At 68.0% G+C, this 56246-nt stretch carries 54 protein-coding genes and 1 tRNA gene; 37 read left to right on the forward strand and 18 right to left on the reverse strand.

What is annotated here, in order from left to right; all coding sequences use genetic code 11:
• Positions 1-133: 133 nt before the first annotated feature.
• Complete coding sequence (gene recO / locus ACFV2O_RS18520) at positions 134-907, forward strand: DNA repair protein RecO (protein WP_379252860.1); 774 nt, start codon at positions 134-136, stop codon at positions 905-907.
• A 286-nt stretch (positions 908-1193) separates the two neighbouring features.
• Here the strand turns inward: recO and ACFV2O_RS18525 are convergent, their stop codons facing one another.
• Positions 1194-1574 carry a DUF1870 family protein gene (locus ACFV2O_RS18525; RefSeq protein WP_355072476.1) on the reverse strand — a complete coding sequence of 127 codons (381 nt, stop codon included), beginning with the start codon at positions 1572-1574 and terminating at the stop codon, positions 1194-1196.
• A gap of 121 nt (positions 1575-1695) precedes the next feature.
• Between ACFV2O_RS18525 and ACFV2O_RS18530 the strand changes: the two genes are divergently transcribed.
• The 6 genes from ACFV2O_RS18530 to ACFV2O_RS18555 all read left to right on the forward strand — a co-directional run bounded on the left by ACFV2O_RS18530 (position 1696) and on the right by ACFV2O_RS18555 (position 6775).
• Positions 1696-2514, forward strand: a complete 819-nt coding sequence (locus tag ACFV2O_RS18530) for an isoprenyl transferase (RefSeq protein ID WP_379253110.1) — start codon at positions 1696-1698, stop codon at positions 2512-2514.
• A gap of 14 nt (positions 2515-2528) precedes the next feature.
• The gene (locus ACFV2O_RS18535; protein ID WP_355072967.1) at positions 2529-2939 is read left to right on the forward strand and encodes a YbjN domain-containing protein; all 411 of its coding nucleotides are present in this window, start codon (positions 2529-2531) and stop codon (positions 2937-2939) included.
• Between the two features lie 76 nt (positions 2940-3015).
• Entirely contained in the window at positions 3016-3957 is a 942-nt protein-coding gene (locus ACFV2O_RS18540) for an ABC transporter ATP-binding protein (RefSeq protein ID WP_379252861.1), read from the forward strand.
• Position 3958: 1 nt separating this feature from the next.
• Complete coding sequence (locus ACFV2O_RS18545) at positions 3959-4732, forward strand: ABC transporter permease (protein WP_379252862.1); 774 nt, start codon at positions 3959-3961, stop codon at positions 4730-4732.
• 240 nt (positions 4733-4972) lie between these two features.
• A complete protein-coding gene (locus tag ACFV2O_RS18550) occupies positions 4973-6157 on the forward strand; it encodes a sensor histidine kinase (RefSeq protein ID WP_379252863.1) in 1185 nt (394 codons plus the stop codon).
• A 12-nt stretch (positions 6158-6169) separates the two neighbouring features.
• Positions 6170-6775: a response regulator gene (locus tag ACFV2O_RS18555; protein WP_379252864.1), complete on the forward strand. Its 606-nt coding sequence runs from the start codon at positions 6170-6172 to the stop codon at positions 6773-6775.
• Between the two features lie 7 nt (positions 6776-6782).
• Here the strand turns inward: ACFV2O_RS18555 and ACFV2O_RS18560 are convergent, their stop codons facing one another.
• Positions 6783-7400, reverse strand: a complete 618-nt coding sequence (locus ACFV2O_RS18560) for a TetR/AcrR family transcriptional regulator (protein ID WP_379252865.1) — start codon at positions 7398-7400, stop codon at positions 6783-6785.
• 103 nt (positions 7401-7503) lie between these two features.
• Between ACFV2O_RS18560 and ACFV2O_RS18565 the strand changes: the two genes are divergently transcribed.
• A complete protein-coding gene (locus ACFV2O_RS18565) occupies positions 7504-8475 on the forward strand; it encodes a hypothetical protein (RefSeq protein WP_379252866.1) in 972 nt (323 codons plus the stop codon).
• A 112-nt stretch (positions 8476-8587) separates the two neighbouring features.
• On the opposite strand, the gene ACFV2O_RS18570 is transcribed toward ACFV2O_RS18565, so the two are convergent.
• The 3 genes from ACFV2O_RS18570 to ACFV2O_RS18580 all read right to left on the reverse strand — a co-directional run bounded on the left by ACFV2O_RS18570 (position 8588) and on the right by ACFV2O_RS18580 (position 10469).
• Positions 8588-9553: a hypothetical protein gene (locus ACFV2O_RS18570; protein WP_379252867.1), complete on the reverse strand. Its 966-nt coding sequence runs from the start codon at positions 9551-9553 to the stop codon at positions 8588-8590.
• 127 nt (positions 9554-9680) lie between these two features.
• Positions 9681-10115, reverse strand: a complete 435-nt coding sequence (locus ACFV2O_RS18575) for a Fur family transcriptional regulator (protein WP_355072492.1) — start codon at positions 10113-10115, stop codon at positions 9681-9683.
• Between the two features lie 3 nt (positions 10116-10118).
• Positions 10119-10469, reverse strand: coding sequence for a helix-turn-helix transcriptional regulator (locus tag ACFV2O_RS18580; RefSeq protein WP_039796803.1), 351 nt, complete (start codon positions 10467-10469; stop codon positions 10119-10121).
• Positions 10470-10663: 194 nt separating this feature from the next.
• Between ACFV2O_RS18580 and ACFV2O_RS18585 the strand changes: the two genes are divergently transcribed.
• Complete coding sequence (locus tag ACFV2O_RS18585) at positions 10664-12055, forward strand: glycine--tRNA ligase (protein ID WP_355072494.1); 1392 nt, start codon at positions 10664-10666, stop codon at positions 12053-12055.
• 48 nt (positions 12056-12103) lie between these two features.
• On the opposite strand, the gene ACFV2O_RS18590 is transcribed toward ACFV2O_RS18585, so the two are convergent.
• The 3 genes from ACFV2O_RS18590 to ACFV2O_RS18600 all read right to left on the reverse strand — a co-directional run bounded on the left by ACFV2O_RS18590 (position 12104) and on the right by ACFV2O_RS18600 (position 13966).
• The gene (locus ACFV2O_RS18590) at positions 12104-12490 is read right to left on the reverse strand and encodes a DUF1707 domain-containing protein (RefSeq protein ID WP_355072496.1); all 387 of its coding nucleotides are present in this window, start codon (positions 12488-12490) and stop codon (positions 12104-12106) included.
• Between the two features lie 43 nt (positions 12491-12533).
• Complete coding sequence (locus tag ACFV2O_RS18595; RefSeq protein WP_379252869.1) at positions 12534-13259, reverse strand: DUF899 domain-containing protein; 726 nt, start codon at positions 13257-13259, stop codon at positions 12534-12536.
• A gap of 92 nt (positions 13260-13351) precedes the next feature.
• Positions 13352-13966, reverse strand: coding sequence for a TenA family protein (locus tag ACFV2O_RS18600; protein WP_379252870.1), 615 nt, complete (start codon positions 13964-13966; stop codon positions 13352-13354).
• A gap of 66 nt (positions 13967-14032) precedes the next feature.
• On the opposite strand from ACFV2O_RS18600, the gene ACFV2O_RS18605 reads away from it, so the two are divergent.
• Complete coding sequence (locus ACFV2O_RS18605) at positions 14033-15295, forward strand: acyltransferase (RefSeq protein WP_379252871.1); 1263 nt, start codon at positions 14033-14035, stop codon at positions 15293-15295.
• Positions 15296-15321: 26 nt separating this feature from the next.
• Here the strand turns inward: ACFV2O_RS18605 and ACFV2O_RS18610 are convergent, their stop codons facing one another.
• Entirely contained in the window at positions 15322-17295 is a 1974-nt protein-coding gene (locus ACFV2O_RS18610; protein WP_379252872.1) for a TPM domain-containing protein, read from the reverse strand.
• Between the two features lie 30 nt (positions 17296-17325).
• On the opposite strand from ACFV2O_RS18610, the gene ACFV2O_RS18615 reads away from it, so the two are divergent.
• The 3 genes from ACFV2O_RS18615 (at position 17326) to ACFV2O_RS18625 (ending at position 20020) form a co-directional block, all read left to right on the forward strand.
• Positions 17326-18003, forward strand: a complete 678-nt coding sequence (locus tag ACFV2O_RS18615) for an MBL fold metallo-hydrolase (protein WP_364427421.1) — start codon at positions 17326-17328, stop codon at positions 18001-18003.
• 70 nt (positions 18004-18073) lie between these two features.
• On the forward strand, positions 18074-18754 hold the full coding sequence (locus tag ACFV2O_RS18620) for a YdcF family protein (protein ID WP_355072969.1): 681 nt from the start codon (positions 18074-18076) through the stop codon (positions 18752-18754).
• A gap of 6 nt (positions 18755-18760) precedes the next feature.
• Positions 18761-20020, forward strand: a complete 1260-nt coding sequence (locus ACFV2O_RS18625; protein WP_379252873.1) for a deoxyguanosinetriphosphate triphosphohydrolase — start codon at positions 18761-18763, stop codon at positions 20018-20020.
• Positions 20021-20309: 289 nt separating this feature from the next.
• On the opposite strand, the gene ACFV2O_RS18630 is transcribed toward ACFV2O_RS18625, so the two are convergent.
• Entirely contained in the window at positions 20310-23681 is a 3372-nt protein-coding gene (locus ACFV2O_RS18630) for a hypothetical protein (protein ID WP_379252874.1), read from the reverse strand.
• Between the two features lie 339 nt (positions 23682-24020).
• Here ACFV2O_RS18630 and ACFV2O_RS18635 point away from each other — a divergent pair, with 339 nt between their 5' ends.
• The 3 genes from ACFV2O_RS18635 (at position 24021) to dnaG (ending at position 27928) form a co-directional block, all read left to right on the forward strand.
• Positions 24021-25175: an FIST N-terminal domain-containing protein gene (locus tag ACFV2O_RS18635; protein ID WP_379252875.1), complete on the forward strand. Its 1155-nt coding sequence runs from the start codon at positions 24021-24023 to the stop codon at positions 25173-25175.
• Positions 25172-25921: a Mut7-C RNAse domain-containing protein gene (locus ACFV2O_RS18640; protein WP_356964917.1), complete on the forward strand. Its 750-nt coding sequence runs from the start codon at positions 25172-25174 to the stop codon at positions 25919-25921. Before ACFV2O_RS18635 ends, ACFV2O_RS18640 begins: the two co-directional genes overlap by 4 nt.
• Positions 25922-26008: 87 nt before the next feature.
• Positions 26009-27928: a DNA primase gene (gene dnaG, locus ACFV2O_RS18645; protein ID WP_379252876.1), complete on the forward strand. Its 1920-nt coding sequence runs from the start codon at positions 26009-26011 to the stop codon at positions 27926-27928.
• 69 nt (positions 27929-27997) lie between these two features.
• On the opposite strand, the gene ACFV2O_RS18650 is transcribed toward dnaG, so the two are convergent.
• Positions 27998-28243: a hypothetical protein gene (locus tag ACFV2O_RS18650; protein ID WP_039796811.1), complete on the reverse strand. Its 246-nt coding sequence runs from the start codon at positions 28241-28243 to the stop codon at positions 27998-28000.
• Between the two features lie 203 nt (positions 28244-28446).
• Here ACFV2O_RS18650 and ACFV2O_RS18655 point away from each other — a divergent pair.
• Positions 28447-28519: transfer RNA gene (locus ACFV2O_RS18655), tRNA-Asn, on the forward strand.
• A 527-nt stretch (positions 28520-29046) separates the two neighbouring features.
• Complete coding sequence (locus ACFV2O_RS18660; protein WP_379252877.1) at positions 29047-29238, forward strand: hypothetical protein; 192 nt, start codon at positions 29047-29049, stop codon at positions 29236-29238.
• A 469-nt stretch (positions 29239-29707) separates the two neighbouring features.
• Here the strand turns inward: ACFV2O_RS18660 and ACFV2O_RS18665 are convergent, their stop codons facing one another.
• Positions 29708-29860, reverse strand: coding sequence for a hypothetical protein (locus ACFV2O_RS18665; RefSeq protein ID WP_379252878.1), 153 nt, complete (start codon positions 29858-29860; stop codon positions 29708-29710).
• A gap of 13 nt (positions 29861-29873) precedes the next feature.
• Here ACFV2O_RS18665 and ACFV2O_RS18670 point away from each other — a divergent pair, with 13 nt between their 5' ends.
• Positions 29874-30116: a hypothetical protein gene (locus tag ACFV2O_RS18670; protein WP_379252879.1), complete on the forward strand. Its 243-nt coding sequence runs from the start codon at positions 29874-29876 to the stop codon at positions 30114-30116.
• 245 nt (positions 30117-30361) lie between these two features.
• Here ACFV2O_RS18670 and sigJ read toward each other — a convergent pair whose 3' ends face one another.
• Positions 30362-31252 (reverse strand): RNA polymerase sigma factor SigJ, encoded by an 891-nt coding sequence (gene sigJ, locus ACFV2O_RS18675; protein WP_379252880.1) that lies wholly within the window; start codon positions 31250-31252, stop codon positions 30362-30364.
• Positions 31253-31389: 137 nt separating this feature from the next.
• Here sigJ and ACFV2O_RS18680 point away from each other — a divergent pair, with 137 nt between their 5' ends.
• The 3 genes from ACFV2O_RS18680 to ACFV2O_RS18690 all read left to right on the forward strand — a co-directional run bounded on the left by ACFV2O_RS18680 (position 31390) and on the right by ACFV2O_RS18690 (position 34370).
• The gene (locus tag ACFV2O_RS18680; RefSeq protein WP_379252882.1) at positions 31390-31968 is read left to right on the forward strand and encodes an NADPH-dependent FMN reductase; all 579 of its coding nucleotides are present in this window, start codon (positions 31390-31392) and stop codon (positions 31966-31968) included.
• A gap of 40 nt (positions 31969-32008) precedes the next feature.
• A complete protein-coding gene (locus ACFV2O_RS18685) occupies positions 32009-32500 on the forward strand; it encodes a YybH family protein (RefSeq protein WP_379252883.1) in 492 nt (163 codons plus the stop codon).
• Between the two features lie 388 nt (positions 32501-32888).
• Positions 32889-34370 (forward strand): MDR family MFS transporter, encoded by a 1482-nt coding sequence (locus ACFV2O_RS18690; protein ID WP_379252884.1) that lies wholly within the window; start codon positions 32889-32891, stop codon positions 34368-34370.
• Between the two features lie 100 nt (positions 34371-34470).
• Here the strand turns inward: ACFV2O_RS18690 and ACFV2O_RS18695 are convergent, their stop codons facing one another.
• A complete protein-coding gene (locus tag ACFV2O_RS18695) occupies positions 34471-34902 on the reverse strand; it encodes a hypothetical protein (protein ID WP_379252885.1) in 432 nt (143 codons plus the stop codon).
• 256 nt (positions 34903-35158) lie between these two features.
• Here ACFV2O_RS18695 and ACFV2O_RS18700 point away from each other — a divergent pair, with 256 nt between their 5' ends.
• The 8 genes from ACFV2O_RS18700 (at position 35159) to ACFV2O_RS18735 (ending at position 43400) form a co-directional block, all read left to right on the forward strand.
• Complete coding sequence (locus ACFV2O_RS18700; protein WP_379252886.1) at positions 35159-36406, forward strand: helix-turn-helix domain-containing protein; 1248 nt, start codon at positions 35159-35161, stop codon at positions 36404-36406.
• A gap of 571 nt (positions 36407-36977) precedes the next feature.
• A complete protein-coding gene (locus ACFV2O_RS18705; protein ID WP_379252887.1) occupies positions 36978-37574 on the forward strand; it encodes a TIR domain-containing protein in 597 nt (198 codons plus the stop codon).
• A 2-nt stretch (positions 37575-37576) separates the two neighbouring features.
• On the forward strand, positions 37577-37903 hold the full coding sequence (locus tag ACFV2O_RS18710) for a hypothetical protein (protein ID WP_355072537.1): 327 nt from the start codon (positions 37577-37579) through the stop codon (positions 37901-37903).
• A gap of 35 nt (positions 37904-37938) precedes the next feature.
• Positions 37939-38223, forward strand: a complete 285-nt coding sequence (locus tag ACFV2O_RS18715; RefSeq protein ID WP_355072539.1) for a helix-turn-helix transcriptional regulator — start codon at positions 37939-37941, stop codon at positions 38221-38223.
• Positions 38224-38432: 209 nt separating this feature from the next.
• Positions 38433-39104 carry a VWA domain-containing protein gene (locus ACFV2O_RS18720; protein ID WP_379252888.1) on the forward strand — a complete coding sequence of 224 codons (672 nt, stop codon included), beginning with the start codon at positions 38433-38435 and terminating at the stop codon, positions 39102-39104.
• Complete coding sequence (locus ACFV2O_RS18725) at positions 39104-40102, forward strand: protein phosphatase 2C domain-containing protein (protein WP_379253111.1); 999 nt, start codon at positions 39104-39106, stop codon at positions 40100-40102. Before ACFV2O_RS18720 ends, ACFV2O_RS18725 begins: the two co-directional genes overlap by 1 nt.
• 11 nt (positions 40103-40113) lie before the next feature.
• Positions 40114-42159, forward strand: coding sequence for a hypothetical protein (locus ACFV2O_RS18730; protein WP_379252889.1), 2046 nt, complete (start codon positions 40114-40116; stop codon positions 42157-42159).
• A 50-nt stretch (positions 42160-42209) separates the two neighbouring features.
• The gene (locus ACFV2O_RS18735; protein WP_379252890.1) at positions 42210-43400 is read left to right on the forward strand and encodes a serine hydrolase domain-containing protein; all 1191 of its coding nucleotides are present in this window, start codon (positions 42210-42212) and stop codon (positions 43398-43400) included.
• Here the strand turns inward: ACFV2O_RS18735 and ACFV2O_RS18740 are convergent.
• Both ACFV2O_RS18740 and ACFV2O_RS18745 read right to left on the reverse strand, forming a co-directional pair.
• Positions 43367-44620 carry an acyltransferase family protein gene (locus tag ACFV2O_RS18740; protein WP_379252891.1) on the reverse strand — a complete coding sequence of 418 codons (1254 nt, stop codon included), beginning with the start codon at positions 44618-44620 and terminating at the stop codon, positions 43367-43369. The genes ACFV2O_RS18735 and ACFV2O_RS18740 overlap by 34 nt on opposite strands.
• Positions 44621-44640: 20 nt before the next feature.
• Positions 44641-45525: an SGNH/GDSL hydrolase family protein gene (locus tag ACFV2O_RS18745; protein ID WP_379252892.1), complete on the reverse strand. Its 885-nt coding sequence runs from the start codon at positions 45523-45525 to the stop codon at positions 44641-44643.
• A 141-nt stretch (positions 45526-45666) separates the two neighbouring features.
• Here ACFV2O_RS18745 and ACFV2O_RS18750 point away from each other — a divergent pair, with 141 nt between their 5' ends.
• From ACFV2O_RS18750 to ACFV2O_RS18775, 6 genes are all read left to right on the forward strand, one after another.
• Positions 45667-46053, forward strand: coding sequence for a hypothetical protein (locus tag ACFV2O_RS18750; protein WP_379252893.1), 387 nt, complete (start codon positions 45667-45669; stop codon positions 46051-46053).
• Positions 46054-46222: 169 nt separating this feature from the next.
• Positions 46223-48028 carry a hypothetical protein gene (locus ACFV2O_RS18755; RefSeq protein WP_379252894.1) on the forward strand — a complete coding sequence of 602 codons (1806 nt, stop codon included), beginning with the start codon at positions 46223-46225 and terminating at the stop codon, positions 48026-48028.
• Positions 48025-49278 carry a KH domain-containing protein gene (locus tag ACFV2O_RS18760; RefSeq protein WP_379252895.1) on the forward strand — a complete coding sequence of 418 codons (1254 nt, stop codon included), beginning with the start codon at positions 48025-48027 and terminating at the stop codon, positions 49276-49278. The genes ACFV2O_RS18755 and ACFV2O_RS18760 overlap by 4 nt, the downstream gene beginning before the upstream one ends.
• Positions 49275-51224 carry a vWA domain-containing protein gene (locus tag ACFV2O_RS18765; protein WP_379252896.1) on the forward strand — a complete coding sequence of 650 codons (1950 nt, stop codon included), beginning with the start codon at positions 49275-49277 and terminating at the stop codon, positions 51222-51224. The genes ACFV2O_RS18760 and ACFV2O_RS18765 overlap by 4 nt, the downstream gene beginning before the upstream one ends.
• Before the next feature lie 29 nt (positions 51225-51253).
• Complete coding sequence (locus ACFV2O_RS18770; protein ID WP_379252897.1) at positions 51254-52555, forward strand: hypothetical protein; 1302 nt, start codon at positions 51254-51256, stop codon at positions 52553-52555.
• Positions 52556-52736: 181 nt separating this feature from the next.
• On the forward strand, positions 52737-52988 hold the full coding sequence (locus ACFV2O_RS18775; RefSeq protein WP_039804891.1) for a CsbD family protein: 252 nt from the start codon (positions 52737-52739) through the stop codon (positions 52986-52988).
• Positions 52989-53065: 77 nt separating this feature from the next.
• Here ACFV2O_RS18775 and ACFV2O_RS18780 read toward each other — a convergent pair whose 3' ends face one another.
• Positions 53066-54256, reverse strand: coding sequence for a lipase family protein (locus ACFV2O_RS18780; protein WP_379252898.1), 1191 nt, complete (start codon positions 54254-54256; stop codon positions 53066-53068).
• A 199-nt stretch (positions 54257-54455) separates the two neighbouring features.
• On the opposite strand from ACFV2O_RS18780, the gene ACFV2O_RS18785 reads away from it, so the two are divergent.
• Complete coding sequence (locus ACFV2O_RS18785; protein ID WP_379252899.1) at positions 54456-55457, forward strand: YdcF family protein; 1002 nt, start codon at positions 54456-54458, stop codon at positions 55455-55457.
• Position 55458: 1 nt separating this feature from the next.
• Here the strand turns inward: ACFV2O_RS18785 and ACFV2O_RS18790 are convergent, their stop codons facing one another.
• The gene (locus tag ACFV2O_RS18790) at positions 55459-56199 is read right to left on the reverse strand and encodes a glucose 1-dehydrogenase (RefSeq protein WP_379252900.1); all 741 of its coding nucleotides are present in this window, start codon (positions 56197-56199) and stop codon (positions 55459-55461) included.
• Positions 56200-56246 lie beyond the last annotated feature (47 nt).

Below are 56246 nucleotides of genomic sequence, written 5' to 3' on the forward strand. Positions count from 1 at the left end.
GCGGGGCGGTGTGGGCGGGCCGCCGCGAACGCCACGAGGCCCCAAGCGGCGGTCGCGCACACGCGAGCCATAAGAGGGCCGCGAACACGCCGCGCGAAGGCGCGGCCAAACAACACAGCATTAGACTCCACTGGTGCGGCTGTATCGGGACGAGGCGGTAGTGGTTCGCCAGCACAAGCTGGGCGAGGCGGATCGCATCGTCACGCTGCTCACCCGACAGCACGGACTGGTTCGCGCGGTCGCCAAGGGGGTGCGGCGGACCAAGTCGAGGTTCGGGGCCCGGTTGGAGCCGTTCTCTTATATCGACGTGCAGCTGCATCCCGGACGCACGCTGGACACCGTGACCCAGGTGCACACGATGGAGGCGTTCGCCGCCGACATCATCGATGACTACGGGCGCTACACCACCGCGTGCGCCATCTTGGAGACCGCTGAACGCTTGGCGGGCGAGGAGCGTGCGCCCGCGCCCCGGCTGCACGCGCTCACCGCGAGCGCCCTGCGTGCCATCGCGGCCAAACAGCGCCCGCACGAACTGATCCTGGACGCATTCTTGTTGCGCGCCATGGGTTTCGCGGGCTGGGCGCCCGCATTGGACGAATGCGCCAAGTGCGCGACACCGGGCCCGCATCGGGCCTTCCATGTCGCGGCCGGAGGCGCGGTGTGCGTGCATTGCCGTCCACCAGGTGCGGCGACACCCGCCCCCGGGGTGCTCGATCTGCTGGTGGCGTTGCTGCGCGGGGAGTGGGAGCAGGTCGAGGCGACGCCCGAGGCGGTGCGCAGGCAGGCCAGCGGGCTGGTCGCGGCGCACTTGCAGTGGCATCTGGAACGTCAGCTGCGCACCCTGCCGTTGATCGAGCGGTCCCAGGACACAGCCGCGCGAACTCCGCATGTAGCCGCGCGGGGTTGAGTGGAGGCGAGGCAGTCGCAGGGGAGGCGCTGCCGGGCGGGACTCGTCCTCGGGCCGAGCTGAAACGAGGTAGCCGCAGGGGAGGCGCTGTCGGGCGGGGCCCGTTCTTCAGCCCGCGCCGGGCCGAGCGAAGGCGAGGCAGCCGCAGGGGAGGGCGCTGTCGGACAAAGTCCGTTCCTCAGCCCGCGCCGGGCCGAGCGAAGGCGAGGCAGCCGCAGGGGAGGGCGCCGTCGGACAAAGTCCGTTCCTCAGCCCGCGCCGGGCCGAGCGAAGGCGAGGCAGCCGCCTACTCCACGAATTGGAGCTCTACCTGCGGCAACTCGTTCATGACGCGGGCGCACACGGCGCGATGCCAGGTGGCCGGGTAGCGGGTGTCCGGCTCGTGCTTGGAGTAGTCGTCGTTGGTCCGGTAGGTGTGCAGGCGGGGAGAGATTTCCCCGGCGTCGATGGCGTCGACCATGGCCTCGACCACCTGTTCGGTCTCGTCCGCGATGGCGGCGAGCTCGCGGGCCACGATGTCGGGGATCTGGAAGGCCCCTTTCTCCCACCGCTCGACGGTGCGTTCCGCGACCGCGAAGAACCGCGCGCACCACGGGACCGGGAGGCCGAGCAACTCACGAGTGGCGCGGAAACCAGCCGCGGTTCCGGTCCCTGGTAAATCGGTCACGTTCGAGAAACCCCTCCCCAGTATCACGATATGGAAAGAATAAGTCACCGGTGCCGGTCGGAACCGTGGAATTCGCGAGGAAGCAACGGGGCAGTGGGGGCGGCGCGGGCGATCAGGCAGGATAGAGACCGTGATCCTCCGCCGAGACTCCGCCACCGCGACCGACCCCGAGCCCGCGGGCGCCGTGCGTCCGCCCGCGCCGCATCCGTCGGGAGCTCGGCCGCCGCAGCTGCCGCCGGAACTGGTACCCAACCATGTCGCGCTCGTCATGGACGGCAACGGGCGCTGGGCTCAGGAGCGCGGATTGCCGCGCACCGCCGGGCACGAGCGCGGCGAGGCGGTGCTGATGGACACCGTGGAGGGCTGCATCGAGATCGGCGTCAAATGGTTGTCGGCGTACGCGTTCTCCACCGAGAACTGGCGGCGCAGCCCCGAGGAGGTGCGCTTCCTCATGGGCTTCAATCGTGACGTGATCCGCAGGCGCCGCGACGAGATGAACGAGATGGGCGTCCGGGTGCGCTGGGCGGGGCGGCGACCGCGCCTGTGGCGCAGCGTGATCAAGGAACTGGAGGTCGCCCAGGAACTCACCAAGGACAACACGGTGATGACGTTGACCATGTGCGTCAACTACGGCGGCCGCGCCGAGATCGCCGACGCGGCAAGGGAGATCGCGCGCCAGGTGGCGGCTGGCGAGATCGACCCGGAGAAGGTCACCGAGGCGACGGTGGCGAAATACCTGGACGAACCCGACATGCCGGACGTGGACCTGTTCTTGCGCCCTTCGGGCGAGTTCCGCAGCTCGAATTTCCTCATCTGGCAGTCCGCCTACGCCGAATTCGTCTACCAGGACACGCTTTTCCCCGATTTCGATCGCCGCAACCTGTGGGAGGCATGCCTCCAGTACGCCGCGCGGGACCGCCGTTTCGGCGGCACGAAGTGAGCGGGGGCGCGGACATGGACGCGGCGGTGACCCCGGACCGGGAACTGCAGGCACGGGCCGGGGCCTGCCTGTCGAGTTACGGCATCGACGTGCGCGTCGATGCCGAAGGGTCGCTCGGCTTCGAGTACGAGGGCGCCTTGTCGTCGCTGCGCGCGGTGAATCTGGCGCCGGGCTTGGACGTGCTGAGCCTCACCTGCGTGCTGGCCTGGGATCGCCAGCTGAAACCGCAGCTGCACAAGCGGGTCGCCGAACGCAACAACGCGCTGCAGTTCGGTTCACTCACCGTGATCGGCCACGGCAAGCTCGCGGACGTCATCTTGCGCTACACCTTCCCCGCCGCGGGGCTGGACGACAAGGCGCTCACCACCATGCTGCTGCTCGTGCTGTCCAACGCGAGCCGGGCCAGGCAGGGTCTGCTGCCCTGAGGGCATGACATCTGTCATGCCGAAGTCGTGACAGCCGTGCGAGGTTCCGGGGCGGGTTTCCCGCGACCGTAGAAGCATGACTTCAGCAACGACCACCGCGGTCCAGAGTCCGAGGCGGCCCGTGCCCGCCGTCGCGCTGCGCGACCTGCGCAAGAGTTTCCGCACCCCGGCCGGCGTGGTGCACGCTGTCGACGGGCTCGACCTGGTGATCGAGCCGGGGGAGATCGTCGCCTTCCTCGGTCCGAACGGCGCGGGCAAATCCACCACCATCGACCTGCTGCTCGGCCTGGCGCGTCCGGATTCGGGCACCGTCGCGGTCTTCGGCACGGCGCCGGAGCGAGCCGTCTCCGCAGGCCGCGTCGCCGCGGTGCTGCAATCCGGTGGCTTGCTGCCTGACCTCACCGTCGCGGAGACGGTGCGGCTGGTGGCCACGCTGCACGCGAGTCCGCGCCCCGTCGAGGAGGTGCTCGCCCGTGCGGGCATCGCGGGGATCGCCGATCGCATGGTGGGCAAGTGCTCCGGCGGTCAGCGCCAGCGCCTCCGGTTCGCGCTGGCGCTGTTGCCGGACCCGGAGCTGATCGTGCTCGACGAACCCACCACCGGTATGGATGTCGAAGGGCGCCGGGAGTTCTGGAACGCGATGCGGGAGGATTCGCGGCGCGGCCGCACCGTCCTGTTCGCCACGCACTATCTGGACGAGGCCGACGCCTACGCCGACCGCATCGTGCTGGTGCGCGCGGGCCGGGTCATCGCCGACGGCAGCGCGGCCGAGATCAAGAACCTGGCCGCGGGCCGTACCGTCGCCGCGACCCTGCCCGGCGCGGACCCCGCCCGGCTGCTCGTGATCCCCGGCGTGGATGACGTCGAGTTGCGTGGTGACCGAATCCTGGTGCGTGCCAAGGACTCCGACGCCGTCGCTCGATTTCTGCTGAACCACACCGCCGCGGTCGATCTGGAGATCACCGCGCACAACCTGGAAACCGCCTTCCTCGCGCTGACCACGGCAGGAGATCACTGACATGACCACACTCGTCTCCCGGCCCGTCGCCACCACGCTCGGCGGCTTCAACCTCGGCTTCCTGCGCCTGGAGCTGCGCCGCATGCTGCGCAACCGGCGGACCCTGATCTTCACGCTGGTCATGCCGCCGTTGTTCTTCGTCATCTTCGGACTGCAATCCGATTACCGGACCCAGTCCTACGGCTCGGGCAACGTGACCGGCTACGTCATGGTGTCGATCGCGGTGTACGGCGCGATGCTGGCCACCACCAGCGGCGGCGCGATGGTCGCCGTCGAGCGTGCGCAGGGATGGAGCCGCCAGCTGCGGCTCACACCGTTGCGGCCGGTGGCGTACATCGCGGTCAAGGTCGTGGTCGCGATGGTGCTCGGGCTCGTCTCGGTGGCCGCGGTGTTCGCGGTCGGCGCGGCGCTCGGCGCCCACCTCGCACCCGCGGCGTGGGTGGAGTGCTTTCTGCTCGCCTGGGTCGGCTCGCTCGTGTTCGCGGCATTCGGCCTGTTCGTGGGCTATCTGCTGCCGTCGGAGAACGTGATGCAACTGCTCGGTCCGGTGCTGGCGGCGCTGTCGTTCGCGGGCGGACTGTTCATGCCGCTGCACGGCTGGTTCGCGACCGTGTCGAAGGTGATGCCGACCAACGGCGTAGCCACGCTGGCCCGGCTGCCGTTCGGCGACACCGGCGGCGGGTCGGTCCTCGGGGCGGTGGTCGATGTCGCGGTCTGGTCAGCGGTCTTCGTGTTCGGTGGGGCCGCGTTGTTCCGGCGTGACACCGCGCGCTGAACGCCGGCCGCGCAACCGGTCCGCTATCTGGACGGCCGGTTCCGCCGTGCGCGGCCGGTGCGGTGGGACGGCGTTCCGTGGCGTCGGCGGACAGCGCGTGCGGTCTGGATTTGCTCATAGCCGCGACGTATGCGCGGTCCCGGGCGAACCGGTGCCGGTAGCGTCGCCTCCCATGATCGACCACGACCGGCGAGCCGTGCACCGCCGCCTCCGTCCCGCCCGGCCGCAGCGAGGTGGCGCATGGACATGAAGACGGCGGGCGGCGCGCGGCCGAGAAGGTCCGCCGGTCTGGTGGACGGCATGCTCGACTGGCAGTCGTTCGGTCCCGATGGGCGGCGCAGGGGCTGGTTCGGCGCTGTCATGTCGCTGGTCTGGCTGGCCTATCTGATCGGACCGATCAGGCGGCGCTGGGCCGAGGGCGAGCCCGCGCAGGCGGTGGCCGCCATCGCGTGCGTGCTCGCGTTCGCGGCGCTGATCGTCGTCGCGTTCGTCGCGTTCCGCAGGTACGCCAAGGACGGCGCGCCCGACGACTTACCGGTCGACCGCAGGGCCTGGCTGCTGCTGGCCGCGATGGCGGCATTGTCCGTGACGATGGGGGCGCTGCTCGGCGGGGACGGTCTGCCCACGGCGCTCTATGTCGCGGTGGTCGCCGTGTTCGTGCTTCCGCTGCGCACTTCCGCCGTCGTCGTGGTCGTCATCATGACGATCATGCTGGTGGCCCCGTTCGCGGTGCCGTCGTGGCATCTGGGCGGGACGCCGTTCTACCTCGCGTTCATTCCCGTGGTCGTGTGGGTGGCCAGACAGCTCGGGTTCCGCGGCGACCGGCTCGCCGAGCTGGCTCGCAGGCAGCGCGCGGAACTGGAGATCATCGAGGAACGCAATCGCGTCGCCCGTGACGTGCACGACATCCTCGGCCATTCGCTCACCGTCATCACCGTGAAAACCGAACTCGCCCAACGACTGCTCGACGTCGACGCGAACCGTGCGCGGACCGAACTGGCCGATATCGAACGGCTCGCGCGCGAAGCGCTGGCCGGGGTGCGGGAGACCGTCGGAGGCCTGCGGGAGGTGTCGTTGCGCGGCGAGCTGGCCAACGCGCGGACCGCCCTGGCCGCCGCGAGCATCGACGCGGAACTGCCGGAACCGGCGAGCCTGCCGGACACACCGTCGGGCGAACTGCTGGGTTGGGTGCTGCGCGAAGCGGTCACCAACGTGATCCGGCACAGCGCCGCGCGCCGCTGCGCCGTGACCGTCACCGCGACGTCCATCGACGTGGTCGACGACGGTCGCGGCCTCCCCGCCGACAGCGCGTCCGGCTCGGGGCTGGCCGGGCTGCGGGAGCGCGTGCGCGCCGCGGGTGGAACACTGACGCTGTCGACGCCGGAGGGCGGGGGCGTGCGCATTCGCGCCACGATCCCGGAATAGGAAGCGGGTGCCATGATCCGGCTGTTGCTGGCGGACGACCAGGCTTTGGTGCGCGGCGCGTTGGCCGCGCTGCTCGGGCTGGAGCACGACCTGGAGGTGGTCGGCGAGGTCGGGCGTGGCGACGAGGTGCTCGACGCGGTCGAGCGGACCGGTCCCGACGTGGTGCTGCTGGACGTCGAGATGCCCGGGATGGACGGCATCACCGTGGCCGGGAAACTGCACGCCGCCCACCCGGACGTGCGGATTCTGATGGTCACCACCTTCGGCAGGCCCGGTTATCTGCGCCGCGCGATCGACGCGGGCGCGAGCGGTTTCGTCGTCAAGGACACTCCGGCCAGGGAATTGGCCGACGCCGTGCGGCGTGTCCAGATGGGGTTGCGGGTGATCGACCCGGGCCTGGCCGCGGAGACGTTGACGGCGGGCACCTCCCCGCTGACCGCGCGAGAACGCGAGGTGCTCGCCGCGGCGGCCGACGGTGCGCCCGCGAGCGCCATCGCGAAGCGGTTGCACCTGTCGGAAGGCACGGTGCGCAACCACCTTTCGTCGGCGATCGGCAAGACCGGCACGAGCACGCGCGCGGAAGCGGTGCGCGCGGCCGAACGTCTCGGCTGGCTGTGACGGCGGGTCAGCCGACTGCCGGACGCGCGGGCTCGCCGTAGGGGAGCAGTATGCGCACGCCGAGCGCCAGCGTTTGCGGGTCGAGATCGCCGAGGATGAGGTGCTGGAGGATGAATCCCGGCAGCAGTCCGATGATCGCCTTGGCCACGGCGTCGACATCGGCGTCTGCGGGTAGCCAGCCTTTGTCGCGCATCCGTTCGGCGTAGGTCACCCACAGCGCGCGCATCGCGAGCATCGTCTCGCGGACCATCACCGCCGCCCCGGGATGCACCAGGGCCAGGGCCCAGGCTTGCGGCGCCAGTCGCACCGGCCCGTCGGGCCCGCTGCGCCGCACCACCTCCTCGGCGATCATGGTGATCAGTTCGGCGGGCGTGGGCAGTGGATCGCGGCGGATCGCCTCGTCCATGGCGATGCGCAAGGCCACCGTCGTCTCCGTGGCGAGCGCGGTGATCAGTTCGTCCTTGCTCTTGAAGTAGCGGTAGACCGCACCGGCCGATAGCCCCGATTCCGTGAACACGTCCTGCATGGAGGTCTCGTAGAACCCCTTGCGGGCGAAGCAGCGCCGCGCGGCGTCCATGATCTGCTGCCTGCGGCGCTCCAGGTGTTCTTCGCTGACTCGGGGCATGAGCCCAAAATAAAACGAATATCCGTTCTTGACAACCGGATGACCTCGTGCGACGGTAGGCGCAACTAAAAAGAACGAGCATTCGATTTTTAGGGAGAAGGCCATGAACACCACGCAGCGGGCGTTCGCTCTCGGCCTCGGCGCCACCCTGCTCCAAGCGCTGATGCTGATCGCGTTCGCCTGGCCCGCCGCGCACATCGCGCCCCGTGACCTGCCGCTGGCCGTCACCGGTCCGCAGGCGGCGATGGTCACCGGCAAGCTCGCCGAGCACAGTCCGGGCGCCTTCGAGATCAGCGCGCCCGCGGACGAGGCCGCCGCCCGCGCCGCCATTCGGAACCGGGAGGTCTACGGGGCGATCGTCACCGGCGACGGACCGCCGCGCATGCTGGTCGCCTCCGGCGCGAGTCCCGCTGTCGCACAGCAACTCACCCAGATCGGGCAGCAGCTCTCCGGCGCGCCCGCCGTTGCTGTCGAGGACGTGGTTGCGGCCGACTCCGACGATCCACGGGGCGCGGCGTTCGGCGCGATGGTGTTGCCGCTGGTGATGTCCGGCATCGCGGCGGGTGTGCTGCTGGCACTGCTGGTCTCGTCGATCGGCGGCAAAGTGCTCGGACTGGTCACCTTCGGCGTCGCGGGCGGACTGCTCGGCATGGCGATCATCCAGGGCTGGCTGTCGGTGGTGCCCGGGCCGTATCCGGTGCTCGCGGCGGTCGGCGGGCTGGTGTCGTTCGCGGTCGCGGGCGCGGTGGTCGGGCTCGCCGCCGTGCTCGGGCGAGCAGGCATCGGCATCGCCGCGCTCACGATGCTGCTGGTCGGCAACCCGTTCTCCGCGGCCACGTCGGCGCCGGAGCTGTTGCCGCAGCCGTGGGGCGCCGTCGGCCAGTGGCTGCCGCCCGGCGCCGCCGCGTCGCTGCTGCGCTCGGTCGCGTTCTTCGACGGCATCGGCGCGAGCGGACCGCTACTGGTACTGCTGATCTGGAGCGCGGTCGCGCTCGCGCTGCTCGGTGCGGCCGCGGTGCGCGGTCGTCCGGCCGAGGCGCAGGCCGCGGACCGGGACGCGATCCCGGTCGGCTGAATCCGTCACCGCGGCGGGCCGCCCTCGCGGGAGGGCGGCCCGCCGTCAGCGCTTGGCCATCGGCCGCAGCCGTTCTCGTCCTCGTGTGGCGCCCCGAGTCCGGGCGGTCGGCTCAACCCACCGTGAACGACAGGGTGGGTGCGGTGGCGGCGCCCTCTTGCTTCTGGGCGTTGTACGTCACCGTGTAAGGGCCGGCGCCAGGGGAGGGCACCACGAAGACCACGTAGTTCTTCGGGTTGTCGATGGTCTCGTTCGCGTTGAGCAACTCGTTGATCGGGCCGCGGATGTCGGCGGCCACGGTCTGGCCGTCGGGGGTCCGGACGGTGAAGTAGTCGTAGAAGATGTTCGTGCCGCCCGCGGCGATGCCGGGCCCGCCGACGAGCTTGATGCGCAGTGCGAGATCGGATTTGCCGTTCTCGTTCTTGGTGTAGCTCGGGCTGATCCGGCCGCCGGTGACCTGAATGGTCGTCTGGTCCTGCACGAGGGTGCCGGTGACGGCCAGCGCCTTCGGTTGGACGCTGTCCACCTTGCCCGCCGCGGCGAGCGGAATCTTGGTCTGGTTGTCGGCGGCCGCCCCGTACACGACGGTCATCGTGTCGATGAGGTGCTCGGCGTCCTTGGCCGACTTGAACGACGTGGTCGCGGTGCCGGTGGCGAAGCCGTTGCCGGGCACCGTCGGGCTGTCGAAGATCGCGCCGCCGTCCACCTCTTTGCCGACCAGCAGCGACGGCGTGATGCTCAGCGTGTGGTTGTCGAGAGTGGTGTTCTTGTAGGTGATGTCGACGCGCACCTTCGCGCCGCCGTATTCGTCCGGCACCACGGTCGCCTTGTCCACAGTGATGTCGAATCCGTCGTACCAGCCGGTCTTGCCGACTGTGCGGACGGTCGACTGCCCGTTCGCCGCGCCGGGCTCCGCGGCCACTCCGGTCGCGGTGGTCGACGGGACCGCCACCGGAGTGCCGTCCTCGTCCTGGCACGCCGAAAGCAATAACGCCGAGGCCACGACGAGCGCGGCCCCGGCGACGGTCACGGCCCGGCGGCGCACCGGGCGTACGGATGAGTCGGTGATCGTTGACACGCTGCCTCCCCAGCAGATGGCGGATCCTTCGTATCGAGCCCGGATCGGCCCGGGTTTCCGAGGATCTCGCCGGTGAATCTCCGCTGGTCGCAGCCGCGTTAACCCGACACGCCGGGAATCGGTGCGATCACCGGTCGCGTCGGCGCGCCGTCCCGCATGCCGTGCAGGTGCCGAACACCTCGAGGGTGTGGCTGATCTCGGTGAAGCCGTGCTCGCCGGCGATCGCCTCGGCCCACGCCTCCACCGTCGGGCCCTCCACCTCCACGGTGCGGCCGCAATGCCTGCAGACCAGGTGGTGATGATGGCCGGTGGAGCACTGGCGATAGACCGACTCGCCGGAGTCGGTGCGCAGCACATCGACCATGCCCGCGTCGGCCAGCGACTGCAGCGTCCGGTAGACCGTGGTCAGCCCGATGCCCTCGCCGCGTCTGCGCAGCTCGTCGTGTAGATCCTGGGCGGAGCGGAACTCATCGATGTCACCGAGCAGCGCGGCGATGGCGCTGCGCTGCCTGGTGCTGCGGATGCCGACCGGTTTCTGCGGAACGGCCGTGTTGTCTGGCACGAATCACCCTTCCTCGGCGTGCGCGACGGCGTCGACGACGATGTGCGCCAGATGGTCGTCGACGAGTTCGTAGAGCACCTCGCGACCCGAACGCTCACCGTGCACGACACCGGCGGCCTTGAGGATACGCAGATGCTGACTGACCAGTGGTTGCGTGACACCGAGCGCGTCGACCAGTTCGTGCACACACCGCGGTGATTCGCGCAACTGCAGCACGATAGCAATCCGAACCGGCGCGGCCAGCGCCCGCAACAGCTCACCCGCGTCCTCCAGCACGGTTCGCGGGGGTACCGGCGCCGGTCCCGGCGACCGATACGGGTTGTGCGGCGGTGCCGCGGCGGTCTCGGCGGTCATGTCACCAACTCCTTAATGGAAAGCATTACCAGTTTGCGTATGCACAGGTGCGCATGTCAAACGGGCGCGCCGAACCGTGCGGTTGAAACCGCCGCGGACGCTGCCGATAGGCTGGGCGCAATCGCGGCTATGACACAAAACTATTGTGTTCATGCAAGGCAAATTCCGACTCGCAGTGGATGGAGAATTCTCGCGTGGCACCCAAGTCGAAGGTGGACACCGTTGCCAACCTCGCCAAGCGCCGGGGTCTGGTGTACCCGTGCGGTGAGATCTACGGAGGCACCAAGTCGGCGTGGGATTACGGGCCGCTGGGCGTCGAGCTCAAGGAGAACATCAAGAAGCAGTGGTGGCGCGCCATGGTCACCGCCCGCGAGGACGTCGTCGGTCTCGACTCCTCGGTGATCCTGCCCCGTCAGGTCTGGGTCGCCTCCGGTCACGTGGGCGTGTTCAACGACCCGCTGGTCGAGTGCCTCAACTGTCACCACCGCTTCCGGCAGGACCACCTGCAGGAGGCGTACGCGCTGAAGAACAAGATCGACGACCCCGACACGGTCTCGATGGAGCTCATCGCCTGCCCGAACTGCGGCACCGTCGGCCGCTGGACCGAGCCGCGCGACTTCAACATGATGCTCAAGACCTACCTCGGCCCGATCGAGTCCGAGGAGGGCCTGCACTACCTGCGCCCGGAGACCGCCCAGGGCATCTTCGTGAACTTCGCCAACGTGATGACGACCGCGCGCAAGAAGCCGCCGTTCGGCATCGCGCAGATCGGCAAGAGCTTCCGCAACGAGATCACCCCTGGCAACTTCATCTTCCGCACCCGCGAGTTCGAGCAGATGGAGATGGAGTACTTCGTCAAGCCGGGCGAGGACGAGGAGTGGTACAAGTACTGGATCGAGACGCGGTTCTCCTGGTACACCGACCTCGGCATCGACGCGGAGAACCTGCGACTGTTCGTGCACCCGAAGGACAAGCTCTCGCACTACTCGGCGGGCACCACCGACATCGAGTACCGCTTCGGTTTCCAGGGCAACGAGTGGGGTGAGCTGGAGGGCATCGCCAACCGCACCGACTTCGACCTGAAGACGCATTCCGAGCACTCCGGCACCGAGCTGAGCTTCTTCGACCAGACCACCAACGAGCGCTACATCCCGTACGTCATCGAGCCGGCCGCGGGCCTCACCCGCTCGCTGATGGCCTTCCTGGTGGACGCCTACGCCGAGGACGAGGCGCCCAACGCCAAGGGCGGCGTGGACACCCGCACGGTGCTGCGCCTGGACCGCCGCCTCGCGCCGGTGAAGGCGGCGGTGCTGCCGCTGTCGCGCAACGCCGATCTCACGCCGAAGGCGAAAGACCTGGCCGCGCAGCTGCGCAAGCACTGGAACGTCGAGTTCGACGACGCGGGCGCCATCGGCCGCCGCTACCGCCGCCAGGACGAGATCGGCACGCCGTTCTGCATCACGGTCGACTTCGAGACGCTCGACGACCAGGCGGTGACCATCCGCGAACGCGACACGATGACCCAGGAGCGCATCGCGCTGGACAAGGTCGAGGGCTACCTGGCCCAGCACCTGATCGGCGCCTGAGCTACGACGCCGCGCCCCGTGGCCGATGGGCCACGGGGCACTGTCGTTTCAGCTGTTCTTGCGGGTGACGATGCCGATCGTGGTCGGGATGAGCAGCGCGAGACCCCACGGCACCGCGACCCAGAACGGCCAGAAGTAGCCCGCGCCGGTGGCCAGGTAGATCGCCACGCACAGCGCGTTCACGAACACCCACGGCGTCCACATGATCGTGATCCACTGCGGGATGCCTTTGGCGCGCACGGGCCGTGCTTCCCGTTGTGCGGGAAGGTCGGACAGCAGCGGCGTCAGCTCGCCGTAGGTCTTGGCGGCGTATACCTGTTGCAGCCGATCATCGAATTCGGCGAGCGACAGCCTGCCCTCGTTCATAGCGAGGCGCAGCCGGTCGATGATCTTCTCGCGATCGGCGTCGGACGCCCGCATGTGCTCCTGACTCACCGTGTCAGCCTAGGTCCACTCGGCCGGTGGGGCGGAGTGGTCGTCAGTGGCAATGGGATTCCGCCTTGCCGTAACTGTCGTGGTGCAGCGCTTCGCCGACGTGCTTCTGCCTGCCCAACGGCGTGAGATCGAGGTACTGGTGGGTGCCGATGAGGATGTCGCCGCCGCGGCCGTAGGACGAGTAGGTGTGGAACACCGCGCCGTCGTCGTCACGCCAGAACACGCTGGTGCCGGGCTGTTCGCCCGCTCCGTGATAGCTGTGGCCGCGTGCCTCCAACTCCGCCTTCGTACGGTAGTTGTATTCCACCGGCGCGCGGGATTCGTCCTGGGTGACATGGAAGTCGTAGTTGAAGTCGCTGTCGAACGACGAGTACATCGGGAAGGTCCAGCCCATACGCTCGCGGTACCGGTCGAGCGTCTCCCACGGACCGCGTGACACGGCCGCGAACGTGGTGTCCTGCGCGTTCAGGTGGGCCAGGTGGCCGACGTTGTCGAGCAGCATCGCGCAGCTCGGACAGCCCGCGTCCAGATCCCAGCGCCACATCATGTGGTAGACGATGAGCTGGCGGCGCCCGTCGAACAGTTCGGGCAGGGTCGTGCGGCCCGTGGGACCTTCGAAGACGTATTCCTTGTCGATCGCGACCATCGGCAGGGCACGGCGTTTCGCCGCCAGCTCGTCCAAGCGATGGGTGATCGCCTTCTCCTCGGCCAGCAAGCTGATACGCGCGGCCAGCCATTCCTCGCGTGACGCGACGGTGGGGCGGTTCATAAGGGTCTCCTCGATGCCGGGACAGTGCTCTGTACAGGTAGACGGAGCCGCCCGGCAGGAGTCATCGGCGGACCGAGGAATTCGTCCGGGGATCAGGGTCGGAGCGGAACGTCCCAGAACGCCAGCTCGTGCCGGAGCCCTTCGCGAAACAGGTCTTCCGCCCGACCCGGATCAACCCCGGACTCGTCGATCATCTGCGCGCAGCGGCGGGTGAGGGCGGCGAATCCGGGATCGGCGTAGGTGTCCACCCAGCGGCGGTAGCGCGGTTCGGCGGGCGGGTGCTGGGCGAGCCGGGCGCCGAGCGTGGAGTATCCCCACATGCACGGGTAGAGCGCGGCGAGACCCTCGCCGTAGGACGCGGCGGAGTCCAGCAGAAACGCCGTGTACGCGGTGCACGGAGCGCCTTTGACCGCGCCGTCGAGGTCCGCGCCGAACTCGGCGGCCAGCGAGCGGTGCAGCGACAGCTCCTCGTGGTAGGTGGCGTGCGCGAGGTCGACCAGGTCACCGAGATGGGCGGCCGGAGCCTGCCACGCGAGGCGGGCGAACACGCGGACGTAGTCGAGCAGGAACAGGTAGTCCTGCTCCAGCCAGGACCGGAAGACCGGTTCGGGCAGAGTGCCCTCGGCGATACCGAGCACGGTGGGATGGGCGAGTTGTTCCTCCACCGTGGGAAGGCCGATTTGCTCCAGATGCGCCGCGAGACTCATACCGGCAGTCTTCCGCATCCGCCCGGTCGGTTTGCGCCCGTGCCGGTAGTGCCGCACCCTTGCCGTGTGTTGTGGGATGAGGAAGCTCCGATTCGCGTGCTGGCGCCGTCGGAGCAGCGGTTCGTTCGGCATGGCACCTACACGGGCCGGTCGGTGTCGGTACGGGGAGCGCTCGATGTGACGGCGCTGCGGAAGGCATTCGCGACCTTGCGGCGCGCGTATCCGGTGATCGGCTGCAGAATCGTGGAAGACGCTGCGGGACTGGGATATCTGTTCGGCGCGGACGAGAGGGCATGGGTCCCGGTTTCCGTGCGTGAGGGCGACCTGGCGGCGATCGGCGTTCCCGCGATGGATCCGGCGGTCCAGCTGGCCTATCTGGACGTCGTGGGCTCGGGCGCGAACGAGTGGCGTGTCACGCTGTTCGCTCACCACAGCGTCGCCGACGCGGGCTACTGTGTGGAACTGCTGTCCCGACTATGGGATTTCTATACCGGCGTTCTCGAAGGTCGGCCGATAAACGTTGCGCCACAAGCGCTCCCGCAGTCTTTGGAGTGGTATGCGGCGGAACGGGGCATCACCGCGGCCGCGAAGTCCGGATTCGAGGAGGTGACCAAGCCGCTTGCGCTGGAGGCGAGGAACGTGCCGTCCGATAACGCGAAACCCGCGCCGAGTACGCTCGCCCGTCCTGTACGCGTGCGGCTCAACCGGGCGGCTACCGCGCAGATCGCCGATCTCGCACGCAAGACCGGTGTGACGGTGAACGGTTTGCTCACGGCCGCACTGCTGCGCGCGTACGCTCGTGAGACAGACGGCGGCACAAAAGCTCTGGGCTGCCTGTATCCGGTCGACCTGCGCAACAGGCTGGAGCCGCCGGTCGCCGCCTCGGCGGGTACCAACATGGCCGGGCTGGCTTCCTTCGCGGCCGAGGTGGACCCGGCCGCCAGTCCGGTCGAACTGGCACAGCGCATTTCGGATCGGCTGACGCGCGACCTGTCCGAAGGCGTCGTGCAGCAGTCCGTGCTGCACTTCCCGGATTACTACGGCGCCACCAGGATTCATTCGCTGGCCGGACATATCGCGGTGACCAATACCGGCGTCGTCCCGGAGTTCCGCACACCTGCCACGCTCGAGCTCACCGACTACGAGATCGTCTACGTCTCGGCGCATCCCCGCCCGTCCGCGGGCGCGTCGGCCGCGGTCACCTATCTGGTGTACACCTTCGCGCAGGAGCTGACCGTCGGTGTGCTCGGCGGCGGCGCACACGCCGACGGCCTCCCCGAGGCGGTTCGGGCCGAGCTGACCGCCTTGTCGGCGGCCGGGGGCCGCTGAATCCCGGTCCATCGCCGCACGCGGTGTCAGAATCTGCCGCCACGGCCGATCCGCCGGGAACCGGAGGAACCACCGTACGAGCCGGGGCTCCAGCCGCCCCCGGAGCGCCGAGCGCCGCTCGCCGCCCCGCGCAGCAGTCCTTCGAGCAGGATGCCGCCGAGCACCGCCCCGGTCTGGGCGCCGCCGGAGGGCGCCCGGTCCGCCTCCCATGCCCGCACGCTGGCCTGTGCCGCTTGGAGCGCGCGCCCGGCCAGATCTGCCGCCGCCTGCGCGCGCCGCAGTGCGTCGGCGGGATCGTTCGCGCTCGACCGGTTCGCCTCGTCGAGGTTGCGCTGTGCTTCCGACAGGCGGGTGCGCGCTTCGGCGTCGATGCCGCCGCGCCGGGTGCTGATGTAATCGGCGGCCGCACCGATACGGGCGCGAGCGTCCGTGAGCGCTCGATCGAGCCTGCGGCGCAGGTCCTCGGCGGCGAGTTTGCGGTCGGTGGCCCCCGCGACGGCGCGGTCCAGATCCGCGTCGGCGGTGACCGCGTCGTGGAAGGCGCTCAGCGGATCGATGTGGCCCGTGGCCGTCGCCTGCTCCAGAGCGGACTGCGCCGCGGTGCGGGCGTCGGCAAGTTCCGGCCCGCCGTAGTCGGCGAGCTCGGCGGCGGAGGCGAGGTCGCGGCGCAACTCGTCCAGCACACCCGGCAGGCCGTCGCGGGCCTGCTGGATGGCGCTCGACGCGTTGTCGACCGCGTCGAGCAGGGAGCGAGCCTGCCCGATCGCGGCCTCGGCGGAACGAATGGCGGCGACCGCGCCGCCTTGCTCGCCGACCGGCTCGGTGAGCGCGGCACGTCCCGCGTCGACGTTCTGCTCCGCGAACGTCAGGCGCTCGCGTGCCATCCGCACGTTGTCCTCGATCGGCGCGAGCACACTGGCCGGATGGGTGGCGGCGAGCCGGCTCAGCTCGGTTTCGCAGCCGGGAATCCGGGCGGTCACGTCGACGACATCTCTGGTGAGGGCGTCCAGCCGAGCCGAGGCGTTGAGCAGCAGATCGCGCATCGCGTCGAATTCCGCGACCTGCGCGTCGAGTTCCCGGTCGGCGCGCCCCACCTTGCCGATCAGCTCGACCAGCAGCGAGCGCTGTTCGTCGGCTGTCTCCGGGATCGCGTCGTCCAGGCGCTGCCGGATCGCGAACGCCGCGGCGGCAGCGGTTCTCGCGTTGTCGAGGGCGGTGCGGAAGGGCGTGGTGGCGGTGGCGCCGAACTCGCCGGTGGCGAGCTCGAGTTCCTCGCCGCTGGTGCGAATCGCGTTGTCGATTTCCACCAGCGTCTCCCGAGAGCGGGTTTGCAGCGCTTCCAACGGCAGTTCGGACAGCGCCGTCGCGTTCTCCGGATCCAATTGCCGTGCCGCCGCCAGTTCGGCCTCGAACCGTTCACGACGCCGTTTGCGCGCGTACCAGACGAGGCCGCCCGCCACCGCAATCACCAGCAGGCCGATGACGAGCAGGGCACCGACGTTCACCCCGCCGCCGCGCATGGCCGCGTCCAGTCCGGCGGCGGTCGCGACCCCCGCGTCGGCCCAGCGCCCGTCGCGCAGGGCCGGCTCGACGTGGCCGATCAGGATGTCGTCGAGTTCGGAATCGCTGATCTCGCCGGGCGCTTCGCCCTCCAGCCAATACGCGCGATCCTCGGTGGCGACCGCGAGCAGCAGGTCCCGTTGGCCGAACCCGGATATCGAGGCGGTGCGCCTGGCCCAGTCCCGCGGCTGCATCCCGTCGAAGCCGCGCACGTACACCACCCACAGCCGCAGCTGCTCGTCGGCGTAGAGCTGGTCCACCGCACCGCGCACCCGATCGCGCTGACCTTGGTCGAGCACACCGGCCGGATCCTCCACATAGGTGTTCATCCGTAGCTGCGGTTCCGCCGCCATCGTCGGAGCGCCCAGCAAGGCGATCGCGGCCAGTAGGACGCTGATCGCGAGCAAGCGGACGAAGCGGATCCGCGACGGCAGTGACATGGCACGAATCTAGCTCGCTAGCATCATTTCGTGATCACCATCGATCGCCCGTACAGCGGCCACGTGTCACCGGATTCGAATCCGCAGCAACGCGACGTTCCCGGCGCCCGCATCGTCAAGATGTCCGTCGGCGGCATGGACAACAACTGTTACCTGGTGCAGTGCACCGGCACCGGCGCGGCCCTGCTCATCGATGCCGCCAACGAGGCGCCCCGCATCGCGGCCCTCGTCGAGCAGGAGGCGCCCGGGCAGGTCCAGCTGATCGTCACCACCCATCAGCACCGCGACCACTGGCTGGCGCTGCGGGAGACCACCGCGGCCACCGGCGCTCCCACCGCGGCGCACCCGCTCGACGCCGACCCGCTGCCGGTCCGCCCCGATCGGCTGCTCGCCGAGGGCGACACCGTCACCATCGGCGATCTGGTCTTCGAGGTCATCCACCTGCGCGGCCACACGCCGGGGTCGATCACCCTCGCACTCACCGACGGGGCGGGACGCACTCACCTGTTCACCGGGGACTCGCTGTTTCCCGGCGGCGTCGGGCGCACCACCTCCCCGGAGGACTTCGGCTCGCTGTTCACCGACGTCTCGGCCAAGCTCTTCGACCGCTACCCCGACGACACCGTCGTCTACCCCGGCCACGGCGACGACACCACCCTCGGCGCCGAGCGTCCCAGCCTTCCGGCTTGGCGAGACCGCGGCTGGTAACCGCCCCTGACGGTAACCGGTCCGGGGCCTGCGCGGCTTTTGGCAGACTTGGGGAGTGGATTTGCCAACGATGCGCACCCGAGCCGTCCCGGCGCCCGAACCTGCCCGCCCACAGGGCTTCGGCGCCGGGTTGCTGCGCTGGACCCGGCGGCTCGTCGTCGGCTCCGTCGTGATGGGCGCGGTGCTGGTCGGCGGGACCGCCTTCCGCGTGTGGCAGGTCGCGCGCATCGACGACTACACGAAGGCCGACGCGATCGTCGTGCTCGGCGCGGCGCAGTACTCCGGAACGCCGTCCTCGGTGTTCGAAGCGCGACTCGATCAGGCGTACAAGCTGTTCCGGGCGGGTGTCGCTCCGCGCGTCATCACCGTGGGCGGCAAGCAGGAGGGCGATCTGTTCACCGAAGCCGCCTCGGGCAAGAACTATTTGCAGGCGCGCGGCGTGCCCGCCGACAAGATCCTCGCCGTGGAGACCGGATCGGACACCCTGCGCAGCATCGAAGCGGTGGTCACTGCGATGCGGGCGCGGGACATGTCGTCGGCGGTGCTGGTCAGCGATCCCTGGCATTCGCTGCGCACCCGCACCATGGCCCGCGACGAGGGGCTGGCGGCGTGGACCGCCCCCACCAGAACCGGTCCCGCCGTCTACACGCGGGAATCCCAGGCGCACGGCATCGCCAGGGAGACCGGCGCCCTGCTGTGGTACCAGCTCACCCACTTCTCGGCGGATTTCACCTACACGGCGGGACAGTGAGGCTCGATGAGCGCCCGGTACACCGATCACGACACCGAACGCCTCGTCGTCGAGGGCGCCAAGACCGCGGGGCTCGGGCCGCCGCGCAGTGAGTTCGAGACCGGCCACCGCACCGAATTCGCCCGCGACCGGGCCCGCGTGCTGCACTCCGCGGCGCTGCGCAGACTGGCCGACAAAACGCAGGTCATGGGACCGCGAGAGGCGGACACCCCGCGCACTCGGCTGACCCATTCGCTGGAGGTCGCCCAGATCGGCCGCAGCATCGCCGACGGACTCGGCTGTGATCCGGACCTGGTGGACCTGGCCGGTCTGGCCCATGACATCGGCCATCCGCCCTACGGCCACAACGGCGAGAAAGCGCTCGACACCTTCGCCGACGCCTTCGGCGGGTTCGAAGGCAACGCGCAGAACCTGCGCATCCTCACTCGCCTCGAACCGAAGGTGCTCGAGGCCGACGGCGCCAGCGCGGGCCTCAACCTCACTCGCGCCGCACTCGACGCCGCCCTCAAGTACCCCTGGGGGCGAACCGGTCCCGGCACCAAATTCGGCGCCTACGAGGTCGACACCGAGCGCCTGGAGTGGATCCGCAAGGGTGCGCCGGATCGGCGCCGCAGCCTCGAATGCCAGATCATGGACTGGTCCGACGACGTCGCCTACTCGGTGCACGACGTCGAGGACGGTGTCCTCGCGGGCCGGATCGATCTGCGCGCGCTGGCCGACCCCGCCGAACAGGACGCGCTGGCCGCGCTCGGCCAGTTCCAGCACTCGCTGGCCGCCGACGAGCTGATCGCCGCCGCGCAACGGCTCTCGGAACTGCCCGTGGTCGCGGCCGCGTCCGGATACGACGGCACGTTCACCGCTTCGGTCGCGCTGAAGCGCCTCACCAGCGAGCTCGTCGGCCGCTTCGCCACCGCCGCGATCATGGCGACCCAAGAGGTGTCCGGTCCGCAACCGCTGTCCCGGTACAACGCGGATCTGGAAGTGCCGCGCATCGTCGCCGCCGAGGTGGCGCTGCTGAAGACCGTCGCACTGCGCTATGTGATGTCCGACCCGGCACACCGGCTGCGGCAGGCCGCCCAACGCGAACGCATCCTCGCCGTGGCCGAACGCTTGCTGGCCACCGCTCCCGGCAGACTCGATCCGCTGCTGCTGCCGTTCTGGAACGCCGCCACCGATGACACCGCCCGCGTGCGCGTCGTGGTGGACCAGATCGCTTCCTACACCGAAAGCCGCCTGGAGCGAGTCGCGGGCGAGTTGAAGATTTAGGCGTACCTCCGCCTTCGCTCCGGCCGTGCGCGGGCTATGGACGGACTAACGTCCGACAGTGCCTTTTCTGCGTACCTCCGCCTTCGCTGCGGCCGTGCGCGGGGCTATGGACGGACTGCGTCCGAGAGTGCCTTTTCTGCGTACCTCCGCCTTCGCTGCGGCCGTGCGCGGGGCTATGGACGGACTACGTCCGAGAGTGCCTTTTCTGCGTACCTCCGCCTTCGCTCCGGCCGTGCGCGGGGTCAAGGGCGATTGTCCAGGTGCGCCTTTTGGACCCGTATCGGTGGCGTCACGCCGACAGATCGTCGGAGGACTCGGCTCGGGCCATTTTCACCAGCGCGCCGTGCAATTCCTTGGCCGAAGCGCTCGCTCGTTCGCCCCGCAGAATCACCTCGGTGAAGCCGTCGATCAAGGCCCGGCCCGGATCCAGCAGGCCGAGACCACCGCCGCCGCCGCGCAGCGACTCGTTGATCAAAGTTCGCAAAGCTTCTTGCCGAGCCCGGAACCCACCGGCGACGTCCAGAGCCCCCGCGAATTCGCGCACCACCGCCGTGTACACCGGCCGCTCGGCAGGCCCGCGGCGACGAAAGATCCGGCGTGTTTCCACCGGAGCCGACCGCGGCGGATACAAGGCGGCGCGGTCCAAGAGCATCCAGATCGCGGCATCGGCCGACTGTTCCGCGGTCGGCTCGCGCTCCGGTCTCGGGCGCGATTCCGCGTCGTCGGTGAGCTCGACGCCCCGCAGCGGCATCGGGTATTTCGTGAGCAGCTCATCGATAGTGGACGCGATCTCACGGACCACCTGGACACCGACATTCGCGGTATCGAACCCGACGACTTCCAATCCATGCCGCGCCGACATCTCCCGCGCGATTCGGAGTGCTTCGGCCGGATCGGGGGTATCGGCCTGCTCGGCGACTGCGGGACGGTGTGCGGTGGCGCTGCGTTCGATGGGTGCGCGACCGGATTTCCGGGCGGACGCGGGGTCGGGTCGTCGGACGGGTACGCCTGCGCCGGCGGTCTGCGGCGATGAGGCCGAATCGCTCCGGCGAACCGAGATGTGATTCTCCGGGCTGGCGGTGCGGGCGACGGCCTGGCGAGAGCGCGCGACGTTTGATCGTGGCGATCGTGTCGAGTTATGAGCAGTGTCGACAAGATCGGACCCGTCAACGGTGTCCGTCTGCCGAGTATGTCCGGGTCGGGGCGCGGCACCGCTGTCCTCGATCGGCGTGGGCTGGCCAGGTGCGTCGGTCTGCCGGTCGAGCGGGGCAGCCTCGGCGCGGTCGGGCGGAGGGACGAGCGCGGAATCGCCCCGGCTCGTGGGGTCTGCGGTGTGACCGGTGTTGCGACTGGGTTCGAAGTTGTCTGTGCTGCCCGGCTGCTGGGTGGAGCTGCCTGCCTTGTGGGTCCGTGGGTGAGATCCGGTGTGGTGGACCGGGATGGGGTCGGTCGTAGCAGCGCTCGGCGGAGGGGATTGCGGGCCGGGCGAGGCGTCGAGCCAGGAAAAGCGCAGTGCGTCGATCCACGGAAGGCCGGGCGAGCCTGGAGAGTTATCGGTTTGCCGCCGCGTGGGTTCGTCGGTGGCGTCCGCCTGCCGGGCGGGCGCGGAGCCTGCCCGCTGCTCGGCCGTGGCGTCGATCGGGGAAAGAGGCTGGGAGCGTAGGGCGGTAGCTGCCGGGGCGGGTGCCGCCTGGTCGGTGGAGTCTGTCGATCGGTGAGGTGCCGAGTCGTCGGCGCTGATCGTGGGTTGGGGGAGGTTCGCGTTGCGGATCAACCGGCCGGGCGTTGAACTTGCCTGCTGCTCGGCTGCAAGGTGGTCCGTAGCGCCGTTCTGCGGATTCGGTTCGGGGTGGAGCGTGGTAGCTGCCTGCGGGGACGGTGCAACCTGCTCGGCGGTGTCCGTCGGTGGGTGGGGCACCGGGGCGTGGGTGCTGGCTGCCGGTTGTCGGCCGGAAAGGCGTGCGCTGTCGATCGGCTGGTCGGGCGTTGAGGTTGTCTGCCGCTTGGCGGCGGGGTGCTCTGTGGCGTCGATCTGGGGTTTCGGTTCGGGGTGGAGCGTGGTAGCTGCGGGTGCGGGTGTCGTCTCCTCGGCGGTGTCCGTCGGTGGGTGGGGCTCCAGGGCGTGGGTGCTGATCGGCGGTTGTCGGCCGGAGAGGTTCGTGTAGTCGATCGACGGTGTAGGTGCGGCGTCGGGAACCTGGAGGGATGCGGAGTCGGTGGGGCGATCGCTCTGAGGGGAGGACGCGGCGTCGGTCTTCGGAGTGGGCGTGGGTTGGCCGGTTCTTCGGCGACGTGCGAGCTCGCCTGCGCTGCCGGACTGATGGGTGGACTCGATCCGTGCCGGATGGGGTGGGGTGTCGAACTGGAACGGGAGCGGCGAGTCGTCCGCGATACCGGACGTCGGGGTGGTTGCGGTGCCGAGGGTCGTGTCGTCTTGCGGGGTGACCGCCGGAAGATGCGGGGTGTCGGCTTCTTCGATGGGTGCGACACCGCCGGTGGCGTGGATCGGGGCCAGGTGCCCGGGGTCATCGGTGCGTTCAGGGAGCGCAGGTTCTGTCGTTGGCGGGACGGGCTTTGGACGGGATGCGGGGCCGGTCTCCGGAGCGGACGGGGTGTCGTCAGCCGTACCGATATGTCGCGGTGGTGCGATGGCTTCCGGCGAATCCGTTCGGCGGATCGGTTTCGGATGTTGCGTGCCGTTCGTCGCGCGGACGGGTTCGTGGTTGTCCTCGGCATCGGTCCGGCACGCTGAGGTCCGGTGCTCCTCAACGGTGGCGCTCGTGGAGTCGGTCTGTGCGGAGGCGCCGGTGGAATCGGTTGGCCGGGCCGGTGCAGACCCGCTCCGGGGGCCCGGTGCGAGGGTCGGCTGTTCGTTCTCCGGTCGCGGTATCGAGTCTTCGGCGATCTCGATGTCCAGACGCGGCGGAAGACCGCCGGCTCTGTCGGCCCGCGGAGCGGATACCTCGTGGCGCGGGTCCCCGATCTGCGGGATGTCCTCGGTGCGGTGCGCTCTTTCGACCGGTGGGCTGGGTGCGGCGACGGTCGGCTGATTCGGTGGGCGGCCGTCAGGGGACCGGCGGCCGGATGCGGTATCGATCCGAGGACGGGGTGTGGCGTGCTCGCCCCGGTCCGTCCGCCGGATCGACGCCGGAGCAACGGTGACTGCGGGTGCAGGGCCCTCGGCGACGACCGAGCGCCGGACGGATGCCGGCTCGTCGAGGGCGTCGGTCCGGTGACTTGCCGGTTCGAATTGCGGGTGATGCCCTGCGGCCGGTCGGCGTACGGGTGCGGACAACTCTGCCGAGACGCCGATCTCGCGGCCCGCGGATACGCGAACCGGTGTGCCCGGCACCGCCGGGTATGGCCGGACCACCCGCTTGGACCAGGGCGTCTCCTGGGTCTTCCGAGACCATGGCGTCGGCATCGCCTTCGGCGCGGGCTCGGCCGATGACTCCGGCGGAAGCACCCGGCTCTCCGGTGCGGGCGCCAGGACAGGCAGTGCTTCGGCATGATCGAGCCGGTCGCCGTCGACGAGCCCTTCCGCGGAGGCGATGGCTGCCTTCAGTTCGCCGACCGTCCGGGAGGCGTCGGCAATGAGCCGCTCCAAGGTGGATACCATCGCGCGCAGCTCGCCCGTGTCGATCCGCGACGGCTGACTCACAATGTCTCCCGCCTGTCCTCATCAGGTCTTGCCGCGGTGCGCCCGGCCCGCGCCGACACTCTGATCCCGGGTGACCGAAAACAGACTGTGGTCGCGGCTATTGTCGCTCAAATGCGCCGGACCTCTCCGGGCTGGGAAGATCGATTGTGCGTCGCCGCCGCCGAACAGCTATCGATTCGCAACCTGTTCGTCGCCCTTGTCGCTCCGCTCGTGGAGCTGAGAAATCTCCGGCCCGCCCCGCGCATCGGGCCACTTGGCGGTACCGGCTCGGCAATGCCGATGAAAAGCGCTGTGCGACAAGTGAATTCACTGAAGCCGCAGGTTGGCTACCATGGAAGGGTGCGGATCGGAGTAGGGCTCTCCACCGCGCCCGAAGCGCGGCGAGCGGGCATGGAGGCCGCAGCGCGCGCCCGCGACCAGATCGCGGGCGAAGCGCCGTCGCTCGCTGTGCTGCTCGCGTCCCGCGTGCACACCGACGACGCCGTCGAGGTGCTCTCCGGCGTCCACCGGACGGTCCGGGTGCCCGCTCTGATCGGATGCGTGGCGCAGGCGGTAGTGGCGGGTCGCCGTGAAATCGAGGACGAACCCGCGGTGGCGGTGTGGCTGGCCTCCGGACTGCCCGCGGCCGAAACCTTCCAATTGGACTTCCTTCGCACGGCCAGCGGCGGGCTCCTCGCCGGCTATCGCTTCGACAAGGCCGCACGCGACTTCCACCTGCTGCTGCCCGACCCTTACTCCTTTCCGGCCGATCTGCTGCTGGAGTACGTGAACACGGATCTGCCCGGCACCGTCGTGATGGGCGGGTTGGTCAGCGGCGGCCACGGCCCGGAAGGCAGCCGCCTGTTCCGCGACCACGCCGTGGTGACCTCGGGCGCGGTCGGCGTGCGTCTTCCCGGCCTGCACAACGTGCCGATCGTGTCCCAGGGCTGCCGTCCGATCGGCAACCCCTACACGGTCACCGGCGCGGACGGCACGGTGATCACCGGACTCGGCGGTCTGTCCCCGATCGAGCGGTTGCGTCAGATCGTCGCCGTGCTGCCACCCGACCAGCAGGAAGAGCTCGCGCGCGGCCTGCAGATCGGGTTCGTCGTCGACGAGCACCTGGCCGAGCCCGGGCAGGGCGACTTCCTGATCCGCGGTCTGCTCGGCGCCGATCCGTCCAGCGGCGCGATCGAGGTGGGTGAGGTCGTGGAAGTCGGCACCACCGTCCAATTCCAGGTCCGCGACGCGGTCGGAGCCGACCACGACCTGCGGAACGCGCTGGCGCGTGCGCGCACCGACCTTTCCGTACGTCCGGCCGGTGCGTTGCTGTTCACGTGCAACGGACGCGGCCGCCGGATGTTCGGTGTGGCGGACCACGACGCCACGACCATCGAGGACTTGCTCGACGGCATCCCGCTCGCCGGTTTCTTCGCCGCCGGTGAGATCGGGCCCATCGCGGGCCGCAACGCGCTGCACGGATTCACCGCATCGATGGCGCTGTTCGTCGAATGAGCGTCGATCTCCGGGTCTACGCCGAGCTGAACGATTTCCTGCGGCCCGGCGAGCGCTACACCGTGCTGCGTCGGCCGTGCCGCCCGCACCAGACCGTCAAGGACGTCATCGAGGCCGCGGGCATTCCGCACACCGAAGTGGACCTGGTCCTCGTCGACGGAGAACCGGTCGACTTCGACCATCACCCGCGCCTCGGCGGGCGGATCACCGCGTATCCCGTGTTCGAGACACTCGACATCGGCCGGGTGACGCTGGTCCGCCCGCATCCGCTGCGGGAGCCGCGCTTCCTCGCCGACGTGAATCTGGGCGGTCTCGCCAAGCTGATGCGGCTGCTGGGTCTCGACGTGCACTGCCGGTGGGAGGCCGAGGACGCCGAACTCGCCGAGGCGTCCGCGGCCGAGCACCGGATCCTGCTCACTCGTGACCGAGGGCTGTTGAAGCGCCGCAACGTCACACACGGCGTCTACATCTGGTCGGACCAGCCGATCGAGCAGGTCGTGGAGGTGATCCGGCGGCTCGACCTCGTCGCGTGCCTGGATCCGTTCACCCGCTGCCTGCGCTGCGGCGGCGTGGTCGCCGAGGTCGACAAAGCCGAGGTCGAGGACCGCCTCGAACCGCTCACCCGTCGCTACTACGACATTTTCCGGCAGTGCCGTGATTGCGGCCGGATCTACTGGCAGGGTTCCCACCAGTCACGTCTGGCGGAAACGGTCGCGGCGATCCGCGCGGAACTGGATCGCTCGTGATTCCCCGCTCGAGGGCGCCTTCGCCCGGAACTCGCGGTGCCGAGCCGCCCGGGCGCGTCGGCCCCGGCTTCGCCTAGACTCTCTGCCGTGGCCGGACGACTTCCTGATCGCGATATCGCGGCAATACGCGAGCGCGTCCGGATCGAAGACGTGGTGGGCGAGTACGTCGCGCTCAAGCGCGCCGGAGCGGACTCCATGAAGGGCCTGTGCCCGTTCCACGACGAGAAGTCGCCGTCGTTTCACGTGCGACCCAATCACGGCCTGTTCCATTGCTTCGGCTGCGGCGAGGGCGGCGACGTGTTCGCCTTCCTGCAGAAGATCGAGCACGTCGGGTTCGTCGAGTCGGTCGAGCAGTTGGCCGACCGGATCGGCTACCAGATCAACTACGAGGGCGGCGGCACCTCGGTGCAGCGCGATCGCGGCACCCGGTCCCGGCTCGTCGCGGCGAACGCGGCCGCGCACGAGTTCTACGTTGCCAAGCTGCGCGAGCCGGAAGCCGAGACCGCGCGCAAATATCTCACCGATCGCAACTTCGACGCCGCTGCCGCGCACCACTTCGGCTGCGGTTACGCCCCGGCAGGGTGGGACACGCTCACCAAACACCTGCTTCGCAAGGGGTTCGACTTCAAGGAGCTGGAGGCGGCCGGGCTGTCCAAGCAGGGGCAGCGCGGCCCGATCGACCGTTTCCACCGGCGGCTGCTGTGGCCGATCCGCAACCTGTCCGGTGACGTCATCGGTTTCGGCGCCCGCAAGCTCTTCGACGACGACACCATGCCCGGTAAGTACATCAACACCCCGGAAACGTTGCTGTACAAGAAATCCCAGGTGCTCTTCGGCCTGGATCACGCCAAGCGCGAGATCGCCAAGGGGCACCAGGCGGTCGTGGTCGAGGGCTACACCGACGTCATGGCGATGCACCTGGCCGGGATAAAGACCGCCGTTGCCTCGTGCGGCACCGCATTCGGCGACGACCACCTCGCCCTGTTGCGCCGCCTGATGATGGACGACAATTTCTGGCGCGGCGAGATCATCTACACCTTCGACGGCGATGCCGCGGGCCAGGCGGCGGCCCTGAAAGCCTTCTCCGGTGATCAGAAGCTGGCCGGTCAGACCTACATCGCGATCGCGCCGGACGGGCAGGACCCGTGCGAACTGCGGCAGCACTCCGGTGACGCCGCCGTGCGCGATCTGGTCGCCCGCCGAACCCCGCTGTACGAGTTCGTGATTCGCGGTCTGCTGGCCGACCACAACCTGGACACCGCGGAGGGCCAGGTGGAGGCGCTGCGCCGGGCGGTGCCGGTGGTCGCGCAGATCAAGGACAACGCCCTGCGCAAGGCCTACGCCACCAAACTGGCCGGGTGGGTCGGCTGGGACGACATCCAGACCGTGGTGCGCCGCGTCGGCGAGGAAGCCAAGCGGAACCGCAACGGCGGCGGGCAGGCGGGCGCGGGGCGTGCGCCCGCGCCGCGCCAGGTGGTCGCGGAACATCCTGCGGCACGGCCGAATCCGAACGATCCCACCCTGCTGCCGCAACGTCAGGTACTCGCCGCCGCACTCCAGTACCCGGCGATGGCCGGAGCGGGTTTCGACGCGCTCGAGGCCGAAGCCTTCACCCACCCCGCCTACTCGGTCCTTCGCGGCCTGATCGCCGAGGCGGGCGGTACGGCCGCCGGGCTCGGCGGCGCGGAATGGGTCAACGCCGTCGCCGACCGCACCGAGGACCTGACCGTGCGCGCCCTGCTGTCGGAGCTGGCCAACGAGCCGCTGCCGGTGAAGTCGGAGTCCGACATCCCGCGCTTCGTCGCCGGTGTCCTGGCGCGCACCCAGGAGGCCTGGGTCGGCAGGCAGATCGCCGAACTCAAGTCCAAGCTCCAGCGGGTCTCCTCGACCGAACAGCCGGAGGCCTACTACGCCCTCTTCGGCGACCTCGTCGCCCTCGAGCAGTACCGCAAGAGCCTGCTCACCCAGGCGATGGGCAACCACGGGGACTTCGCCACCGGGGCCTAGGGCCGATCAGGTCCGTGATTGCTCCACACAGTCCGACTGGTGCGAGCATCGGTCACAGCATGTGCGGGGTCAGCGACGGAGCTGGTCGTGCGGTACCAGGACGGTGGTCCGCTCATCGATCGGTTCCATCGGCTCGAGGCGGGGGCGGGTGCTGAGCTTGTCCGCCAGTTTCTGCCTGCCGACGAGCACGAGCTTGCGGGTCACCGGGCTCTCGGTCAGCGCGCGGGTAGCGGCGCTGATCTGTTCGTAGCGAGCCCGCCCGGCCTTACTGCCGAGTACGTAGCCGGCCGCCACGCCGATGATCAACCGCAGCATCTCGATGTGCTCCTCCCAGTTGCCAGTTCGCCGCCCCCATCCTGCCCGACACCCCACACGCCTGTCGATCCGGACACTCGGTAGCGACACCCCCGCTCTCAGTGACAACTCAGCAGGTAGCGCCGCGATTTGGGCCTCCGCCCAGCGATACGCTAGAGTTTCTCCTCGGCCCGCCCGATACCAACCGGACGAGCCAAGGGCAATCCCCTATAGCTCAATTGGCAGAGCAGCCGACTGTTAATCGGCAGGTTTCTGGTTCGAGTCCAGATGGGGGAGCAAGAATAGGCCTCTGACCAGGAAATATGGTCAGGGGCTTCATTCGTTTGGTCCACTGATCGGACCTCGCCGAGAATTCGCCACCGAACGTTTCGTCGACCGGTCGTGTCGAAACCTGACCGAGTCGTCCAACGGCGTCACCATGATGATTCCGAACAGTGCGCGTTCGTCCCGGTTTCGTCGGTTGTGCGGTGCTGAGGCCCGGCAGGCACTGCCTCGAGATCGATGCTGTATACGCCGAGTGTGATGAGCCGAGGTTCCGGTACGAAAATCAGCGCTCATGTCGAATGCCGTGCGAATGCGCCGCGCCACCAGGCCGCCAAGAGCGCACCGACAGTGACGCCAGGCTCGGCGTATCGAATTGTCGAACATGTGTTCGACACTGAGGTAAGCTGGCTCGGGTGAACATACATTCGATCGCGGCGGCGCCGGATGCTCCAGCACCGGGATGGCCGGAACTGGCCGATGTCGATTTGCTGCGCACCCTCGTCGAAACCGAACGCCGTCGGAGGCGACTGGATGCTGCCATGCGCGCAGCCGTCGCCGAAGCCGAACGTCGTGGCCTCGCCGCAGACACCGGCTATCGGGACACCGTGGAGCTATTGACTGATCTGCTGCGGATCAGTGCCCACGAAGCGCGCCAGCGAATCGAATACGCGGCTCCGCAGGCCCGCTCGCGTTCCAGAAAGGTCTGGAGGGTGCTGGCGGCAGCAAGCTGAGGCCGAGCCCGCTGCCTCGACCTCGGTTCGGAAGGCCGCCAGGACCGACTGCCCGTTCACCGTGTAAGCGCCGGCACGGGCCGCGTCCACTGTGGCTCGTTTCGAAACGGCGCAACGTCGGCCAGCAGTTGATCTCGCGAACGCGCGCACATGCCGATGATCGTGTGCGTCGAACTCCGTGGTCCTGATCAGATCACACCATGGGAGGGTTCGGCCATCTCCGCGCGTTGAGCAGGTTTCCCCGTCACGGGTGGGGAAGCGAAACTCCCTGCTGTGTAGCAAATTTGGACATTCGACCGATAGGGGACTCGGGTGCGGCGAGCGCGCTTATGTTGAGTTGGAGGTCAACGATGTCTCATTGGAGGAGAAGTCGGCGCACGGTTCGACAGTCGGTCCTGCTGGCCGCAGTCGCCGGGACGGTGGTGCTTGCTCCGGCCGCGCTGGTCTTACCGGCATTCGCAACCCCTGATCAACCCCCGGCTACTACCGCACCTGTCACCATCGCGCCCGTGACGACGGTGCCGCCGGTCACCACCGTGCCGCCGGTGACGACCGCGCCGCCGGTCACCACCGTGCCGCCGGTGACGACCACGCCGCCGGTCACCAGTGTTCCGCCGGTCACGACCGAACCGCCCGTGACGACTCCGTCATTTACGAAACCTCGTGAGCCGGAAGACCCCTACGGACCCGACGGCTTCGACGTCTGGGGCTACGACCGCTGGGGTTACGACAGGTGGGGCTACGACCGGCAAGGCTACAACGAACGGGGCTACACCTCGCAGGGCTGCGCCCGTTCCGGCGAGGACCGGCCGGACGCCGACCGGCTGGCCTGCGAACTGCGCAGGGCGCGACCTTCCACCGGCAGCGCGGGCAGCTGAAACCCATACCGCTGCTGTTCAACACCTCGCCCATCGACTCGTAGCGCAGACGACCGCGCCGCGGGTCGACGCTGATTCGAGTCGGCTCTGGGGGGCCGTGCGCGAACCTGCTGGGTACATCGTGATGGACTCGACCGTCGGCAGCACGGCCTTGCTCTGTAAGTAGGGCCGTACCGCGCTCGCGCGCCCCTCCAGCGTCAAGAGGCCTGCGGCGATCCGTCGACTCTCGACCCCGGAGCAGTCGTTCAGCCCGCTGCCCAGAGGCTGAGTTTTTCCGGATTCCGGATCGCCCAGATGCGGGTGATCCGGTTGTCGGCGATGTCGAAGGCGTAGACCGACACGATGGTGTCGGCGAGCTGCGCCACCAGGCCGGGTTGGCCGTTCACCGTGCGCTCGAGCAACGTCACCTCGGGAGATCGGGCGGCGATTCCGATCCAAGCGCGGGCGATCCGCTCGCCGCCGTTGATCGGGTGCAGGAAGGCCGGGGCCAGGCCGCCGCTGTCGGCGGTCGCGGTCGCGTTCGGATCGAGCAGCCCGATCAGAGCTTCGATGTCTTGTGTCTCCCAGGCTCGTTTGAAGTCCCTGATCACCTCGGCGTGCCGGGTTCCCGACGGCCCCTGCGCGGTGCTGATGCGGCGGCGGGCGGAAGAGGCGAGTTGGCGGCAAGCCGCAGGGGTGCGTCCGACGATCTCGGCGACCTCGGCGAAGGAGTAGCGGAAGACATCGTGCAGGACGAACGCGACCCGTTCGGCCGGTGTCATGGAATCGAGGACGACGAGGAACGCCATACTGATCGACTCGTCGAGGGTGACCCGGTCGGCGGGATCAGCAGGGGAGGGACCACCGAGCCATTCGGAACGGTCGGGCAACGGCTCGGGAATCCATTCGCCTACATAACGTTCCCGTCTGGCACGCGCCGAGCCGAGGAGGTCGAGGCAGATGCGGCTGGCGACCGTCGTCAACCAGGCGCCGGGCGCCGCCACCTCCTGCCGCTGCCGCTCGGGCAACGCGTACCAGCGCAGGTAGGTCTCCTGCACCACATCCTCGGCTTCGGCCAACGAGCCGAGCAGCCGGTAGGCGAGATTGATCAGTTGACGGCGTTCACTGATCACCGAGCGCAGGTGCGGGTCGGTCATGGGTATCGGCTCCTTCGGTCGACGCGGGCCCTACCGAATCGACGAGACAGCGACCCGATTTGTGAGACAGCCTGACATTCCGGACGGCTGTGTCGTCGGAAGGTCGTGACACTTTCAGCGAAGCAGGAGTTCCGGAAATGACCAGAATCGGCATCATTCTCGGCAGTACCCGACCCAACCGTAACGGCTCGCAGGTCGCCCGGTGGGTCATGGACGTGGCATCGCAGCGCGGCGACGCCGAGTTCGAACTGATCGATCTGCGTGACCACCCGCTGCCGCACCTGGACGAAGCGGTGCCGCCGATGTTCGGCCCGTCCGTCAACACGCATACCCGCGCTTGGGCCGAGCGCATCGCACCGTTCGACGGTTTCGTGGTGGTGACCCCGGAGTACAACGGCGGCGTCCCCGGAGTGCTGAAGAACGCCTTGGACCACCTGTTCGCGGAGTGGGTCGACAAGGCGGTCGGATTCGTCTCCTACGGCGTGAACGGCGGCGCCCGCGCGGTGGTGCAGTTGCGGACGGTCTGCGGCACGCTGGGCATGGCCGACGTGGGCTATCAGGTCGCGATCTCGGTGCTCACCGATTTCGAGAACCACACCACCTTCGTACCGGGCGAGCACCATGCCGCCGCCCTGGGCAAAACGCTGGATCAGGTCGTCGCGTGGAGCGTCGCCCTCGCACCTTTGCGCGCCGCTGCCGCGGTCGCCGTCGGGTGATCCCGCAGAAGAGACCGCTTCGCGGCCGGAAATTCATCGAATGGAGGATGCAATGACTGCCAACGATCACGGAGTTGGTTCGGTGGTATCGGCGCCCGCGCAACGCGCAGTGGACGAAGCCGAGATCAGGCGGCGGATCGACAAGTTGGCCGAAGGAATCGGGGCCAAGGATCTCGAGGGCGTGAAGCAGCTCTACGCAACGGACGTCGTCTCCTTCGACGTCGAGCCTCCGCTGCAGCATGTCGGTATCGACGCGAAAGCGAAGAACTGGGCGAAGGCGTTCACGTTCTTCCATGATGTGGCCTATGAGATTCGCGACCTGGCCCTCACCGTGAGCGACGATGTGGCATTCGGACACGCCTTCGGTCGGCTCAGTGGCACGCTGCAGAACGGGGTGGCGACGAACGGTATGTGGGTCCGGGTCACGCTCTGCTTCCGGAAGATCGACGGCGATTGGCTGATCACGCACGACCAGGCTTCTGTGCCGTTCGATATTTCGACCGGCAGAGGAGTGGCCGACCTCGAGCCCTAGCCGCTGCCTGCCGCGGTAGCCGGGCAATGCCGCCGACACGCCGCGGCCCCGGCGCGAGCGTCGCGTTCGGGGTTGCGGCGGGCAGGTTTTCACTCGGACGTCCGTGTCGGGACAGTCCGCGAGCGCGGATCGCCTGGAGTGACCAGGCTCACGATTGGGATTCGCGTAGGGCTGTAGAGGGTCCTGACCAGCGGTTTCCAGTAAGGGTGCTGGGTGTATCGGCAGGAAAACCGGGTGATTTGTGTCGGTGCCGGGCGGAATACTGACCCGCGCCCGATGAGTTCGAGCAGTCGACACCGTCTCTACAGCTGTGGCGCCGGGACGCGATCCGGTGACTCGGCGAAGGGCCACATGTTCTGTCAACGACCCATGCCTCCGGAGGTATCCGATGTCCGCCGCACCATCCGTTCCAGCCTCGGGAGGGCGGACACCGACCGTCATTCGGGTGCTGGTACTCGCTACCTTCGTGGTGATCCTGAACGAGACCATCATGATCAACGCGATTCCGCGCCTGATGGCGGATCTGGCGATCACCGACCGGGCGGCGCAGTGGGTGTCGACGGCGTTCATGCTGACGATGGCGGCGGTCATCCCGACCACCGGCTGGTTCCTGCAGCGCGTGTCGACCCGGCAGGCGTATGCCGCGGCGATGGGCGTCTTCCTGGCCGGTACCGCGTTGTCGGCGGTCGCGCCGTCGTTCGCGGTGCTGCTACTCGGCCGGATCGTGCAGGCCTTCGGCACCGCTGTGATGATGCCGCTGCTGATGACCACTCTGATGACGGTGGTGGCCGAGCACGACCGCGGCAGGGTGATGGGCAATGTCACCCTGGCGATTTCGGTTGCGCCCGCGATGGGGCCGGTGATCTCCGGCGGTGTTCTGCAAATCGCCTCGTGGCGTTGGCTTTTCGTGCTGGTGCTGCCGATCGCGGGTGTGATCACTTGGCTGGGGCTGCGGCAGCTGGAGAACGTCGGTGAACCGCAAGCCGGGCAGATCGATGTGGCCAGCGTGGCGCTGGCGGCGCTCGGGTTCGGCGGACTGGTGTTCGGGCTCAGCCGGTTCGAAAGCGACGACTTCGCGGGCCCGCTCGGCATCGTCGCCGTGGGCTCGGCGCTGATCGCCCTGTTCGTGTGGCGGCAGTTGCGCTTGCAGCGCACCGGTACCCCGCTGCTCGATCTGCGCGTCCTGCTGTCGGCCACCTACACCAAGGCGCTGATCCTGATGTCGGTGGCGTTCATGGCCATGCTCGGGTCGATGATTCTGCTGCCGCTGTACCTGCAGAACCTGCGTGGCCTCAGCCCGTTGGCCACCGGCTTGCTGGTGATGCCGGGCGGATTGGCGATGGGTCTGCTCGGGCCGACCGTCGGTCGCCTGTTCGACCGGTTCGGCGGTCGCTTGCTGGTGATCCCGGGGTCGATCGGAATCGCCGTAGCGCTGGCAGGCTTCACCCAGATCTCGATGACCATGCCGTACTGGCAGTTGCTGGCCCTGCACATCCTGCTGATGGTGTCGCTGGCGGCGGCGTTCACCCCGGTGTTCACCCTGGGTCTCGGTGCGCTGCCGCAGCATCTGTACTCGCACGGCAGCTCCATGCTCGGCACCTTGCAGCAAGTCGCCGCGGCGTTCGGCACCGCTCTCGTGGTGACGGTGATGTCGGCGCGCGCCACGTCGCTCGCCGCCGGGGGAAGCGACCTCGTCGCCGCCCATCTCGACGGCATGCGCCTGGCTTTCCTCGTCTCGGCTGCGTTGGCGCTGATCGTGATCGTCATGGCGGTGCTGCTGCCGAACCGGGCCGCCGCGCACGAAGAAGCAGCCCCGGCGAAGTCCGTCGAGGGATCGGAGACCACGGCTCCCGAACTGACCAAGCGCTGAACCGCTTCGATACGGAAGCCCCTGGACGCATCCAGCGCCAGGGGCTTCGCCGTACGCTCCTACATCGGCACTGGTGGCGGGAATGTCCGGACGACGCCGCTCAACCGCCGACGACCGCGACTACCCGGTAGCCGATGATCAGCGCGGTCAAGACCACGGGAATCGCGGCCACGCTCGGAGTGACGATCGCGCGCGCGAAATCGCGTGCGGGTCGGTCGGAATCGGGAATCATGTCGAACGGGAGCGGCCCGGATGCCAGCGGCTCACGTAGTTGCCGCGCGGCGGATGCGAACAGTTCCCGGTAACGGCGTTCCAGACTCAGGTAGTAACCGTCGAGACCCCAGAAGATCCAGGCCGGCGCCAGCGCCAGCAATATCAGGCCCGATCCTTGCCGGGCCTGTGTGGTGAGTAGCGCGAATATCACGGAGACGAGGGTCACCGACCATCCGCGCACCGTGAACGACTGCTGGCTCAATCGCGCGATGATCGACTGCGACATCTCGAGGTGCTTGATGCGATGATCCGTATCCATCCTGTCCCCAATTCCCGGCTGGCATAGGCTGATTCGGCGTGACTCGGCGCCGAATCGCCAGAGTACGGCACAGCGATGGCGCAGCCGCCCGCCCAGCGGTTGGATGCGCTGACGGTACGGAGTCGCGGGGGTACACTCGCAGCGACAAGGGGTGTGGTGTTCGGTCGGCCCTGGTTCATAGGGGCGGTTGCAGGTTCGCCGAAAATTCTTCGCGCGCGAGAATTTCCGGCTGGCAACGGATTCCGAGGTAATACTTATGGCAAGTGCTGAATTCGGTCGAGAACTGCGCAAGCGTCGACTCGAACAGGGGCTGGCCCTGGGTAAACTCGCCGAACTCGTGCACTACAGCAGGAGTCATCTGAGCAGGGTCGAGAACGGGCAGAAGTCGCCGTCCTCGGCGCTGGCGCGCGCCTGCGACGCGGTCCTGTCCGCGGGAGGCGACCTGCTGGTGCTGGCGCCGTCGGCGGCACAGCCGGACCTGGATCTCGATATCGACGTCGGCGGCTCCTCGGATGCCGAGTGGAACGTTCGATTGCACGCGGACGGGTCCGGTGTGTTCCGGATCGGGGACTTCGGCGTGCCGCCGGTAACCGCGTTCCCCGCGACAGCCACCAGCTCCGCCGCCTCGTTACCCGGCTTGAGCGCGCTGTTCGAGGAGATCAAACGCCTCGGCCGGACCAGCAGTCCCAGCCTCGTTTTCCCCATGGCGGTGATACACGAACATGCCGCGGCCGCGTCCGCTCTGCGCAGTGCCGGTGAGCTACGCAGGCAACTTCTGCTGCACGCCGCCCGTACCGCGGAATTCGCCGGCTGGATGGCCCAGGAATGCGGCGACGAGCGCGGCGCGCTGTGGTGGACGACGCGGGCGGTCGACCACGCTTCCGCTGTCAGCGACGAGCACATGGTCAGCTACGCGCTCGTCCGCAGGGCGGTGCTGAGTCTGTATCGCGGCGATTCCGCCGAGACGACCGATCTCACCGAGCAAGTGCTCGCCGACCACGCCGTCCATCCCCGGATCCGCTGGCTGGCCGCGCTGGGGGCGGCGCAGGGCTATGCCATCGGCTTGGACCACTCGAATTCCATGCGAGCGCTGGACGAAGCCGCAAACCTTTACGACGCCGCACATCGCACTGGGGAGAACGAGCTGGGGCCCTCGGCCCTGCACGAGCGCTCTGTCCTCATCGAGGCCTGGTGTCACTACGATCTGGGCAACCTCGAGGACGCCGCCGTACTGTTCGACCGAGCGATGTCGCGGAATCCGCAGCAGTCCGACCGTGACCGGGCGCGGTTCGGCACCCGGCGGGCGTTGGTGTACGCCGCGCTCGGCGACCTGGATCGGGCGTGCGCGTTGATCGCGCCGTTGCTCGACGTCATCAGCGCGGTGGACTCGGTGACGATCCGCGCGGATCTCCTCGATTTCGCCCGTACGGTGGGCCGTTACCGCCGACATGCCGCGCTGCTCGACATCCAACCGGCGCTGATGTCGGTCCTTGCCAAGCGTTGAGTGATCGGTTGTCCGTTGCCGCTGCGAACGGCAACGGACAACCACTGTCGCCGGCCGTCTGCTCGCTGAATGCTGAAGAGCGAGCCGCAGTTCGCGGCCCGGAGGTAGGAAAACGCCGCGGGGGCAAATGATGAGGACGAGAACGCCGCTTCGATGCGTTGCGGCCACGGTGGTAGGACTGTGCCGACCTACGGTGAATCGGCACGGCGCTCGGCTTATGCGAACACCCAGCACATTTGGCGCCGGCCGGGAGGGCGAGTCGACCATAATGGGGAAATAAACCAACCAGAACCTTTCGATCCGGCGGTCAGGGGATACACGCGGTCGGATATATGACCGAACGTTTGCTGTTCGAGTCGCTCAGAGTTCGGTCCGGGTGCAGACTGTTCTCTGAAAACCGTGGTGTTTCGCTCGAGGACGAGATTCGCGACCGTGAGGCATCCGAAGGATGTTACTCGGGGGTGCAACGAACTGGTCGGTTCATCCAAATCGCTCCGTCATCCGCGGCATCTATTCGCAATCGCGCAGCACACTGCGCTCGGTAAATCGTCCTCGAGAATTGGGTCAACTGATGGAAATATTCCTGAACTACCGCATCGTTGACAGCGTCTACGCGGTCAACGAGATATCGAAGCAGATGGCACGACACCTCGGCAGGGCGCGTGTCTTCCGGGACGTGGATTCGCTGGCCCTGGGTAGGTTGTACGCGCGCAGGATCCGCCGTGCACTCGAGGAATGCGACACGATGGTGTCGGTGATCGGCTCGTATTGGCTCGACGCACGTGACGAACGCGGACTCCGTCGCATCGATGACGATCGCGACTGGGTGCGTATGGAACTCGTTACCGCGTTCGCGCGCGGGATACCGGTCGTCCCCGTTCTGCTGGACGACACGTCGTTGCCGAGCCCGGACCAGCTTCCGGCGGATATCCGCGCGCTATCGCAATCGCAATACTGGCATATTCGGTACCGAACGGTCGAGGAAGACGTCCGCGGTCTGCTCCGGCACCTTGCTCCGGGGGCCGACATCCGGCCGGACGGGCCGGACCGCGCGGCGCAGCAGGGCACGCAGAACAATCAGATCAACGTGGCGAAGGACGGCAGTGTCGTGCACGCCAATCAGAACGGAACCCAGAACATCTGGCTGGGCGGCCATCACAGGAGATGACGATGCACCCGTCGCCGGGACCGAACAACAATCCCAACACGAACAATCAGATCAATCAGGCCAACAACGGCAGCAGCATCTACGCCAACAACGGCGGTCGGCAGAACATCAATATTCACCAAGGCCCCCGCCGACGCGTCTGGACGTGGTACGTGCTCGCGGGATTGCTGTTACTCGACGTGGGCTTCTTCGTCTATGGCCAGTCCGCGTACACGGCCGAATCCGGGAATTCCGGCGATCTCTCGCGTGCGTTGATCTTTTTCGCGCTCTTCGTCGCCACCGTTGCCCTCGTGCGGGTATGTGTGCGTGATCTGTTCGGTCGGCGGTAGGCGCGTGCGATGAATTCTTGTAAAGGAAATGGTTCATGAGTGTCACGTTCGATCACAGAGACGATCCGCGGCCCCCGACATTGGCGTCGCGGGAGCGTCCGGCGCTGAGCAGCAGGGAGATCGAGGTACTGCTGGCGTGGATAGCGTCGGACTCGAAGGTGGAAGTCGCTCGGCGGCTGTATATCTCGCTGGGAACTGTGAACACCCACCTGGCCCGGATCAGGGACAAGTACGCCGCGGTCGGCCGGCCCGCGCCGACGAAAGCCGCTCTCGTGGCCCGCGCATTGCAGGACGCGCTGATCGGCATCGACGACCTGTGACCACGGCGTCGGCGGGCAGTCGGGCAAACGGCGGCGTGGTGACGTGGATATCGCGGAGTGGAAATGCGCTGACGCCGGCGATTCGGGTGGCGCGGAGGAAAAACCATTGGGGCGCAGGGATTTGTCGGTCGAACGGTCGACAGTGAATCACCGCCTGCGCCGGTAGCATTGGCACGCCCGGGTGGCAGGGTGAAAGGGAGTGGCACCTGATGAGTGAACCGAAGGCGACAATTCTTCCGGTATATTTCGTCGCGGACGAATCGTATTCGATGGTCGACGATGTGGCGGATCTGAACGCGGGCCTGTCCAGCTTGCTCGACACCTTGCAGGGCGAATCCATGGCCGCGGCGAAGGTGCGTTTCTGTGTGCTCGGGTTCTCCGATACCGCGGTCTGTCATCTGGAACCGACCGATCTGCGGAATCTGGAAGCCATGCCGGAACTGCGGGCGCGCGGTTCGACGTCGTTCGCGGCGGCGTTCGCCGAATTGACCAACCGGATACCGCGCGACATCGCCGCGCTGAAGTCCGCCGGCTACCTGGTCAATCGGCCCGCCGTGTTCTTCCTCACCGACGGTGCGCCGAATCCTGGCGAGGGCTGGGAGGCCGAGCACGCGCGGCTGACGAGTTTCGCGGCCCGGCCGAACATTCTGGCGTTCGGCATCGGCCAGGCCGACGCCGATGTGATCCGGCGGGTGGCGACAAATCCGCAGTACGCGTTCATCACCGCGGCCGGCACCGACACCGGCGTCGCGATCTCGAAATTCATCACTGCGCTGACGCAGTCGGTGATCAATTCGGGCCAGGCGTTGGCGACGGGACAGGCGACGCTGCAAGTGGAGAAACCCGATAATTTCGTCTCGCTCGCCGTGGACACGGTGTGATGGGCTTCCTGAGCAAGCGGGGCAAGCGCTTGCCGGATGATCCGGTGCCCGCGGATCCGGCTGTCATCGTGAACCCGGCACCGGCGGACGAGGCGATCGGACCCACCCTTCCGAGCCGCCCGGCGAGCGAGCCGATCGTAGTCGGCGCCCCCACACCCGCGTTCGAGGCGAAAGCCATCGGCACCGAGTACGGCAGGAATCCGTACCGCGCGGACACCATGATCGACGGATGGTCACGCGGACCGTTCACCATTCGCGCGGCATCGGTGCGTGGTTACCTGCACCGATACAACGGCGCACCGCGTCAGGACGATTTCGCGGTAACCGCGGCGCCGGATCGTGATCGACTGATCGTCGCGGTGGCCGACGGAGTGTCCGCGGCGCGGTATTCGCACATCGGCTCGACCACCGCCGTGCGCTACGCCACCCAGTGGCTGGAAGAGCAGCCGGTGGAGGCGCTCGGCGACATCGGATGGCAATCGCTGTTCCAGAACACCGCGTGGATGCTGACCGAGCGCGCCGCCGCTGTGCTGTCGCTGGCGCAAGCCGATGCCGAGCAGGCCGAGCAGGTGCTGGCGACGACGCTGACGTGTGTGGTGTGTGAAAGCGACGCCGACGGCGCGTTGTCCGCGGTGCTGGCCGGTGTCGGCGACTCCGGTGCCTGGTTGCTGTCGGACGAGCGTTTCGTCCCGGTACTCGGCGGCAAGCAGTCGTCGGACTCCGGGTTGACCTCCTCCGCGGTGAGCGGGCTGCCCAGAGTTCCGAACGAAGTCGAGCCCATCTCGGTGACCGTCGAGCCTGGCCAGGTGTTGCTGGTCGGCACCGACGGATTCGGCGATCCGCTCGGCGGCGGCGACGGCGAGGTCGGGGCGTTGTTCGCCTCGGTGCTCGCCGGGCGGGTGCCGTCGCACCTGGAATTCGCGCACACCCTGGATTTCTCGCGGGAGACATTCGACGACGACCGGACATTGGTGGCCATCTGGCCGAGGGTGAACTGACGGGATCGGCAGTGACGCAGCAGCGAGTGAAGGTGGGTCAGCTCGGCCCGTTGACCAAGCTGGCGGCCGGTGGTCAAGGGGTGGTCTTCAGCGCGCCGAGCGCGCGCATGCGGTACGCGAAAGCGGTGGTGTACAAGGAATACAAACCCGTCGTGCTGGCGAATGTGGCGGTCGACGTGTTGGAGGAGATGCCCGCCTACCTCGAATCGCTGCCCTTCGCGGAGGGCATGGACCTGCTCTCCCGGGTCGCGTGGCCGTGCAGGCTGGTCGAGGCGGACAACTCCGCCCAGGTGACCGGGTTCGTGATGCCCGCGATTCCGGACGAGTTCTTCATCAAGATGACCATGTCCTCGGCGGTGCAGTCGAAGACCGCGGAGTTCCAGCATCTGCTCAACGGTGACGGTTTCCTGGCGCGGCGCGGCATTCCGCTGACCGACCGGCACCGCTACGAGTTGCTGGCCGAAGCCGCCGAAGCGCTGACGATTCTGCACCGCCACGACATCGCGGTCGGCGACCTGTCACCGAAGAACCTGCTGTTCTCGTTACAGCCGGATCGGAAGGTGTACTTCATCGACTGCGATGCCATGCGGCTGCGGTCCAGGTCGGTCTCGGCGCAAGTCGAGACTCCGGACTGGGAGGTCGAGGTGGTCAATCCCGGAGAGGAACTGGCGACCGCGCGATCGGATGCCTACAAGTTCGGGTTGCTCGCGCTGCGGCTGCTGGCCGGAGACCAGAGCACCCGCGACCCGAACCGGCTGCCCGCCGCCGTGCCCGCTCCGGTGCGGGGACTTGTCGGCGCGGCCCTGTCGCCCGTACCGGCGCAGCGGCCCCGGCCGGGGGACTGGTTGCCCGCGCTGTCCCAGGCCGCGGCGCACGCCGCCACCCGCGCGCCGTCGCCTCCGCCACGGACCACACCGCCGCGCGGAGCGGTGGCGCCCGCCATCGTCACATCGGCACCACCGGTGATCATGCCGCCGCCCGCTGGCCGCGGCCCGTGGGCGCCTCGGATCCCGACTCGGGTAAAGGTGATCTCCGCGCTCGCTCTCCTTGTTGTCGTCGTCGGCTTGCTGGCCGGCAAGATGTCCGGCGACAACGGTCCGAGCGCCGCGGGCAACCGCGCGGCGGCCGTGGCGACCGGACCGCCCTCGGTGACCGCCACGATCGCCGTAGGCGCGCAACCCTGGGGCGTCGCGATCGATCCGACCAGCGCGAACTTGTTCGTTACCAACAGCGCGGGCAATTCGGTCTCGGTGATCGACACGAAGACGAATGTCACCGGGGTGGTTACGGCACCGGGAATGGTGAAGCCGACCGCGGTCGCCATAGATTCGGCGGCGGGGCTCGCCTATGTCACGAATGCCGGAAGCGCCTCCGTGTCACTGATCAACACGCGCAATGGGTCTTTTGCGGGAAGTATCCCCGTGGGCGCGGGGCCGTACGGCATCGCCGTCGACTCCGCCTCTCACACCGCTTTCGTCACGAATTTCGAGGCCGACACGGTGTCGGTGATCGACACCCGATCCAGGGTGGTCACCGCGACGATCCGGGTCGGTAGCCATCCGTACGGCGTGGCCGTCGACCCGAGTTCGCACAGCGTCTTCGTCGCCAACGCCGGTCCGCCCGGCGCCGTCGACCACACGGTGTCGGTGATCGACCCCGCCCTACCGGTCGTAGCGGCCACGATCAATGTCGGGAATCAACCTTGGGGCGTGGCGGTCGACTCCGACACGCGCACCGCGTACGTCACCAATCATGCCGACGGCACCGTATCGGTGATCGACATTCGAACCCGCGCGGTCACCGCGACGTTGCGGGTCGGGCTCGGACCGGTCGGCGTGGCGGTGGACGGGCCGCGGAAGACGGTGTACGTCACCGACCACGGCCTCGACGATGTGCGTACTGCCAGCGCTGTTTCTCTGATCGACACCCGGACCGGAAAGCCCGACAGCTCGATTCGAGTGGGGAGCCGCCCGCACGGTGTCGTCGTCGATCCGGGCAACCGGACCGTCTACGTCACGAACTTCAGGGACGGCACAGTGTCCGTGATCGGTGACTGATGGCGACGCACAGCTTCCGCCATGGAAAAAGCCGATGGCCGCGGCTCATTGTGGCAGTCGTCGTCGCATACGCCACCGTCGTGGTCGTGGGCGGCGGCTCCGAGCCCGGGGCGCGTGACAACCCGGGGAGCGCCGGGGACTCCACCGCTCTCGGTCGCACGCTGGAGCCCATCGTGCGCGGAGTGCTCGACGCGCACCTCGTTCCGGGCGCGGTGGTCTACGTGCGGACGCGGGACACCGTGTGGCGACAGGCTTTCGGCACGCGAACGGTCGGGCGGAGCGATCCGGTGACCGTCGACGACTTCTTTCGCGTCGGTTCCACCACCAAGACGATGGTCGGCACGGTCGCGCTGCAGCTGGTCGGGGAGGGTCGACTGGCCCTCGATGATCCGGTGTCGAAGTACCGGCGCGGCGTTCCGAACGGTGCCGGCATCACGATCGCCGAGCTGCTGAACATGCGCAGCGGGTTGTTCAGCTATAACGAAGCACCTCAGCTCGCACGAGCGATGGACGACGACCCCGGGCGCACGTGGGAGCCGGAAGAGCTGCTCCGGCTGGGGTTCTCGTCGCCGCCGTATTTCGCCCCCGATGCCGAGTTCCGCTATTCGAATACCAATACGATCCTGTTGGCCTCGGTGCTCGAGCAGATCACCGGTGAGGACATCCGCTCGCTGCTGACGAATCGCGTCTTCGTTCCGCTCGGCCTGACGAACACGTCGTTCCCAGCCCCCGGCGACGCGTCCCTGCCCATGCCGTCCCCACACGGATACCTCTACGGCACCAACGAGTCCGCGCTCACGTCACCGCGGTTGCCCGACGACCAGCTCGCCGCGGCTCGCACGGGATCACTACTGCCGACCGACGTGACGAACCTGGATCCCTCGTGGATCGGAGCCGCGGGCGCGGCGATCTCGACCGCGGGGGATCTGGCTGCCTACGTGCGCGAGCTGGTCGGTGGCGACCGCCTGCTCGGGCCCCCGCTCCAGGCGCAGCGCCTCGACAGCGCGGCTCCGTTGAGCCGGAGCGATCCGGCGGACATCCACTACGGTCTCGGACTCGAGTCGTTCGGGCCGTTGCTCGGCCACGACGGGGCGATCCCCGGGTTCCAGACGTTCATGGGCTATGACCCGGTCACCGATATCACCGTCATCGTGTTGTGCACACTGCGCGACGGGCCCGCGGGCGGGCGGCCCGCGAACGAGATCGCCTACGGTTTCGCGCGCACGCTGATCGGCGGCTGATCCGCAGCGGTGGCCGCACGACGTGGCCGGTCACCAGGTGGGCGTCCGGCGAAGCGTCGCATGATGGGCCGGTCCATACCGTGGTAGATGGCCGCCGCGGCGAGGATCGATATGACCAGTACGACTGTCGCCCACAACGCCCAGCCGCCGATCGAGTACCGGTGCCCGCCGATGAACAGCCGGGTGACGATCACCATGACCGGGAACTGGATCATGTAGAACGCGTAGGAGATGTCACCGAGCCAGACCAGCGGCCGTCTGGCATTGAGGCCGGAGATTCCCGCCAGGTCCCTGGCGGCCAAGGTGGCTATCACCGCCGTCATCGGCGCCACCAGCAGTGCGGACATCTTGTAGTTCACCGGGACGAACCAGGTTGCGCCGTAGACGAGGACCAGCGCTGTCAACGGTGTGGTCAGCCGCGTATTGCGCCAGAGACCTTCGGCGACGAGACGGGCGGCGATGACTCCGAGGTAGAACTCCGGCAGTCGTGATGCCGGGAAAGGGTAACTGAGCCAATATGACGTCGGGATCGGAATATCGGGCTGCGCGAACCATTGTGGTGAGGCGTGAATTTCGAACTCGGGCGAGACATCGCCGCGCAGCAGCCTCGGCGCGAAGGTGTTGGCGATGCCCTTGGGGCCGTCAGCCCACAGGTAGAAACCGGTGTGCAACGCCAGGATCGCGACCAGCAGCGCCGCCACCGCCCACCACAGCCCGCGTCGCGGAATACGCGCGACCATCGGGTAGGCCATGGGAAAGCTGAAGTAGAACAGCAACTCCGCGCACAGCGACCAGGACGGGACGTTGAGTCCGCCCACCGTGGTCCACTTGGGCACCCAGGTGTGCACGAGCAGAACGTTCGGCGCCCACACCACCGCACGGCCGAGCGGGACGCTTGCCGCGACCACGAACACCAGCGCGGCGACCAGATGGGTCGGGTAGATCTTCAGAATTCGGCGGCGATAGAACAACCGCACCGGCATACCTTCGCGAAACGACCAGTAGATGACGAAGCCGGAGAGCACGAAGAAGAAGGTCACCCCCGCAGCGCCCTGCTGCATCGGAGCAAAAGTGTGAATGGTGCGGAACAGCTCCGACTTCTGGAACGGATAGGCCGGGATGAAGACCAACGCGTGCAGGACGAAGACGGCGAAAGCCGCCCACCACCTCGCGCCGGTGAGCGCGGGCAGCTCAACGGCCGGACGATAGTCGGACGGCATGGGCGTGCCGTGCGTCGCGCTCAGAGCCCGAACCGCTGGCGCACCTGCACGGCGACGGCGCCGTTGCCCTGCGCGTTGGGGTGCACCGGGGCGCCGTCGAACGGCGAGTCCGCGCCTGCGAGCCCGCTGATCCACGGCTCCTCCGAGCAACTGGCGTGCCCCGCGGTGATCGCGCGCACGTCGACGAACTCGATGCCGAGCAGCTGCGCGGCGGCACGTTGCGCGTCCTGCAGGCGATCGAGATAAGCGATGTAGCCTTCCGCGCGCGGCTGGACGACCCGTCCGACGACGGCGAGATCCATGCATGCCGCGGGCTGCCCCGGGGGGAAGATCTCCGGGTATCCGACGAGCGCCACCCGCGCGTTCGGGGCGTAGTAACGCACGAACGTGACGACCTCGCGTACGCGGTCCGCGTAGGTCGCGCCGGTCACCGCGTGGTAGTCGGGCAGCCGGTTCTGCTCCGCCGCGTCGAGCCCGCACCCCTCGACGATGTCGAGGAGGCAGTCGGTCGAGGGAAACGCGGTCCCGCTCGACGCGCCCCAGATGTCGTTCAGGCCCGCTTGGATCAGGACGGCACGTGTATCGGACCCGAACGCGCCCTGCGCGTGGGCCTTTCGCGTCTGATGCACGAGCGTCCAGCCGTTCCCGGTGTCGATCGTGCCGCCGTTGCAGGACACGTCTACGAATCCGGCGGTGCCGGAGAGCCTTGTCGATGTGGCGAGTTTGTTCGGCCAAGAGTTCGGTGACCGAGCGCACCCGTCGTCGGCATGGCCGAGGACGGGTGCGGTGGCGGTGAACGAGTCGCCGAGGACGACCAGCGTCGCGGCGCCGGCCGGATCGGCCGTGGCGGTCGTGCCGGAGGGCAGGGTGAGCAACGAGATCGCAACGAGCGCCGCGGTGGCCATCGACCTACCTCGGACGGATCTCATCGCACACCCAATCTTTCGACAGCACAGGAGGTTCCAGTATCGCGTCGGGCCGCCGCCCGCCGCTGTCGGTCGAACGGCCGACTGCCGTGGGTACCGTGCCGGCACTAGCGTTGCCTCGTGCCTGCTCTCCGATCCGAATCCCGTCGGTTGCCGCTCGCGTTGGGCATCGTCGCGCTCGCGATCGGCGGATGCGCGCAGCCGTCGGAGTCGGCGCCCGCCGCACCGGCAGCGTCGACGTCGGCCACGAGTCCGACTTCCGCCGCGGCGCCCGCGCCGGTGTCGCCGATCGCTCCGGAGCCGATCGCTTCGGCGCCTCCGGAGGCTTCTGTTCCGGAGGCGGCTCTGCCGGAACCCGACGTGCCGGAACCCTTGGCCGAGCCCCCTGTCGGCGTACGCGTCCCGCAGCCGCAGCCCGCCGCGCCGCAGCCCAGACCCGCGCCGCAGCAGCCCGCGGAGCCGCCCTCCCTTCCCGACCCCGGTTTCGAGCCGCGTTCCGGGTACTGACCTCCGCGCTGACACATGCCGGAAGAATGGTGGCGAGCGTGCGCGATTCGATTCGGCGGCGCACGCGCGGAGCACGCCATTGCCGGGGGATGCGAAGACTCGGCAAGATATTGCTCGATATCCGTCGAGCTCGGCAAAATTTCACTCTTTCGGGCATGCTTCGCCAAAGTTGCTCAGCGGCAACATGTTCGGAAGTATAATCGGTGGTGCGGGCGTGCATATCCGCACCACCGCCGGGGTGATGAGGTCTATTACTGTGCTCGTGAGCGCCTACAGAAATGCACCGCTGCGGCATCGAATATTGAAGGGCTACGTTATCGTCGCGGACGATATCGATGAAATGCATCGAAAGTTGCGACGATCGTCTACCGCGTCGTCCGGCGGGGAGTACCCACGAGTGTGTTTCGATGCGAAGCGGCCGGGTTGTCTGTGGATCGACACGGGGCCGGTCTGGGTCAGTGATCCCACGCAGCGCGCCGAGGTCGTCGACGCCCTGGCGGAGGCGGTCTCCGCTGTCGCGGAAGGAGCGCGGAAGGCCGGTGGGTCGCTGTTGCCGTCGGGCATCTCCTGGGGCGTACCGCCGCATCGCCGAGTGTGCGCGGACAGGCATTCCATCGAGATCGCCGACGATCTGCAACGCGAAATTCTCAGCAACCTCATCCGGCGCTACGTTCCCGAACTCATCGCGCTCAGCGGGCGTGCGCTGTTCGTCGGAGGTCGTGTCGCCGGACGTGGCTCGCTTCGCCTGGCGGAATCGAAGGATCAGGTCTCGACGAGATATATCGCATCCGCTTCCGCTCGGCATTTGCGGCGGGTCGAGCAGGCGCTGCGCCGTGATGACCGCGTCTCGGGATTCGCTGTGATGGACGTGAATCCGGTGGGTGACGGTGAGTTGGGAATCCCGAATGTCAGCGTCCGATGCCTCGATGCTCAGGTCTTTCCGAGTTCAGCTGTCGCGCAGGCGGTATTGCTGCAAGCACTCGCGGTACGCGCGCGGATGATGCAGCGGGACGGACGGCGTATGCCCGCCGTCCCGCAGCGCATGCTGGACCGGAACCGATCGAACGCCATCGCGAGGGGGATGAGCGGGGAATTCGAGCACGAGGTGGACGAGCAGCGCAAGTCGCGCGAGCAGGCGACCGTTCGCCGCTCGGCGGCCGTTTCGGTGTCCGATCTGCTGGACGACCTGGACGCCGAACTGCGCGCGATGCAGATCGAGCCGCGCGAGATCCTGCCTTTGCTCTCCGCACCGGAACTCGCGAAACTGCACCCGGAGTACGCGCAGACCGAGAACGACTTGCTGGCTGTCTGGAGCCGCCGTCGCCGAATCGGAAGCGATGAGATCGCGGCACTGCTGAGAGACCGCGCTGCGTTGGTCGACGACCAGCTGACCAAGCACAACAGGCAGGTTGCTCCGGGCAGCCTGGGCACCTTGGAAGCGGCATGGCGCACCAGACTTACCGCCCGGCCCCCACGACGCTCGGCGCCGAACGGACGTAAAGGGCCCGCCAGGCCCGTTCGTCCGCGTCGGTCGGACGACGAGATCATCCGCGAGTTGGACGAGTTGACCGAGCAGCGCGACATGGATGAACGGCTGCGGGCTCTGCTGTCCGGTCGCCCGCCGCGAAATCTGGCTCCCGCGCTGTCGCGGCTCGGTCGTGGCAAGGAGGTTCGCCGGGTGCTTCGGCAACCGAACGCCTCCGTGCTCGAACTGGGCGGGCGCGAAGAACTCGGCGACGGCATACCGGACGAGCTGAGCGGTCGGCTGTCGCGGCACGGCCGCGTCTGCGTGCGGCTCGACGTGGCCGAGGCCGAACGGAAAGCCGCCGTGGACGCGATGCTGGGTCTGGCCCGCAGACTGCCGAAGGGAGTGTGCGCCGGATTGATCACCAACCAGGTCTACGTGCGCAAGACCGATCGCCGCGTCAGCATCGAGATGATCGTCTTGAACTCCACCGCAGCGGAGCGGTCGTGAATCGGCCGGTCAACGTCGTGCTGGACATCCGCCAGACCAGCGATCCGCCTACCGACGCGGCCGAATTGCGCGAGTTGTGGACGCGGGTCGAAAAGTATCTGGCCGGCGCCAGTCTGCGCGCCACGGAGAAGGTCGTCGTCCCGCTCCGGGACGACCAGACCTGCGTGCTGTGGATACAGGATCGACTGCGCGCTCCCGACCGGGTCGACGACACCACGGTCTTCTCCATACGAGGTGTCCTGGAGCCCGCGACGGTTCGGCACAGGTGCACGACCTGCTCGGCCGCCGGCGTGGTCACCTACGGACCCTTCCTGTGCAGCGGCTGTGACCAGGGCGATCAGCCGGGCCGGGTGTGCGACGAGCATGCCGTCGTGATCGAAGGTCGCATGACCGCGACCTGCGCGCGCCACCGGCCCGCCTGCTCGTGCGGAGCGGCGGCCACGTTTTGGTGCAACGGGGAACTGTGTCGCGGACGCAACGCGTTCTGTGACCGGCATCGGGTGGGGCACCCCGGCGGCGTGGACATGTCGTATTGCCGGGATTGCTTCCGGCAGAAATTTCCGGATTGTGCGGCGCGGGGATGCAATTCGACCGGAAGCATCGCCTGTGAGTTCGTCGTCGACGGCAGACGCGCGACTTGCGGAAACGCGGCATGCGCCAGGCACGCGTATCGCTGGCAGATATTCGGGCCGCACAAGCGGGGGCTCGGGCTGTGCCCGGAGCACGCGCTGCGGTTGAAGTCGCTGGAAGACCGTCAGATCGTCTTCCAGATCGTGGCGGGAACCGCGAATCGGCGGCGGGGCCCGCGCACCGATAACCGGCGCACATACCTGCGGCTACCGCGGTTGACGATCGTCCGGCATATCTTCATCAATTCTCGTTCCCGCAAACTGGAAATCCATTCCATCGATCGAATGTTCGGCGAACTCCAGCACGACAACCGCACCGACGGCGTCATGCGGCGTCTGTTGCAGGAGCACGAGAAGATACGCAAAGAGGATCTGGCCGCTGCCGAGCGAGATGGGGCACGCGGTCGCGAGCTGTTCGACAAGCTCACCGCATGGTTGCGGGCACGTGGCCGCGCCGAGGTGGCGAACCACATCAGTTTCGCGGACTACCGGCCGCGGTCCAACTTGCTGTTCGTCAATGTCGAGCCGGAATACCTGGGCCGGTTCATCGGTCGCGGCGGCGCGGAGAAGCGAGCGGTGTCGAACGACCTGGGTGTCAGGGTCGAAGTGGAGCGGAAATGACATCGACCGTGTGGGACAGTCGGCGGCACACATTGCAGGTCGCCCGGGGAGACGGCCTCGTCACCGGCAACATCGTCGCCGTCGGCGCCGGGGATCGGGACGACGTGGGCGGCCGGGGAGAAAACGCTCGGGTGGGCGTGCTCGAGGTGGGCGCCGACGCGTCCCGGCAGGCTGCGGTGCGGATCGTCGCCTCGGCTTCCGTCGACGAGGGTTGCGTCGTCGTCAGCACGGAATTGGTCGACGAGCTGCGGCTGGAAGTGCTCGACGAGCACGGATGGCGCCTGAGCGCGACGGCCTGCGAGCCCGCCGCTCGGATCGTCCTCGAACCGCTCACCGAGAACCGTCTCGACGACGTCAGCAGGCAGTTGCGCAATGCGAAGGACATCGTCGGCCAGCAGATCCATCTCGGCAGCGGCGACGCGTGGGTCTTCGCCGACGGCGAGTCGTTCCGGGTGCGGCAGGTCTTCGACCGCTCCGGGCGGGAGCGAACGGACCTCTGCTATATCGACCCCGAGACCGAACTGGACGTATTCCTCGCCGGCAATCGCAACGGGGTCGACATAGTGATCCTCGCCGATTGCAGTGGTTCGATGAGCTGGGACGATATCGAGGACCGCGCCGACGTCGTCCGGCTCGGGCTGCGCAGGAGATCCAACTACATCTCGCGGATGGATGCCCTGAAACGTTCGCTCATGGACATGGTCGAGATCCGTCGGCACGTGACCGGGCGGGTGGCCCGCATCGCCTTGGTGAAATTCACCACTACGTCGATGTGCGTCTTCCCGAGATCGGGCTCCATGGCCGAGATCCAGGGCCCCGACGACGAGCGGACGTTACGAGAATTCCAGGGCGCCATCGGTTTGCTGCGACCGGAGAACGCGGCGACCGACATCGGGCAGGCCTTGCACTTCGCGTCCGATCTGCTGCACCGCCACGGCGTGCCGGGCAACGACCGGTTGATCGTTCTGGTCAGCGACGGAGCCGATTGGAAGCAGCAGGGCGAGGAAACCGCCGGAGAGGCCGTGGTCGCGATCGCCGATCCGGTCTCGTTGATGGAGGAATTGCACGAGTTCCTCAACATCAACCTTCATGCCGTCGGAATCGGCGATCGCGACACGTTCATGCGCTGGTGGCAGACGAACCGGCCGGCCGGACACCAGGATCCGCACATCAGTGTGATTCCGAACCACACGCTGCTGCGGGAACTGGTGCAGGTGGGTGGTGGCGACCCGAGCCGCACCGGCGGGGTGGACGTACTCCACGGCTACTTCGCGGATCTGGGCACCGGTGTCGCGCATCATGTCGGCAAACCGTCCGACCCCGGCGGCGCCAGGCTGCAGTCGACGATCGACACACTCCATCCCGCGGGTCGCCGGATCGACAGCGAAATGAGCGGAAAACTCGCGAGCCTCTCGGAGGAATCGCTGGATCTGCGGACCCAGTTGAACGATCTCTCGCGCCGATGCGGTGAGAGCGATCTCTTCGGGCATGTGCACCACAACAAACTGCTGCACCTCGGGCGTCCGCTGCACGGTGCGCGTGATTTCACGTCCTGGATCATGGATTGCCATCACGCGTTCGGCGAGACGTTGGACCGGCGGCTCAAAGGCGAGCAACCCAAGGAACCGAAGGACCGGTACGGAATCGACGGCGTCTACGACAAGATCCGGGATTGGCGGATGGACGCGGTGCGGCGGTTCAGGAACGCCGACGGGCACGCGTTCGTCGAGGGACGGGACGCCGAATTGCTCGGCGCCGTCTGCCTCAAGTTGACGGGCCGGAAGGTCCTCGCGGACGACGACGCCGAGTCGTGGACGAGGTTGCAGGTCGGCTTGCTGGCAGGCGTCATCGAGGTGCTGCGCAACGTCAAGACCGTGCTGGAGAACGCCCCGCTGTCGGCGAGGGCGGAGCAGTATGCCGAGGTGTTCTCCGTCGAGGGCTATTAGTCCTGTGATCACCGGACGCAGGAGAAGCCGTGGCCGCTGACGTATTCGCGTGCCTGATATTCCGGGCGCGCTGGAAGGCCGAGCGAACGCCGTCGTCTCGTGGCTGGTCGCCGGGTCCCCTCCCGTTGCCGATCCCGGCCGTCGAAGCGGCGGCGGGTCGTGCAGGTGAATCGGTGGTTGCCGACCGCAGCGCTCGGACCGGGTACTTCTCCGCCCGCGTGCACGACGCGCTGTACAGCGCGCAGGACACCGGGGCCACCGGCCGTTGGCACAGACGGTCGAGCGGCGAGCCGCCGGAATGGACAGGTGCGGTAGTCCACGACTGGGAATTGCTGTTGGACGAAGAAGGCGGCTACGCCGTCGCGCACGTGCGGCTGCCTCAGCAGGCTGTCGAGGTGCTGTCCGAACTCACCAAGGTGCGCGGCGAGGGCCGCCGATGGCTGTCCGCGCTCGTCGACGACGTGACTTTCGAGCCGGTGCGACCGCGCGTCGTCACTCACTTCTGCTGGGCGGGTGATCGGATACCGGAGCCGGTTCCCGATCCGGCCGCCCTGGCTTCGTGGTCCCCTATGCAGCGATGGCAGTGGTTTCTGGCCTCCGGCACGTCGGCGGCGGACGGTTTGCCCGACCCCGCCGATCCGCGGATCTTCGCAGGCACCGTTCACCTCTCGAGTGATTGGCGCGCGGCGATTCTGCGGGACGGCGTGACCTACACCGCGCTGACCTCCACCGAGGCCACCGATTTCCACGCCGTCGCGCGCGCCTACGTGCGGTCGATTCATCTGGACGCCGTTCTGCTCGGCTTACTGCAATTGAACGCCTTGCACCGCATCGCGGATCGGATCGCGGGCATCCGGGTCGACCGCACCGGCGCGGGGGCGGTCGAGTCGCTGGAGGCGGAGATCCTCGATATCCGCGCGCGGTTGTGGTGGAACAACGTTTCCGAGCGTGGAGTGCAGGTCGCGGAGGTGCTGCGCGCCTTCCAGAATCAGCACCGGATGGCCGATCTCTACGCCCAGGTCGTCGCCGACCTCGACGATATCTCCCGTTACCTGCAAGCGCGCCGTGCGCGGCTGGAGGACGAGGCGCTCGCCGACGCGCAGGCACGACAGCGCCGCGCCGAGGAGCGCCATCGCGTGTCCGAGGATCGCGATCGCCGCAATCAGACCACCATCGCGGTGATCTCGTTCGTGCTGTTGCCGTTCGCCGTCACCTTCAGCGGCGCTGCTGTGCTCGCCGAGCCGAGTGTGTCCGCCTTCGCGTGGAGTATCGTCGCGGCCCTCGTGTTGTCACTTGCCCTCGCGGTCGCTTCCTTTCTGCGTGATCGCTGACCCGAGCGGCCGGATCCCTACGGGAATTGGCGGGCTCCGGGCAGCGGTTCGTACGGCTGTTCGCGTCGCGGTCGCGCGGGAACGAGTGAAGACGACCCGTGGCAGCGCTCACAAGGTGATTGGCTCTGCCGGACACGGGTATGCGACCCATGTCAGCCGACAAGGAAATGGGAGGTATGTGATGCCCGAGCATCGGAGCGGACCCCTGGAAGCTGTCGAAGGTGTCGTCGAGGACGCCAAGGGGAAGGCGAAGGAAGCCGCTGGCGTCGTCACCGGTGACGAGGACCTGAAGAAAGAGGGTCGCGCACAGCAGGACAAGGCCGAATCGCAGCGCGAGGCGGCGCAGAAGGAAGCCGAGGCCGAAAAGGCCCGTGCGGAAGCGGATCTCGACGAGGCCCGGCAGAGCGCGTACGAGAGCGGCAAGGACGCCTAGCTCCCGCGAGATTCGATGTGGCCGTTTGGCGGAACGGCCCGTCACCGGCCCGGCGGTGAACCACCGCCGGGCCGTTCTCAGCAATTACTCGGCGCGGGAACACCTTTGAAGCGCGCTTCCAGCCAACTGAGCGCGGACGGCACGCCGAGCACCGCGGCGGACAGATGGTCCGGGCTCGGGAATTTCTCGTATTGCACTCGCGCACCCGCGGCGCAATACCGCCGAACCGTAGCGTCGACCGACTCAACCGGGATGAGAGTGTCCTGCTCCGCCCGCCATTGGTAGCTCGGCGTGACCGGGATGTCTTCGTAGAGTTCCAGGCTGTTCTCCTCGAGCACCTCGCGTGCGCGCTTGTCGTCGGCCAGTGAGTTCGAGGCCGCGACGTCCACGATGCCGCGGCCTGCGCCGACCAGCAGGATGTCGTTGGTGCAACTGTTGGCGATCCGATTGCGGACCGACAAGCCGAGCGAATTCAGCTGGTCACTCACCGGCAGCCGCGTCGGGTACTCACGCTCCAGCCCGAGGGCGGCGGCGAAAGCGAGACCGAACACCGCGTGCGGCGCGTAGCCGAGGCCCTCGATCATCTTGACCAGATTCATCGGCACCCCGCCCGAGGCGACCCCGACGAGCGACAGTTCCGGCGCGTAGGTCGGCGCCAGCGCGGCCGCCCACGCGCTCGCCATGCCTCCGCCGGAATAGCCGAGCAGGCCGACCGGGCTGTCCGCCAATCCGAGTTCGGCGACCCGCCGTGCGGCGCGGATGCCGTCCAGCGTGATCATGCCGCCGAGTTTGGCGGCGCCGTAGGCACTGGTGGGTCCGAGGTGGTCGGGGAGAGCGACCGACCAGCCGCGCAGCAGGAGGGCATTGAGCGCGGGCGCTTCGCGGATCGACAGGTTGGGGTCGCTGGTGTAGAGCACGCGCGACACCGTGCACTGGGTGCCGAGTGCGTTGATGATGTGCTGATAGGACAGCAGTGGCCTACCGGGAGTGGGATTCTGCGGCGTCAGCACGGTGGTGGTGGCCGCGATCGGCTCGCCCGCGGAGTTGGTGGAGCGGAATTTGATCATCGTGACCGTCGAGCCGGGAAACATCGGTAGCGCGGGCATCGGGCGGACGGCGAGGACGTCGCCCGGCGCGGCGTGGTCCAGTCCCGCCGAAGCGGCGTAGAACGGATCCGGATCCGGTGCGGGGTAGATCGGTTGCGCCGCGGCCTGCGGTGTGATCACACAGAAGGCGGCCGCTGCGGTGGCGATGAATAATCGAAGCATGGTTTTCGTCGACTCCCCTTCATCACAACGTGCTGTTCAGTAACGCTGGTGTGCTGAAGCCGAATGCAGCCGGACACCGGTCGCTCGCGACCGATGCCCGGACCTGCACACTGTAGGGGACGATCGGGAAAAAGCCGAGGTCGCCGCGCCGCTCGTCGACGGAGGGGCGCGCCGCGCGCCCGTCGGCTACCGTGACCCGGTGCTTTTGCTGGTCGTCGGCGTGGTCCTGCTCGGTGTGTTCGCGGTGCGATTCGGCAGGGACCGCAGGCGTCTGGGCCACGGGGTGTTCCTGCTCCTCGGGCTGGGGTTCGTCGGCGCGTGGGTGGTCGGCCGGATCATCGAGGGCGATCGCACGGTGGTGCTCGCGCCGTTGGTGGTGCTGCTGTCACCGCTGCTGGTGCTGGTGCTGGCCGGGTTGTCGATCGCCAACGGCGCGCAGTTGGTGCGCCGTGAGGGTTGGCGTCTTCCGAATCTGTTGCCGCTCGGACTCGGTATCGCCCTGTTGACGCCGTACGTGGTGCTCCTCCTGGCACTGCTGACCGAAAACATCTGGCTGGTAGTGCTTCTGGCGTCGCTCACGATGACGATCAGCTACGTCGGCTTTCTGTTCGCGGCGTTCCTGTTGTATTCCCTGTGCTACGGACTGTTGCCCCACCGTCCCGGGATGGACGCGATCGTCGTGCACGGCGCCGGGCTGGTCGACGGTGAGGTGTCGCCGCTGCTGGCCGCGCGCCTGGATCGGGCGATCGAGGTCTACCGTGACGAAGCCGGCGCGGGGCGCGCCCCACTGTTGATCGCCAGTGGCGGTAGGGGAGACGACGAGGAGGTCTCCGAGGCCTCGGCCATGGGTGATTACTTGATCGACCGAGGCGTGCCGGAAGATCGCGTCGTGCTGGAAGACCGGTCGGGAACGACCGAGGAGAATCTGCTCTTCACCAAACGGCTGCTCGGCGAGCGCGGTCCCACTACGCGCATGGTGCTGGTGACGAGCAACTTTCACATGTTGCGCACGGCGATCCTGGCCCGCCGCCTCGACCTCGACGCCGAGGTGACGGGCGCCAAGACCGCCTTCTACTACTTGCCGAGCGCCTTCCTGCGCGAGTTCGCCGCGCTGCTGGTGGCCTACAAGTGGAGCAACGCGATCGTGGCCGTGGCGCTGGTGTCGCTTCCGCCGCTCGCCCTGCTGGCCACCCGCGGGTGACTCAGAAGCTCTTGTGCGGAACGCCTACGGTGAGACCGCCGTCCACCACGAACTCGGCGCCGGTCGAGTACGACGATTCGTCGCTGGCCAGGAACGTCACCAGGGCGGAGACCTCGGACGGGTCGGCGCCGCGGCCGAGCGGGATCTGGAGGAAGTCCTCCGGGATGTTCTCGGTCATCGGTGTACGGATCAAGCCGGGGTGCACGGAATTCACGCGGATCTTGTACTGCGCCAGCTCGAGCGCGGTGGATTTGGTGAGCCCGCGCACGGCGAACTTGGTGGCCGTGTAGCCGTGCAGGCCCGGGCTGCCGCGCATGCCTTCGACGGAGGAGATGTTGATGATCGAGCCGCCGCCTGCATCGATCATCGCGGGCGTAGCGGCCTGCATCCCGAGGAATGTGCCGGTGAGGTTGATGTCGATGATCCGTTGCCATTCGGCCAATTCGAACGCGACGAGCAGGTTGCCGTTCACGATGCCCGCGTTGTTCACCAGGACACTCAGTGACCCGAAGCGCTCCACCGCCGCGCCGACGGCTTTGCGCCAGTCTTCCGGCTCGCGCACGTCGAGGTGGACGTAGGCGGCGTTGTCGCCGAGTTCCGCGGCGACCGCGGCGCCCTCCTCGTCGAGCACGTCGCCCAGCACCACGCGCGCGTCCTCGGCGACCAGGGCCTTGGCGTGCGCCGCGCCCATGCCGCGCGCTCCGCCGCTGATCAACGCCACCTTGCCGGTCAACCGCCCCATCCGGGGTACCTCCGTCTCTCGAATCTGCCTGTAACACGTTACAGAAA

Origin of the sequence: Nocardia sp. NPDC059691, from assembly GCF_042733915.1 — a bacterium.
Lineage (GTDB): Bacteria > Actinomycetota > Actinomycetes > Mycobacteriales > Mycobacteriaceae > Nocardia > Nocardia sichangensis.

What these genes read in the sequence shown, in the direction of transcription:
- ACFV2O_RS18535 (WP_355072967.1), top strand. Translation starts at nt 2,529, where the DNA reads ATGGACGCGGCGGTGACCCCGGACCGGGAACTGCAGGCACGGGCCGGG.
- ACFV2O_RS18540 (WP_379252861.1), top strand. Translation starts at nt 3,016, where the DNA reads ATGACTTCAGCAACGACCACCGCGGTCCAGAGTCCGAGGCGGCCCGTG.
- ACFV2O_RS18545 (WP_379252862.1), top strand. Translation starts at nt 3,959, where the DNA reads ATGACCACACTCGTCTCCCGGCCCGTCGCCACCACGCTCGGCGGCTTC.
- ACFV2O_RS18550 (WP_379252863.1), top strand. Translation starts at nt 4,973, where the DNA reads ATGGACATGAAGACGGCGGGCGGCGCGCGGCCGAGAAGGTCCGCCGGT.
- ACFV2O_RS18555 (WP_379252864.1), top strand. Translation starts at nt 6,170, where the DNA reads ATGATCCGGCTGTTGCTGGCGGACGACCAGGCTTTGGTGCGCGGCGCG.
- ACFV2O_RS18560 (WP_379252865.1), bottom strand. Translation starts at nt 7,400, where the DNA reads ATGCCCCGAGTCAGCGAAGAACACCTGGAGCGCCGCAGGCAGCAGATC.
- ACFV2O_RS18565 (WP_379252866.1), top strand. Translation starts at nt 7,504, where the DNA reads ATGAACACCACGCAGCGGGCGTTCGCTCTCGGCCTCGGCGCCACCCTG.
- ACFV2O_RS18580 (WP_039796803.1), bottom strand. Translation starts at nt 10,469, where the DNA reads ATGACCGCCGAGACCGCCGCGGCACCGCCGCACAACCCGTATCGGTCG.
- ACFV2O_RS18595 (WP_379252869.1), bottom strand. Translation starts at nt 13,259, where the DNA reads ATGAACCGCCCCACCGTCGCGTCACGCGAGGAATGGCTGGCCGCGCGT.
- ACFV2O_RS18600 (WP_379252870.1), bottom strand. Translation starts at nt 13,966, where the DNA reads ATGAGTCTCGCGGCGCATCTGGAGCAAATCGGCCTTCCCACGGTGGAG.
- ACFV2O_RS18610 (WP_379252872.1), bottom strand. Translation starts at nt 17,295, where the DNA reads ATGTCACTGCCGTCGCGGATCCGCTTCGTCCGCTTGCTCGCGATCAGC.
- ACFV2O_RS18620 (WP_355072969.1), top strand. Translation starts at nt 18,074, where the DNA reads ATGCGCACCCGAGCCGTCCCGGCGCCCGAACCTGCCCGCCCACAGGGC.
- ACFV2O_RS18625 (WP_379252873.1), top strand. Translation starts at nt 18,761, where the DNA reads ATGAGCGCCCGGTACACCGATCACGACACCGAACGCCTCGTCGTCGAG.
- ACFV2O_RS18640 (WP_356964917.1), top strand. Translation starts at nt 25,172, where the DNA reads ATGAGCGTCGATCTCCGGGTCTACGCCGAGCTGAACGATTTCCTGCGG.
- ACFV2O_RS18650 (WP_039796811.1), bottom strand. Translation starts at nt 28,243, where the DNA reads ATGCTGCGGTTGATCATCGGCGTGGCGGCCGGCTACGTACTCGGCAGT.
- ACFV2O_RS18660 (WP_379252877.1), top strand. Translation starts at nt 29,047, where the DNA reads ATGCGCGCAGCCGTCGCCGAAGCCGAACGTCGTGGCCTCGCCGCAGAC.
- sigJ (WP_379252880.1), bottom strand. Translation starts at nt 31,252, where the DNA reads ATGACCGACCCGCACCTGCGCTCGGTGATCAGTGAACGCCGTCAACTG.
- ACFV2O_RS18680 (WP_379252882.1), top strand. Translation starts at nt 31,390, where the DNA reads ATGACCAGAATCGGCATCATTCTCGGCAGTACCCGACCCAACCGTAAC.
- ACFV2O_RS18685 (WP_379252883.1), top strand. Translation starts at nt 32,009, where the DNA reads ATGGAGGATGCAATGACTGCCAACGATCACGGAGTTGGTTCGGTGGTA.
- ACFV2O_RS18690 (WP_379252884.1), top strand. Translation starts at nt 32,889, where the DNA reads ATGTCCGCCGCACCATCCGTTCCAGCCTCGGGAGGGCGGACACCGACC.
- ACFV2O_RS18695 (WP_379252885.1), bottom strand. Translation starts at nt 34,902, where the DNA reads ATGGATACGGATCATCGCATCAAGCACCTCGAGATGTCGCAGTCGATC.
- ACFV2O_RS18700 (WP_379252886.1), top strand. Translation starts at nt 35,159, where the DNA reads ATGGCAAGTGCTGAATTCGGTCGAGAACTGCGCAAGCGTCGACTCGAA.
- ACFV2O_RS18705 (WP_379252887.1), top strand. Translation starts at nt 36,978, where the DNA reads ATGGAAATATTCCTGAACTACCGCATCGTTGACAGCGTCTACGCGGTC.
- ACFV2O_RS18710 (WP_355072537.1), top strand. Translation starts at nt 37,577, where the DNA reads ATGCACCCGTCGCCGGGACCGAACAACAATCCCAACACGAACAATCAG.
- ACFV2O_RS18715 (WP_355072539.1), top strand. Translation starts at nt 37,939, where the DNA reads ATGAGTGTCACGTTCGATCACAGAGACGATCCGCGGCCCCCGACATTG.
- ACFV2O_RS18720 (WP_379252888.1), top strand. Translation starts at nt 38,433, where the DNA reads ATGAGTGAACCGAAGGCGACAATTCTTCCGGTATATTTCGTCGCGGAC.
- ACFV2O_RS18725 (WP_379253111.1), top strand. Translation starts at nt 39,104, where the DNA reads ATGGGCTTCCTGAGCAAGCGGGGCAAGCGCTTGCCGGATGATCCGGTG.
- ACFV2O_RS18740 (WP_379252891.1), bottom strand. Translation starts at nt 44,620, where the DNA reads ATGCCGTCCGACTATCGTCCGGCCGTTGAGCTGCCCGCGCTCACCGGC.
- ACFV2O_RS18745 (WP_379252892.1), bottom strand. Translation starts at nt 45,525, where the DNA reads ATGGCCACCGCGGCGCTCGTTGCGATCTCGTTGCTCACCCTGCCCTCC.
- ACFV2O_RS18765 (WP_379252896.1), top strand. Translation starts at nt 49,275, where the DNA reads ATGACATCGACCGTGTGGGACAGTCGGCGGCACACATTGCAGGTCGCC.
- ACFV2O_RS18775 (WP_039804891.1), top strand. Translation starts at nt 52,737, where the DNA reads ATGCCCGAGCATCGGAGCGGACCCCTGGAAGCTGTCGAAGGTGTCGTC.
- ACFV2O_RS18780 (WP_379252898.1), bottom strand. Translation starts at nt 54,256, where the DNA reads ATGCTTCGATTATTCATCGCCACCGCAGCGGCCGCCTTCTGTGTGATC.
- ACFV2O_RS18790 (WP_379252900.1), bottom strand. Translation starts at nt 56,199, where the DNA reads ATGGGGCGGTTGACCGGCAAGGTGGCGTTGATCAGCGGCGGAGCGCGC.